Annotated in this window: 55 protein-coding genes and 3 pseudogenes (2 of these 58 only partly in view); 22 read left to right on the top strand and 36 right to left on the bottom strand. The window is 70.1% G+C overall.

Annotated elements, in window-relative coordinates; translation table 11 throughout:
• Positions 1–1017, bottom strand: the 5' portion of a protein-coding gene (locus AB0B45_RS24135) for an extracellular solute-binding protein (protein WP_358134226.1). 348 nt of this gene lie to the left of the window's left edge; 1017 of the gene's 1365 nt are visible here — the first part of the coding sequence; it begins with the start codon at positions 1015–1017; the stop codon falls past the left edge of the window.
• Positions 1018–1104: 87 nt separating this feature from the next.
• Here AB0B45_RS24135 and AB0B45_RS24130 point away from each other — a divergent pair, with 87 nt between their 5' ends.
• The 3 genes from AB0B45_RS24130 (at position 1105) to AB0B45_RS24120 (ending at position 3988) form a co-directional block, all read left to right on the top strand.
• The gene (locus AB0B45_RS24130; protein ID WP_358134224.1) at positions 1105–2265 is read left to right on the top strand and encodes an ROK family transcriptional regulator; all 1161 of its coding nucleotides are present in this window, start codon (positions 1105–1107) and stop codon (positions 2263–2265) included.
• A gap of 170 nt (positions 2266–2435) precedes the next feature.
• Positions 2436–2900: a hypothetical protein gene (locus AB0B45_RS24125; protein WP_358134221.1), complete on the top strand. Its 465-nt coding sequence runs from the start codon at positions 2436–2438 to the stop codon at positions 2898–2900.
• 296 nt (positions 2901–3196) lie between these two features.
• Positions 3197–3988: an SDR family oxidoreductase gene (locus tag AB0B45_RS24120; RefSeq protein WP_358134218.1), complete on the top strand. Its 792-nt coding sequence runs from the start codon at positions 3197–3199 to the stop codon at positions 3986–3988.
• A gap of 138 nt (positions 3989–4126) precedes the next feature.
• Here AB0B45_RS24120 and AB0B45_RS24115 read toward each other — a convergent pair.
• The 3 genes and pseudogenes from AB0B45_RS24115 to AB0B45_RS24105 all read right to left on the bottom strand — a co-directional run.
• A pseudogene (locus tag AB0B45_RS24115) lies at positions 4127–4273 on the bottom strand (TetR/AcrR family transcriptional regulator C-terminal ligand-binding domain-containing protein); the annotation flags it as partial.
• 100 nt (positions 4274–4373) lie between these two features.
• Positions 4374–4619 carry a hypothetical protein gene (locus tag AB0B45_RS24110; protein ID WP_358134216.1) on the bottom strand — a complete coding sequence of 82 codons (246 nt, stop codon included), beginning with the start codon at positions 4617–4619 and terminating at the stop codon, positions 4374–4376.
• A gap of 72 nt (positions 4620–4691) precedes the next feature.
• On the bottom strand, positions 4692–5156 hold the full coding sequence (locus tag AB0B45_RS24105) for a GNAT family N-acetyltransferase (protein ID WP_358134214.1): 465 nt from the start codon (positions 5154–5156) through the stop codon (positions 4692–4694).
• 117 nt (positions 5157–5273) lie between these two features.
• On the opposite strand from AB0B45_RS24105, the gene AB0B45_RS24100 reads away from it, so the two are divergent.
• Positions 5274–6335 carry a TIGR03619 family F420-dependent LLM class oxidoreductase gene (locus AB0B45_RS24100; protein ID WP_358134212.1) on the top strand — a complete coding sequence of 354 codons (1062 nt, stop codon included), beginning with the start codon at positions 5274–5276 and terminating at the stop codon, positions 6333–6335.
• 317 nt (positions 6336–6652) lie between these two features.
• Here the strand turns inward: AB0B45_RS24100 and AB0B45_RS24095 are convergent, their stop codons facing one another.
• Together AB0B45_RS24095 and AB0B45_RS24090 are read right to left on the bottom strand one after the other, a co-directional pair.
• On the bottom strand, positions 6653–6925 hold the full coding sequence (locus tag AB0B45_RS24095; protein ID WP_358134210.1) for a hypothetical protein: 273 nt from the start codon (positions 6923–6925) through the stop codon (positions 6653–6655).
• Positions 6926–7125: 200 nt separating this feature from the next.
• Positions 7126–7578, bottom strand: coding sequence for a DUF6069 family protein (locus tag AB0B45_RS24090; protein ID WP_358134207.1), 453 nt, complete (start codon positions 7576–7578; stop codon positions 7126–7128).
• A 120-nt stretch (positions 7579–7698) separates the two neighbouring features.
• On the opposite strand from AB0B45_RS24090, the gene AB0B45_RS24085 reads away from it, so the two are divergent.
• Together AB0B45_RS24085 and AB0B45_RS24080 are read left to right on the top strand one after the other, a co-directional pair.
• Complete coding sequence (locus AB0B45_RS24085; RefSeq protein ID WP_358134204.1) at positions 7699–8127, top strand: MarR family transcriptional regulator; 429 nt, start codon at positions 7699–7701, stop codon at positions 8125–8127.
• Between the two features lie 300 nt (positions 8128–8427).
• Positions 8428–8607, top strand: a complete 180-nt coding sequence (locus tag AB0B45_RS24080) for a GNAT family protein (protein WP_358134201.1) — start codon at positions 8428–8430, stop codon at positions 8605–8607.
• A gap of 72 nt (positions 8608–8679) precedes the next feature.
• Here the strand turns inward: AB0B45_RS24080 and AB0B45_RS24075 are convergent, their stop codons facing one another.
• The 4 genes and pseudogenes from AB0B45_RS24075 to AB0B45_RS24060 form a co-directional block, all read right to left on the bottom strand.
• Positions 8680–8886 carry a WD40 repeat domain-containing protein gene (locus AB0B45_RS24075; RefSeq protein WP_358134200.1) on the bottom strand — a complete coding sequence of 69 codons (207 nt, stop codon included), beginning with the start codon at positions 8884–8886 and terminating at the stop codon, positions 8680–8682.
• 2 nt (positions 8887–8888) lie between these two features.
• Positions 8889–9899 (bottom strand): WD40 repeat domain-containing protein, encoded by a 1011-nt coding sequence (locus AB0B45_RS24070; RefSeq protein ID WP_358134197.1) that lies wholly within the window; start codon positions 9897–9899, stop codon positions 8889–8891.
• 209 nt (positions 9900–10108) lie between these two features.
• Positions 10109–10315 (bottom strand): annotated as a pseudogene (locus AB0B45_RS24065) (hypothetical protein); the annotation flags it as partial.
• A gap of 91 nt (positions 10316–10406) precedes the next feature.
• Positions 10407–11606, bottom strand: coding sequence for a hypothetical protein (locus tag AB0B45_RS24060; RefSeq protein WP_358134195.1), 1200 nt, complete (start codon positions 11604–11606; stop codon positions 10407–10409).
• Between the two features lie 70 nt (positions 11607–11676).
• Between AB0B45_RS24060 and AB0B45_RS24055 the strand changes: the two genes are divergently transcribed.
• Positions 11677–12411: a hypothetical protein gene (locus AB0B45_RS24055; protein WP_358134192.1), complete on the top strand. Its 735-nt coding sequence runs from the start codon at positions 11677–11679 to the stop codon at positions 12409–12411.
• Positions 12412–12594: 183 nt separating this feature from the next.
• Here AB0B45_RS24055 and AB0B45_RS24050 read toward each other — a convergent pair whose 3' ends face one another.
• Positions 12595–14820: an alpha-L-fucosidase gene (locus AB0B45_RS24050; protein ID WP_358134189.1), complete on the bottom strand. Its 2226-nt coding sequence runs from the start codon at positions 14818–14820 to the stop codon at positions 12595–12597.
• Positions 14821–15092: 272 nt separating this feature from the next.
• On the opposite strand from AB0B45_RS24050, the gene AB0B45_RS24045 reads away from it, so the two are divergent.
• Positions 15093–15605, top strand: coding sequence for a DUF4386 family protein (locus AB0B45_RS24045; RefSeq protein WP_358134186.1), 513 nt, complete (start codon positions 15093–15095; stop codon positions 15603–15605).
• A gap of 558 nt (positions 15606–16163) precedes the next feature.
• On the opposite strand, the gene AB0B45_RS24040 is transcribed toward AB0B45_RS24045, so the two are convergent.
• The 4 genes and pseudogenes from AB0B45_RS24040 to AB0B45_RS24025 all read right to left on the bottom strand — a co-directional run bounded on the left by AB0B45_RS24040 (position 16164) and on the right by AB0B45_RS24025 (position 18437).
• On the bottom strand, positions 16164–16610 hold the full coding sequence (locus tag AB0B45_RS24040; RefSeq protein ID WP_358134185.1) for a MarR family transcriptional regulator: 447 nt from the start codon (positions 16608–16610) through the stop codon (positions 16164–16166).
• On the bottom strand, positions 16607–17035 hold the full coding sequence (locus tag AB0B45_RS24035) for an SRPBCC family protein (RefSeq protein ID WP_358134184.1): 429 nt from the start codon (positions 17033–17035) through the stop codon (positions 16607–16609). The genes AB0B45_RS24040 and AB0B45_RS24035 overlap by 4 nt, the downstream gene beginning before the upstream one ends.
• Positions 17036–17294: 259 nt before the next feature.
• Positions 17295–17444: pseudogene (locus tag AB0B45_RS24030) on the bottom strand (phosphotransferase); the annotation flags it as partial.
• 102 nt (positions 17445–17546) lie between these two features.
• Positions 17547–18437 (bottom strand): MerR family transcriptional regulator, encoded by an 891-nt coding sequence (locus tag AB0B45_RS24025; protein ID WP_358134182.1) that lies wholly within the window; start codon positions 18435–18437, stop codon positions 17547–17549.
• A gap of 45 nt (positions 18438–18482) precedes the next feature.
• Here AB0B45_RS24025 and rplK point away from each other — a divergent pair, with 45 nt between their 5' ends.
• Together rplK and AB0B45_RS24015 are read left to right on the top strand one after the other, a co-directional pair.
• Positions 18483–18908 (top strand): 50S ribosomal protein L11, encoded by a 426-nt coding sequence (gene rplK, locus AB0B45_RS24020; protein WP_358134179.1) that lies wholly within the window; start codon positions 18483–18485, stop codon positions 18906–18908.
• A 57-nt stretch (positions 18909–18965) separates the two neighbouring features.
• A complete protein-coding gene (locus AB0B45_RS24015) occupies positions 18966–19274 on the top strand; it encodes a hypothetical protein (RefSeq protein WP_358134177.1) in 309 nt (102 codons plus the stop codon).
• Between the two features lie 60 nt (positions 19275–19334).
• Here AB0B45_RS24015 and AB0B45_RS24010 read toward each other — a convergent pair whose 3' ends face one another.
• Positions 19335–20210, bottom strand: coding sequence for a 5'/3'-nucleotidase SurE (locus AB0B45_RS24010; protein WP_358134175.1), 876 nt, complete (start codon positions 20208–20210; stop codon positions 19335–19337).
• A 60-nt stretch (positions 20211–20270) separates the two neighbouring features.
• Between AB0B45_RS24010 and AB0B45_RS24005 the strand changes: the two genes are divergently transcribed.
• Complete coding sequence (locus AB0B45_RS24005; RefSeq protein ID WP_358134173.1) at positions 20271–20840, top strand: TetR/AcrR family transcriptional regulator; 570 nt, start codon at positions 20271–20273, stop codon at positions 20838–20840.
• Between the two features lie 79 nt (positions 20841–20919).
• Here AB0B45_RS24005 and AB0B45_RS24000 read toward each other — a convergent pair whose 3' ends face one another.
• The 6 genes from AB0B45_RS24000 to add all read right to left on the bottom strand — a co-directional run bounded on the left by AB0B45_RS24000 (position 20920) and on the right by add (position 24318).
• The gene (locus AB0B45_RS24000; RefSeq protein WP_358134171.1) at positions 20920–21165 is read right to left on the bottom strand and encodes a hypothetical protein; all 246 of its coding nucleotides are present in this window, start codon (positions 21163–21165) and stop codon (positions 20920–20922) included.
• A 114-nt stretch (positions 21166–21279) separates the two neighbouring features.
• Entirely contained in the window at positions 21280–21579 is a 300-nt protein-coding gene (locus AB0B45_RS23995) for a hypothetical protein (RefSeq protein WP_358134169.1), read from the bottom strand.
• Positions 21580–21712: 133 nt separating this feature from the next.
• Positions 21713–22264: a DinB family protein gene (locus AB0B45_RS23990; RefSeq protein WP_358134167.1), complete on the bottom strand. Its 552-nt coding sequence runs from the start codon at positions 22262–22264 to the stop codon at positions 21713–21715.
• A gap of 9 nt (positions 22265–22273) precedes the next feature.
• Positions 22274–23068 carry a GntR family transcriptional regulator gene (locus tag AB0B45_RS23985; protein WP_358134164.1) on the bottom strand — a complete coding sequence of 265 codons (795 nt, stop codon included), beginning with the start codon at positions 23066–23068 and terminating at the stop codon, positions 22274–22276.
• Positions 23069–23083: 15 nt separating this feature from the next.
• Positions 23084–23311: a hypothetical protein gene (locus tag AB0B45_RS23980; RefSeq protein WP_358134162.1), complete on the bottom strand. Its 228-nt coding sequence runs from the start codon at positions 23309–23311 to the stop codon at positions 23084–23086.
• Positions 23308–24318: an adenosine deaminase gene (add, locus tag AB0B45_RS23975; RefSeq protein ID WP_358134160.1), complete on the bottom strand. Its 1011-nt coding sequence runs from the start codon at positions 24316–24318 to the stop codon at positions 23308–23310. Before add ends, AB0B45_RS23980 begins: the two co-directional genes overlap by 4 nt.
• 670 nt (positions 24319–24988) lie before the next feature.
• On the opposite strand from add, the gene AB0B45_RS23970 reads away from it, so the two are divergent.
• Both AB0B45_RS23970 and AB0B45_RS23965 read left to right on the top strand, forming a co-directional pair.
• Positions 24989–27883 carry a BTAD domain-containing putative transcriptional regulator gene (locus tag AB0B45_RS23970; RefSeq protein WP_358134158.1) on the top strand — a complete coding sequence of 965 codons (2895 nt, stop codon included), beginning with the start codon at positions 24989–24991 and terminating at the stop codon, positions 27881–27883.
• An 84-nt stretch (positions 27884–27967) separates the two neighbouring features.
• Entirely contained in the window at positions 27968–28750 is a 783-nt protein-coding gene (locus AB0B45_RS23965; RefSeq protein ID WP_358134155.1) for an SDR family oxidoreductase, read from the top strand.
• 317 nt (positions 28751–29067) lie between these two features.
• Here AB0B45_RS23965 and AB0B45_RS23960 read toward each other — a convergent pair whose 3' ends face one another.
• Positions 29068–29952: an RNA polymerase sigma-70 factor gene (locus AB0B45_RS23960; RefSeq protein WP_358134531.1), complete on the bottom strand. Its 885-nt coding sequence runs from the start codon at positions 29950–29952 to the stop codon at positions 29068–29070.
• Between the two features lie 324 nt (positions 29953–30276).
• Between AB0B45_RS23960 and AB0B45_RS23955 the strand changes: the two genes are divergently transcribed.
• Together AB0B45_RS23955 and AB0B45_RS23950 are read left to right on the top strand one after the other, a co-directional pair.
• On the top strand, positions 30277–30561 hold the full coding sequence (locus AB0B45_RS23955; RefSeq protein ID WP_358134152.1) for a hypothetical protein: 285 nt from the start codon (positions 30277–30279) through the stop codon (positions 30559–30561).
• Positions 30545–31885, top strand: a complete 1341-nt coding sequence (locus AB0B45_RS23950; RefSeq protein WP_358134150.1) for an FAD-binding oxidoreductase — start codon at positions 30545–30547, stop codon at positions 31883–31885. Before AB0B45_RS23955 ends, AB0B45_RS23950 begins: the two co-directional genes overlap by 17 nt.
• A 159-nt stretch (positions 31886–32044) precedes the next feature.
• Here the strand turns inward: AB0B45_RS23950 and AB0B45_RS23945 are convergent, their stop codons facing one another.
• A complete protein-coding gene (locus AB0B45_RS23945; protein WP_358134147.1) occupies positions 32045–33613 on the bottom strand; it encodes a protein kinase in 1569 nt (522 codons plus the stop codon).
• Positions 33614–34451: 838 nt separating this feature from the next.
• Between AB0B45_RS23945 and AB0B45_RS23940 the strand changes: the two genes are divergently transcribed.
• From AB0B45_RS23940 to AB0B45_RS23930, 3 genes are all read left to right on the top strand, one after another.
• Positions 34452–35672 carry an MFS transporter gene (locus AB0B45_RS23940; RefSeq protein ID WP_358134144.1) on the top strand — a complete coding sequence of 407 codons (1221 nt, stop codon included), beginning with the start codon at positions 34452–34454 and terminating at the stop codon, positions 35670–35672.
• 380 nt (positions 35673–36052) lie between these two features.
• Positions 36053–36859 (top strand): hypothetical protein, encoded by an 807-nt coding sequence (locus AB0B45_RS23935; protein WP_358134142.1) that lies wholly within the window; start codon positions 36053–36055, stop codon positions 36857–36859.
• Between the two features lie 2 nt (positions 36860–36861).
• Entirely contained in the window at positions 36862–37530 is a 669-nt protein-coding gene (locus tag AB0B45_RS23930) for a hypothetical protein (RefSeq protein WP_358134139.1), read from the top strand.
• Positions 37531–37573: 43 nt separating this feature from the next.
• Here the strand turns inward: AB0B45_RS23930 and AB0B45_RS23925 are convergent, their stop codons facing one another.
• Together AB0B45_RS23925 and AB0B45_RS23920 are read right to left on the bottom strand one after the other, a co-directional pair.
• Positions 37574–38011 (bottom strand): hemerythrin domain-containing protein, encoded by a 438-nt coding sequence (locus AB0B45_RS23925; RefSeq protein WP_358134138.1) that lies wholly within the window; start codon positions 38009–38011, stop codon positions 37574–37576.
• Position 38012: 1 nt separating this feature from the next.
• Entirely contained in the window at positions 38013–39080 is a 1068-nt protein-coding gene (locus AB0B45_RS23920) for an alkene reductase (protein ID WP_358134136.1), read from the bottom strand.
• Positions 39081–39146: 66 nt separating this feature from the next.
• Here AB0B45_RS23920 and AB0B45_RS23915 point away from each other — a divergent pair, with 66 nt between their 5' ends.
• Positions 39147–41282, top strand: coding sequence for a LuxR C-terminal-related transcriptional regulator (locus AB0B45_RS23915; RefSeq protein ID WP_358134135.1), 2136 nt, complete (start codon positions 39147–39149; stop codon positions 41280–41282).
• A 380-nt stretch (positions 41283–41662) separates the two neighbouring features.
• On the opposite strand, the gene AB0B45_RS23910 is transcribed toward AB0B45_RS23915, so the two are convergent.
• Entirely contained in the window at positions 41663–42610 is a 948-nt protein-coding gene (locus AB0B45_RS23910; protein ID WP_358134134.1) for a helix-turn-helix domain-containing protein, read from the bottom strand.
• Positions 42611–42703: 93 nt separating this feature from the next.
• Between AB0B45_RS23910 and AB0B45_RS23905 the strand changes: the two genes are divergently transcribed.
• Both AB0B45_RS23905 and AB0B45_RS23900 read left to right on the top strand, forming a co-directional pair.
• Positions 42704–43738, top strand: coding sequence for a saccharopine dehydrogenase NADP-binding domain-containing protein (locus AB0B45_RS23905; RefSeq protein ID WP_358134133.1), 1035 nt, complete (start codon positions 42704–42706; stop codon positions 43736–43738).
• A 204-nt stretch (positions 43739–43942) separates the two neighbouring features.
• A complete protein-coding gene (locus AB0B45_RS23900; protein ID WP_358134528.1) occupies positions 43943–44089 on the top strand; it encodes a ferredoxin in 147 nt (48 codons plus the stop codon).
• On the opposite strand, the gene AB0B45_RS23895 is transcribed toward AB0B45_RS23900, so the two are convergent.
• From AB0B45_RS23895 to AB0B45_RS23885, 3 genes are all read right to left on the bottom strand, one after another.
• Positions 44079–46355, bottom strand: coding sequence for a hypothetical protein (locus AB0B45_RS23895; protein ID WP_358134131.1), 2277 nt, complete (start codon positions 46353–46355; stop codon positions 44079–44081). The genes AB0B45_RS23900 and AB0B45_RS23895 overlap by 11 nt on opposite strands.
• Positions 46356–46389: 34 nt before the next feature.
• On the bottom strand, positions 46390–47649 hold the full coding sequence (locus AB0B45_RS23890) for a glycosyltransferase (protein WP_358134130.1): 1260 nt from the start codon (positions 47647–47649) through the stop codon (positions 46390–46392).
• Positions 47650–47957: 308 nt separating this feature from the next.
• On the bottom strand, positions 47958–49250 hold the full coding sequence (locus AB0B45_RS23885) for an MFS transporter (RefSeq protein ID WP_358134128.1): 1293 nt from the start codon (positions 49248–49250) through the stop codon (positions 47958–47960).
• A gap of 46 nt (positions 49251–49296) precedes the next feature.
• On the opposite strand from AB0B45_RS23885, the gene AB0B45_RS23880 reads away from it, so the two are divergent.
• Positions 49297–50082 carry an SAM-dependent methyltransferase gene (locus AB0B45_RS23880; protein ID WP_358134126.1) on the top strand — a complete coding sequence of 262 codons (786 nt, stop codon included), beginning with the start codon at positions 49297–49299 and terminating at the stop codon, positions 50080–50082.
• Here AB0B45_RS23880 and AB0B45_RS23875 read toward each other — a convergent pair.
• From AB0B45_RS23875 to AB0B45_RS23850, 6 genes are all read right to left on the bottom strand, one after another.
• Complete coding sequence (locus AB0B45_RS23875; RefSeq protein ID WP_358134123.1) at positions 50036–51676, bottom strand: ABC transporter ATP-binding protein; 1641 nt, start codon at positions 51674–51676, stop codon at positions 50036–50038. The genes AB0B45_RS23880 and AB0B45_RS23875 overlap by 47 nt on opposite strands.
• The gene (locus tag AB0B45_RS23870) at positions 51673–51843 is read right to left on the bottom strand and encodes a hypothetical protein (protein ID WP_358134120.1); all 171 of its coding nucleotides are present in this window, start codon (positions 51841–51843) and stop codon (positions 51673–51675) included. The genes AB0B45_RS23875 and AB0B45_RS23870 overlap by 4 nt, the downstream gene beginning before the upstream one ends.
• A 75-nt stretch (positions 51844–51918) precedes the next feature.
• Entirely contained in the window at positions 51919–52371 is a 453-nt protein-coding gene (locus tag AB0B45_RS23865) for a GNAT family N-acetyltransferase (RefSeq protein ID WP_358134118.1), read from the bottom strand.
• A 10-nt stretch (positions 52372–52381) separates the two neighbouring features.
• Positions 52382–53548, bottom strand: coding sequence for an anhydro-N-acetylmuramic acid kinase (locus AB0B45_RS23860; RefSeq protein ID WP_358134115.1), 1167 nt, complete (start codon positions 53546–53548; stop codon positions 52382–52384).
• A 55-nt stretch (positions 53549–53603) separates the two neighbouring features.
• Positions 53604–54431 carry an ABC transporter permease gene (locus AB0B45_RS23855; protein ID WP_358134112.1) on the bottom strand — a complete coding sequence of 276 codons (828 nt, stop codon included), beginning with the start codon at positions 54429–54431 and terminating at the stop codon, positions 53604–53606.
• Positions 54428–54539, bottom strand: partial view of an ABC transporter permease gene (locus tag AB0B45_RS23850; RefSeq protein WP_358134109.1) — the 3' end only. It continues 860 nt past the right edge of the window; the window shows 112 of its 972 coding nt (coding positions 861–972); its start codon lies off the right edge, out of view; the stop codon is at positions 54428–54430. Before AB0B45_RS23850 ends, AB0B45_RS23855 begins: the two co-directional genes overlap by 4 nt.

Genomic DNA, 54539 nt, shown 5'->3' with positions numbered 1-54539 from the left:
GCTCATCGCCATAACCCAGCCGCCCGACATGCTGACCCCGCCCGGCGCCTCGCCGTTCTGCGTCGGCATGCGCGTCCAGCCGATCTTCTGCGTCCACTCGGGCCACGGCTTCGTACCGGTCGGTTTCCAGGCCGAGCTGGCCCACGCGCCGTCGAGGGAGATGCCGAGTTCGGCGTTGGGGAACCACTCCAAGGTCACCTTGTCACCGAGCATGGCGTTGTGGGCGTCGGCCTGCTTGGGGCCGAGTTCCTCGCGGTAGACGGTGTTGATGAAGGTCAGCGCGTCGGTGAAGTTCTTGCCGCCTGCCACCCACTTCTGCTGCGACTCGTCGTAGAGGGTGCCGCCCGGCGTGCCGTACAGGAGCATCTCGAAGCCCTGCATGGTCGACGCCTCGCCGTGGATCTTCGTGGAATACATGCTGAAGGGGACGACGCCGGGGACCTTCTGCTTGATCGCACGGGCCGCCGTCAGCACGTCGTTCCAGGTCTTCGGCTCCCAGGGGATCGGGAGGCCGGCCTTGGCGAAGACGTCCTTGTGATACCAGAGGCCGCGCGTGTCCGTGCTGATCGGCACGCCGTAGATCTTGCCGTCGCCGCCCTTGGCGGCCTGCTTGACCGAGTCGGGGAACTGGACGCTCCAGTCGGGCCACTTGGCCAGGTAGTCGTCGAGCGGGGCCAGCTTGCCCGCCGCGACGTCCGCGTTGACCTGGAACGTGTCGTGGTAGTAGAGGTCGGGCGCTGAGTCGGGGGAGCGGTTGAGCAGGGCCAGCTTCGTGTAGTACGCCTCGTTGTTGCCCTGGACGGGCGTCAGCTTGATCTTCACGCCGGGGTGGGCGGCTTCGTACTGCTTCTTCGCGTCGCCGAGCATCCGCTCCAGATGCGGCCACGTCGGCTCGACCTTGTAGAGGACCTCGAGTTCCTTGCCGCCGGAGGCGTCCTGCGGGGTGTGGGCGCCGCACCCGGCCACGGCCGGCAGGAGGATCGTCAGGAGAAGGGAACCGGCCAGAGGACGTTTCATCACGGTCTCCCCGTGTTTCCTTGGGTTTTCCGTGAAAGTAAATCTTTTTGATTTACTAAGTCAACACTCTGTGGTGATATGGCTCACATGCGACTGGGCACGAACCTGCCCAAGGTGGGCAGCTACAACCGGGCCGTGGTACTGGAGACCATCCAGGCGTCCGACGGCATCAGCCGGGTCCAGATCGCTGGCCGCACCAGGCTGACCGCGCAGACCGTGTCCGTGATCGTGCGCAGGCTGCTGGAGGAGGGGCTCGTCGTCGAGGACGGGTCCGTGCCGTCGAGCGGGGGCAAGCCGCGCACGATACTGCGCGTGGATCCCGGAGCCGGGTACGCGGTCGGCGTGCATTTCGATCCCAAGGAGATCTCGTGCGTCCTGGCCAACCTGGCCGGGCAGCCGGTCGCGCGGTTGCGCCTGCCCGTGCGGCCCGGGCTCGAGCCGGAGTCGGTGGTCCGGCAGATGGCCAGGGCGGCGCGGCGGATCCTGCGCGAGGCGGAGGTGGCCGACGGCAAGGTGCTCGGCGTGGGGCTGGCCTGCCCGGGGCCGCTGGACGGGGACGGCGTGATGGTGTCCCCGCCCAGGCTGCCCGGGTGGGATCAGGTGCCGGTCAAGGCGCTGCTCCACGAGCACACGCGGTTCCCTGTGACTGTGGACAACGACGCCACCGCCGCGGCCATCGGCGAGAGGTGGGCGGGGATCGCCCGGATCACGCCCAGTTTCGCCTACCTGTACCTGGGGACGGGGATAGGTGGTGGGATCTTTCTGGATAACCAGGTGTATCGGGGGCGGTCGCTGAACGCGGCCGAGTTCGGGCACATCACGGTCGAGCCGGACGGGCCCGAGTGCTACTGCGGCAATCGGGGCTGCGTGGAGGCGGTCTGCTGCCCGAGCGCCATCGAGGCCCTCATGGGCGGGCACATCCCCCATGACGTCATCTGCGCGGCCGCCGCCGCGGGGGAGCCCGAGGCGCGGCGGGTGATCGAGCGGGTGGCGGAACGGCTGGCCGACGCCGCCGTGAGCGTGGTCAACATGCTCGACATCGACCTGCTCGTGCTCGGCGGGCCCGCGCTCAGGGACGTCGGGGAGATCTACCGCGAGGTGATCGCGCGAGCCGTCTCGACCAGGCCGCTGGCCAGGCGGTTGCACGCCGTACGCGTGGATACCTCGCCGATCGCGGACGACGCCGCCGCGATCGGCGCGGCCTCACTCGTCTTCCACGCCACGTACGCGCCCCGCCTGGGCGACTGAAGGGTCCGGAGGCGGCCGGCCATGGCGTCTGTCACCGACCCATCCCTTTCTCGATCCACGGCTGCTGCTCGGCGTGCGGCGGGGTGGAGGGTTCAGCCGTAGACGAGGGACCCTGTGCGTGGCCCCGGTGGTCAGGACGGAGCTCGTCCCCCATCCGAATAAGATTCGACATGACCGAAGCGCCCTTCACCTTCCCCGGCGACCACACGCACACCGTCCCGTCGCTGCACCTGCCGGCCCAGGCGGGCACCCCCGACTCCTCGTACGAGACGATCCGCCCCCAGCTGCGCGACACCGACACGCTGGACTTCTGGCCGATGGCCGTGAACGGTGTCGACGTGGTCGCGGTCGGGATGAACGCGAAGACGTTCCCCCTCGACCGCGAGAACGTCACCCGGCTCGCCTACCTGCTGGGTCTCGCGAACGACCCACCGCACCAGTTCGTGGTGTCGATCGACTCCGACCCCGTCAAGCCGGACTACCTGAGCGTCGAGGTCGGCCTCGGCAGGGTCGAGCTCCGGCTGTACCAGGAGCGCGTGTACACCGGCGTCCGCGTGATCATCCCCGCTGGCCGCTGCGACGCGGTGCGCGAGGCGCTGACCGCGCTGCTCGCGCAGGCCCAGCGCGTCGCCTGACGGAACCGAGCTCGGACGGGGCGGCCGCGACCGAGCTTGAAGGCACGCGCGTCTCCGACGATCCCCTCGCTTCGAGCAGTACCAGGACATGGAGGACGTGCCGGTCCACGTACGCGGCGAGATAGGACACTTCTTCGCGGTTTACAAGGACTGGAGCCAGGGAAGACCGCCGACGCACGCGAGTGGGAGCCTCGTGAGTGCGCCGAGCGCTTGGTCGCGGAGGCTGTCGTTCGTTATCGAACGGCAGACTGACGGCTCCGGCGGCGCCGCGGAGGAACGAAGCCCCGGGAGGTCTCGTGGAACTCGGGCTGAGAAACAAGGTCGCCGTCATCACCGGTGGCAGCGCGGGGATCGGCCTCGCAGTGGCGCACGGCCTCGCCGCCGAGGGCGTGCATCTCGTTCTCGCGGCACGCGCCGCCGACCGCCTCGAAAAGGAGGCTCGCGGCCTCCGCGAAACCCACGGGGTGCGGGTCCTGCCCGTCGTGTGCGACGTGGCGATGCCGGAGGGCACGGCCGCTTTGACCGCGGCGACCGAGGAGGCCTTCGCGGGCGCCGACATCCTCGTGAACAACGCCGGCGCCGGGTCGAACGAGACCATCCTCGAAGCCCCCGACGAGAAATGGCAGGCCTACTGGGACCTGCACGTCATGGCGGCCGTACGGCTGGCCCGCGGCCTCGTCCCCGGCATGCGGCGGCGCGGCGGCGGAGTCATCCTGCACAACGCTTCGATCTGCGCGGTGCAGCCGCTGTGGTACGAGCCGATCTACAACGTGACCAAGGCCGCGCTCATGATGTTCTCCAAGACGCTGTCCACCGAGGTGGTCGGTGACAACATCCGCGTCAACTGCGTCAACCCCGGGCTGGTCCTCACCCCGGACTGGGTGAAGACGGCGAAGGAGCTGACCGCGGGCAGCGGCGGAGACTGGCAGGGCCACCTCGACGAGGTCGCCAGGGAGCACGCGCCCATCAAACGCTTCGCCACACCTGAGGAAGTCGCCGGCTTCATCGTCTTCCTGTGCTCGGACAGGGCCGGCTACTGCGTGGGCTCCACCTATTTCGTCGACGGCGGGATGCTCAAGACGGTGTGACGCGCGTGGGGAGCATGTTGACGCGGAGGCGCGCCCATTAGGGTCATGGCTTTTGTCCATGTCCAGCGGGTAAGGATTCGCCGGCACTGAGGCCGGCGACGAGTGTGTCGACGACCTCGCCCACGCAGCGTTCGTTGAGGGACGCGTGGCCGTGGAGAACCGGTGATAGAGCGGGCCGCAGCGGAGGTCGACCGCGATCTCGATCTTCGTGTCGGCCGCTCTGCGACCGCGCCCGATCGACCGCTTGAACATGGCGCGCGCCTGCTCGCGGCGGGGTTCGACCAGCCGCGGGACACCCGGCCTATCGGTGCGGCGACGGCGCCCGGCGGGGGTTCCGTCGTGCGTAGAGATCGACGTTCACTGACGGGAGGTCGCATCCGCCATTTCAGCGATGCGGCGCAGCTCGGCGAGGTGCCCGTTGAGCGCTCGCCGACCTCGGTCCGTGAGGGCGAGCCAGGTGCTCCTGTGCGGCTGTGGACTCCTCGAACGGCGCCTCGGCACTCGGCAGTGGATCCTTCGCCTTGATCGCCTTCACCCACACCCAGAAGGCGTCCAGATGCACCATGATGATCAGGATGGCGAACAGCGCGGCGAGGATCCCGTCGATGGAGTTGACCACGATCTGCCGCATCGCGCCCATGGTCTCAACCCGTACAGGGCGGAGTGGAACTGGCCGCTCCCGGACCTGGCGGGTGAGCCTTCGCTACTGCGCCGGGTCGTGGAGCACGAGCACGATGTGCTCGTCTTCGCCGTGTTGGACCATCCCACTCCGCTGGAACCCGTGCTTCTCCAACAGCCGCACCGAGGCGGTGTTGGCGTGGAAGGGGTCGGCGTAGAGCGGGCGTGCCTCTTCCTGTTGCAGGAACAGCGCCAGTGCCCGCGTGCCGACGCCCCGGCCCCAGAACTCGCGGCCGAGCCAGTAGCCGATGAAGCGTTTGTCCCCCTCCCACCAAGCCACGAGATTCCCGGCCAGGACGCCGTCCACCGTGACCGCCTGCACGAAGACGGTGGGGTCACCGAGGATGCGCGTGGTCCAGTGACGGAGGAACGCCTCCCGCTCCCGGGGTGGGAACTTCGACCGCCGGACGGCCTCGGGATCGTGCTCCTGCGCCAGGAACACCTCAAGATCGGCCACCACGACATCCCTCAACCGCACGCCATCGCTCATGCCGAGCGATCCTGGCATGTGGCACCGACAATTCAGCGGGCGCGGCGCAGGCGGAGGAAATCGCCGACAACCTATTGGCCCAGCCGTTCGGCGCTGAGGATCAGTCGAGGAGGTGTGATGCGCCGGACCGAGCGCATGCCGCTCGCCGACGTCCCGCGCGCGGCCCGAGACCACGACCTGCCCGGTATCCGCCGCTCGTGGCCTTCGATAGGCGCGCTGTTCCAGCGGAGCGAGGTCCGTGATGATGGCGGCGAGGTCGTGGCGGGGGCGTTGTTGTGGCGTACGCGGACTATCTCGGCTGGTCGGGGTGTTGCACGGATCGTGAAGATCGGTGTCCTGTACAACACTGCCAGCTACGGTCTCGATCCCGAGAAGATCGTCGCACTGGCGCAACACGCGGAGGCGTGTGGTTTCGAGTCGTTCTACATGCCGGAGCGCATCGCCCTGTACCGGGGTGCAGCGATGGGGGCCTCCGAGCTCGACCCAACGATTCCGATCGCGGATCCGCTGGATTGTCTGAGCTTCGTGGCGGCCGCGACGGATCGGATCTTGCTGGGTACCGGGGTGCTGCTCGTCCCGTATCATCACCCGGTCGTGCTGGCCAAACGGCTGGCGACGATCGATGTGCTGTCGAAGGGGCGGATGCGGTTGTTCACCGTCGGCCTTGGCTCGTTGCCGGGTGAGGCGGCCGCGGTTGGGGTGGACTTTGCCTCCAGGGGGCGCCGCGCCGACGAGGCGATCGACGTGTTGCGCTTGTTGTGGGCCGGAGATGAGACCGGCGTGAGTTACACCGGCGAGTTCTTCTCCTTCACCGATCTGTGCAGCTACCCGAAGCCGTTTCAGGCGTCGATGTTGCCGATCCACGTCGGCGGAGCCAGCCGGGCGGCCGCCCGGCGAGCCGGCCTGCGGGGGGAGGGATACTTCGCGGGCGGGATGGTCGCACCCGACGAGCGTGCCGCGCAGGTGGAGGTGATGCGTTCGGCGGCGCTGGAGGCCGGTCGTGACCCCGACGCGTTGGACTACACCCGGTGGGGTTCGCTGGACCTGACCGCGGAGGACATCGCGGCACACGCCAGGCAGGGCATCACGCGGCTCATCGTCGCGCCGGCCGCCACCGAACTCGACGAGCTGCGGGATGAGCTGTCCCGGTTCGCCAACCGGATCGGGCTGCCGAGGTGAGTCCACAAACCGCCGACCGAGTCATGCGGTCGCAGTAGTCACTCGTGAGGCGGGCGGTGGGCCAAGAGGCGACGGCGAAGCAGCCGCAGACCAGCACGCCCGTAGCCCTGGCGCTTGTGGTACGTGGCCTTCGACGGGTCCGCTGTTCCAGCGGAGAGCGAGGCCGGCGGTGATGGCCCCGACGAGTTCGGCGACCTTGCGGTAGCTGCCGGTCAGATCGTAGGCGGCCGGAATCTCATGATGTCCATGTCGGTCTTCATCGAACCCGTCCGGCGGCCCGGGGTGCTTGCGGTAGCCGACAGCGCCCCGGACCGGCGTCATCCGATCCGGACGATGCTCCTGCCACGGGTCGCTCCGCCGGCGAGATCGGCGATGGCGGTCTCGACGTCGGCCAGCTCGTATTCGGCGGTGATATCGATGCCGACCTTGCCGTCCGCCGTCCGGACCAGGTCGATCCGATCGCGGACGCGGCCGGCCTGGAGCTCAGCGATGAGGACGTCCGCGAGATCGAGGGCACGCGATGAACGAGTCCACGATGACCATGATCGGTTTCGTCGGTGCCATGGGCGGGCGGAGGTGATCTTCGGCATGGTCGACGACGACGCCGCACCATCGCCACAACGGCCGAACATGCCGCGCTGACCGGCGACTGCCTGGATCGTTCTGGACGGCCGGCCGGTGCTTCACCGGCTGAACCCGGGCAAGTACCGCCCCAACCCCCGCTCGCCGGTCGACGTGGGACGGCCCGGCCTGGACGCGGGCCGCCGGCGGCGCCTCGCCTTCTTCGCCGTCAGCTGGCGGCGGGGACAGGGCGTTCGGCCCTGCCGGTCCTCCTCGTCCGCCAGAAGGCCGGAATGAGCACCGCGCCGACGGCCACGTGCAAGAGGGCGAGGATGGCCTTCGACCCGCCGGAGGACTCCACTCCGAAGAGCGGCAGGAACGACAGCGCCAGGACCAGCAGGGCGAGTGCCGTCCAGATCGCGGCGGCGCGGTCCGTCAACCGCTCCAGGCCCGCGAGCAGGGCCCATCCGAGGAGTGAGGCGACCAGGGTGACGACCGCGATCGCGTCCAGTCCGAGATCCATCGGCGCCTGGCCGGGTTGCTTGACGACGAGGTCGTAGCCGAGCAGTGGTTCTCCCACCACCCAGACCGCGGCGGCCGCCGCGACTGTGGCGGCCACCCCGATGGCTCGGTGGCGCCTGCGAGTCCCGGTGGGCAGGGCGTTCTCGGTCTGGCTCGCCATGGCCTTCTCCTTCAGAAGCTTTATTGTTAAGAACCTGAATTACTTGATTCGGGAGCATAGACCGAGAAACTTCAGGAGGTCAATAATCAAGCTGGTGAAGTGAGCGCGTATGATCGGGGCATGAGTGCTGAAGCCGAGCCGGTCGTCGCCGAGCTGGCCGACCTGGTCTCACAGCTCGCGGGACGGCTGCGCACCCAGTTCAACGCGACGGCGGCGGAGCTGGACCTGCCTCCCGCACAGGCGCTCGCCCTGGCCAACCTGCGCTCGCCCGCGCCGATGCGCGAGCTTGCCGACTGGATGGCCTGCGAGGCCTCGAACGTCACCGGCATCGTCGACGGCCTGGAGCGCCGTGGCCTGGTCGTCCGCCAGCCCGATCCCGCCGATCGGCGGGTCAAGCACCTGGTGCTCACCGAGGAGGGCGAGCGCAGGCGAGAGGTGCTGTGCTCACGCAGTCACACGCAGGCGATGTCCCTGTTCGAGCTCCCGGACGAGGACCGGCTGCTCCTGCGCGACCTGCTCGTACGGCTCCTCGCCGACCCCGCGGGCTGACCTGGGCCGGCGCCGTCAGAACGATCTTCACCTGGTTGAACGTCAGGGGCGTTCGCCGCCAGGACGGGGCCCCATGATCCAATTGCCCACGCTGTCCGCGACGGAACTCACCTCGGATCGCCGTCCAAGCCCGGGAGTTTCGTCATCGCAGACACCACGACCAACCGGCTCGTCGGAACACTGGTCCTCGATCGGCGGTCCGCCGACCGGCCTGCACACGTCACCGAGGCGGGTGAAGAGCTGGAATTGTTTTGTACTGCAGCGCAGTGCGTGGGGCGCGGGGCTCGCGTTCGAGGCCGCGTGTTGCGCGCTGCCGCCGACGAACTCCCCGGCCAGCCGGTCGTCGTCGTGCCGCAGACGGCTAACCAGCGTTCGCTGAAGCTCGCCGCCCGCCTCGGCTTCCACCATGTCAGCACCTTTGAGGAGTTCGGCGCGGAGCAGGCTCTCAGCACCGTCGGCCTGCAGGCATTCACGACCTGACAGCGACCTACAGCATCAGCGTCACGAGGGCGAGCCAGCTGCTCGCGTTCAGCTACGGGTGTCGATGTGGTGCTAGCCCTGGCGAGCCACGTGCAACGTGAAGCCGTATATCCCGGCTTGCCCTGTTACGTAGAGACGGGTGCCGCCGGGCGTCCATGCGCACTCTCTCAGCTCGGTGTCCAGGTGGATCGCCGTGATGCACTCGCCTGAATGTACGTCCCAGATCCGCACCGCGTTGTCGAGACACACGGTGGCCAGCCATGATCCGAAGAGGCCCACCGCTAGATGGGTGGCCGTCGCGTGCGACTCGAGCTCGGCCAGGAGTTGGCCGTCGCGGTCCCACCGCAGGATGGTGCCGCGCCCGGTGGCAGCAGCCACCCAGTCGCTGTGCGGTGCGATGGCCAGCCCGGTGATCTCCGCCCCCGCGCGTATCGCTGGGCCCAGCCGCCGTCGGCCGCCATGGAGAGGTATTCCACTCCGGCGATGGGCACGTCGGCCCTCAGCTCCCCGTCGGCGTTCCGGAACTCGAGCTTCTCGTCGGTCGCCACGGCGGCCCAGGAGCCGTCGGGCGCGATGGCCAACGCCGTGCCCGGCCGGCTGAGCCGTACCTGACGGCGGATCCTGCCGTCGCGCTCCAGCAACCACAGCAGGCCATCGCCGTCGGCGGCGGCCAGCGCGGAGCCGTCGGCGCTCATGGCCACCGCGTCGAACTGTTCATCGTCGTGGACGGTCCGCAGCGCGCTGCCCTCCGCGTCGCGGAATGTCAGTCCGCCGTCCGGGCCCGCGGTCACCAGCACTCCGCCATCGCCCGTGATGGTGAGCGAGGTGATAGACCCGCGGCGCAGGTGCTCGTCGGGCAAGGCCAGGCCGCCATCGGCGTCCCAGAGGCGTACCGTGCCGTCGCCGCTGACGCTGGCCAGCCAGCTGCCGTCCGGGCTGAAGGCGAGATCGGTCGGCAGCATGCCGTGCCCGCTCAGCCGCGATTCGGTGACTGGTTCGTGGGTCCGCAAGAGGACATCGGCGCCAATTCCCTCTCCCGCGACCATGCTTCCATTGGGAGCCGCGGTGAGGACGCCGAAGATGAGTTCGTTCGTCTCGATCGCGCCCAGCGGTACGCCGTCCGGACTCCACAACCGCATCCAGTGGTTCCAGTGCTCGGTCATCAGCAGGTCACGGGCCGGATGGGCGGCGACGTCGCTGGCACCGTCCTGGCCACCGGCCAGCTCGGCGCGCAGTCTGCCCTCGCGAGTCCACACCAGCACGCTCTCGCGTTCGTCGTCCAGATACGCCATCCAGGAGCTGTCCGCCCCGATGATTGGCTTGTGGTCCTGCATGACCGTGACGTCCAGCTGCCAGAGCGGGGTCCCGTCCGCCGACCAGGTCCGCAGGTCGTCGGCGCACGAGACGAGCCAGCGCCGTCGGGCGCGATCACCACACGCCGCACGGCATCCTCATGCCCTTCCAGGATGGCCCGTTCCGTCCCGTCGGCATCCCAGAGCCGCACCGTTCCGTCATCGCCGGCGGTGGCCAGCCACGTGCCGTCCGGCGCGATCGCCACGCCGTTGACGGTGCCGTCGTGGCCGGAGAGCGTGGTGCGGATGCTGCCGTCGAGGTTCCAGATCCTGACCCGGCCGTTGCCGCCCGCCGTGGCCAGCCAAGAGCCGTCGGGACTGATCGCGACGCCGCACAGCGGCTCGGTGCCGCCCATGGCGCGGCGCAGCGCCGGATGGGGCAGGTCGGGTGGCGACCACACACACTCCAGCCAGGCGGCGCCCTTTCCGTTGAGCAGCGCCCTCAGCTCATCGGCCTTCTCGGGAATCCCATGCAGACGGCAGGCGAGTGTTGGCCGCCACCGTCGCCGCCGCGGGGGCCGTCAGCTCAGGCCGCTCAAGCACGGTCATGCTCTGCGCGAGAGTACGGCGCAGCCGCTCGGCCATGGGTGTCCCGGCCATCATCAGGTCCTGCTCCACGGCCGTGACGCCGAAGTGGTGCACCTTGCCTGCGATCCACGTGCCGTCGCAGACCACCTCGGCCACCTCCCTCCCGGCCTGTTCCGCATGGCCGGGCAGGTGGGAGAAGACATAGGTGACGTCCTCTGGCGAGAACGCCGTATGGGTGGCTTCGTCGATGGCCTCGACGAGGGCGCGGTGGAGTCCGCCCAGCTCGCCTGCCGCCGGTACGGCTCGCAGGTAGCCGCGGATCACCTCGGGCATCATCACCACCTCACGGTCGGGCGCCCGAGAGAGCAACCCGAGCGCGCTCAGCCCGGCCAGCGTCAGCTCGCAGTCGAGCGGCTCCAGTTCGGCGGTGCGCTTCCACAGCAGCCGAACCAGCCCGGCCGGGATGTTGCTGTCATCGGCGAAGACACCGAGCTCCATGAGGCGGGCCACGCTACCGGGCAGCTTCAACCCCGCCAGCCCGGCACTCAGCACCTCGTGCACGGCCAACTCCCGCGAGCGCGGATCACGCAGGTCGGGCTCATGGCCGGGACGGACGCCGAGCTCGCTCGACAATCTCTCCAGCAGTGCCCACCGCGGCGCGGGCAGTCTGATGACCAGCGTGCCTTCGGGCAGCCCGCGGGACGATCTGGCGGTGACCAGCACGCTGACACGGTTGGCGATGACCGCTACCAGGAGGGGCAGGTAGGGATGACGCAGCCCGTCCAGCACCACCAGTCCGTCTCCTGGGGTGAAGGCCAGCTCACTGCCGTCCACGAGCCCGCCGGCGGCGGGAAGATCCTCCAGCCAGTCCGTGTCGGAGTCAGGGTCGCCATTCACCTCGAAAGCGCGATCGACCAACTGGTCTCTGACTGCCTCCGGCGAGTCCGCGCCCATGCTCAGCCAGGAGATGCCGTTGGGGAAGCGTTCCAGGACCCGGTGATCGGCGCAAGCCAGCGCCGCGGCCGTGGTGACGCCCGCGCCCTCGAGCCCGTCGATCTCCGGCACGAGCGCGATGACCCGGCTCCTGCTCTCGACCAACGCCTTGATCAGTTCTTCCATACATGGAGGGTCGCAGCTGGACGTCGCGAGTGTCACGGGCGAACGGAGATCACGCATAGAGTCGGCGCACATGGGAGTGGACATCCACGGGGTCATCGAGTGTCGGCTGTGGGGCAGGGAATCGTGGGCGCGGAATCCGCCGTGGTACGTGATCCTGGAGTTGCATGAGCTCCGCTACGGGCGAGGTGACCAGCTCTCCTGGGAGTGCCTCTTCGGGTACCCCAGCGCAGAGGACATCGTGCCGCTGTTCGGACAGCGGGGCCTGCCCCCCGATGCCACCTCGCGACTCCGGTCGGACGCCGAGGATCCCACCATCGGGCACAGCCACTCGTATGCCACGTGGGCCGAGCTCGCCGCGGTCGACTGGGACGAGCCGTGCATGGAGGACGGCCGGCCCGCCCGCCTTCACCTGGAGCGGTTGCGCAGGCGGCCTGACGGCACGCTCGAGCACGACGGGTTCGTGTGGCGGCCGGAAGGCATCGAGGACGCCGCGGCGGACCTCTTCGGCGTGGACGGAGAAGATCTTCGGACCTGGCCGGAGGGTGCCGAGGTCGAGCTGGACGGGTACGTCTACCGGCGCGTCATCTTCACCCGGCGCCAACTCGTCTTCGAGGACTCGGGGAAATGGGAGCCGGTCTTCTCGGTGATGCGCATCTTGGCCGGGTTGCACGGCGAGGACAACGTCCGCCTGGTCGTCTACTTCTGTTCGGGCCTGGCCTCGTCGCCCACCTCCTGTCGCAGGTCGCAGAGGGCGGCCGAGTTCTTGGCACCCCCAAGGCATCGTCTTTCCTGTGGTTCACGGTGAATCCTGTGGGGATGTCCGCGTTGATCGTGATCCGGGTTCGCGGTCGGCGGGTGCTGCCGGCGCGTAGCCAGGCCTCCAAGGACGCTCACGGTGCTTCGCCATGTGGTGCTGCTGTAGATGGCCCGCCCGAGGCTGGACCGAGCGGTCAGGACGGTCCTGTCCGCTCGGTCCTGATGCCATGGGTTATGACCGACCCACCTGTGGAGCCAGGTCCTGGCCTCTGACCTGGATCTCGGCCAGAGACAGAGGGTTGGACGGAGAGGCGAGCTGGATCCTGACATGTCTGCCCCTGGTGCCATCGGGCAGCTTGATCTTGCTTGGCGAGCCGGCCTGCGCGCTGACGTGCACGGCGGTCACGCCGGGCGCGGTGCGGGCCTGGTCCAGGTCGTCGCTGGTGAACGGCTGGTCGGAGGCCATCACCCAGAAGTCCTTCAGCCGGTCGGCGCAGCAGTCGAGCCGGTTCCAGACGTCCACGCTGTCCAGCGCGGCCGAGGCGCCGAGATCGACCTGCCACCAGGCCTGGGTTTCCGGCTCGGCGGTGTGCGTCGTCGTTCCGGCGCCCCAGTTGCCGTCGGTGTTGCCGTCGACGGCCCGGGAGGCCGGCGCGTCGTAGCCGGTGCTCTTCTGTACGGCGGGCTTGCCGAGCGAGAGGTTGGGCCGGTTGACCGTCAGGTGCAGGGCGGTGGTCGTCTCCATGCGCCCGGTGCGCTGGCGCAGGTCAACCGTGTACTCGCCCGGGACGGCTCCCACGGGGGCGCTCACGCTGATCGGTACCTTCACGCTTTCGCCGGGGCCGAGCGGGCGCATGCGGGGCGCCCCGAGCGTGGCCGACCAGCCCTGCGGTGCGGTGAGGGAGAGCGTGGTGGCCGGGGTGTGCCGCTTGCCGGGGTTGGCGACCGTGAGCTCGCCGCTGATCGTTTGAGCGGGGGCGATCTCTTTGGCCAGGCTGGAGGAGGTACGCAGCAGGCTGTGCACGCCCGGCGTCTCGATCTTGAAGACGTAGGCGTGCTTCCCTGTCTGCTGCGGGGTGTTCACCACGACGCGGCCCTGCTCGTCACGGCTCCACGACAGGCGTGCGGCGGATCCGAGCATGGTGATGCGGGTGCTGTGGTCGACTGGCAGGTCGGCGCCGAGGGTGAGTTGCTCGCCCGGCCAGTTCAGCGCCGTGGCGTACAGGGTGCCGTCCTTCACCGTGTAGCGGACGTCGTCAGGGCCGCCCTTCTCCTCGGCGCGGTTCCAGTAGGTGGTGCCGTAGATCGCCTCGCCGTTGTCCCTGAGCCAGGCTCCGATGTCCAGCAGCCGCTGCCGCTGGATCTCGGGGATCGTGCCGTCGGCCTTCGGACCGATGTCGAGCAGCAGGTTGCCGTTCTTGCTGACGATGTCCACGAGAGAGTCCACGAGCTGGTCGGAGGTCAGGTGGTCCTCCTCCGGCTCGTTCTGGTTGTAGCCGTAGGAGTGCGCGATGCCGCGGCTGGACTCCCACTTGACCGGGTCGATGTCCGGCTTGACGGTGTACTCAGGGGTCTGGAAGTCCAGTTCGGGACTGTCGAGGTTGCCGCTCTGGATCTTGCACCGGTTGGCGACCGCGACCTCCTTGCCGCTCTTGAGCGCCTTGTTGTAGTAGTCGGCGAGGACCCCGGCGGTGTTCCAGTAGGAGGCCGGCTTCTCCCACTGGCCGTCGCACCAGATGATGTCGGGGTCGTAGCCGTCGATGAGCTCGCGCATCTGCGGGAGCATGTAGTCCTTGACGTAGTCACCCCCGCTTGGTGCTCCCGTGTACGGAACCTCCGCTCCCGTGTAGGGATTGGTCGCCGGTCGTCCGGTGTAGGCGGGGTTGTACCACTCATAGAGCGAGTAGTAGAACCCGGCCTTCAGCTTGGCGTCGTCCTTGCGCGCCGCGTCGAACAGCTCCTTGGCAAGATCGCGGCCAGGACCGAGGTCGACGCTGTCACGCCCGCTGACCTTGCTGTCCCACAGGGCCATGCCCTCGTGGTGCTTGGAGGTCAGCACGAAGTACTTGGCGCCGGCGTCCTTGAACAGCTTGACCCAGTCGGCGGCGTCGAACTTCTCCGCCTTCCACTGCCGCAGGAAGGCGTCGTAGTTGACGTCCTGGCCGTATGTGGCCTTGTGGTAGGCGTTCGTCGCACTCCCGCGCGAGTTCATGTAGTTCCAGTACCACTCGGCGTAGCTGCCGCGCGGTCCCCACGCGGGCACCGAGTAGGCGCCCCAGTGGATGAAGATGCCGAACTTGTCGTCATTGAACCATTGAGGCACCGGATGGCTGTTCAGCGACTCCACCGTGGGCTCGTACGCAGGCGGTGTGTCGGCACTCGCGACAGGCTGTGTGACGCAGACAGATCCGATGATAGTGAGGCCAATAGCCGGAGCTAAGAGCAGTTTTCGCCTCATGTTGTGGCCTCCAGACGTTGATTGATCGGATGAAAAGTAACCCTCGCGTTATCGTCTTCACAAGGGGGCTGTGTCGAAAATGAGGGTGATCCACGACTGCAGGGGGTGGGCAACCAACCCACCCCGCAGCAGAAACTCGTTCGAGGTGGATCGGCGAGGGTGCGTCGAACTCAGCGTCTATCTCCAGGCCCAAGCGCCGCACGGCGGCCACGACCCGACATCGGGATAGCAGATTCTTGTCGGATCATTCGGCAGGGCAGGTGGTGCCCGGCTTGGGCAGTCTCAGGTCGGTCAGGTACGTCGCCGCCCGGATCGTCGAGATCGTCCTCCTGCTTCCCGCCGCCATCGCTCCTCTGATTCTGGTGGCGATGGGCACCACTCAATCGCAGGCAGGCGCACCCGATATCGCGGCGCAACTGGATACCGTCCGGGTGTTGTCACAGACGTACGAGGTGTGGGGGCAGGCGAGTAGCTCGTTCTTCTTCTGCCTCGGCGCCCTGCTTCTCAATTACCTGCTGTACCGGTCAAGACTCGTTCCCCGGTGGATCGCCGGCTGGGCGCTCATCGCGGTGGTGCCGTACCTGGCCGGCGCTTGCCTCGTGATGTTCGGCGTGCTCAACCCGTCCTCGGCGGTCCACACCATTCTTTTCTCCCCACTGGCGCTGAACGAAATGGTGTTGGCGGGTTGGCTGCTGACCAAAGGATTCAGGGCACCGTCGTCGACGCTCACCACCCAGGTCGCCGCCACCGACACCAGCAGCCGGGCAGGTGGCGGGTTCGCGTGATGCGTTTCGGCGCGGTAACGAACGTACTCACATCGGCATGAGTGGAACTCCGGGTGAGCAAGTCGCGCGCATGCCGGATCTGCTAGGGGTCTCGCGGCGTACACCCAGCTCCGCCTCGCCCGCGATCTGGCCGACGACCTGCGCCGTCCGTGGGAAAGGGCCGCCGCTCCGGGCAGGCTCACCCCGGCCCGGCTTCGCCGGGGGTTTCGGAACGTCCATACGGTGACCACCTGCCCGACCAGTGCGCCGAAACCGGCAAGCCCGGCCCCGACGGTCATCATTCGCCCGTCGAGCCTGTCGATGGCCATTCGTCCGGGCGTGAAGTCGGTCTTCTGGTCAGGGGCACCGAAGGGCTTGACCGAGGCGTACTCCTCGTGGAGTCGGACGGTCATCTCGCGCGGCGCGGGATCCTGCGGCAGGCCCTTGATCGCGAACAGGTGGCCACCGCTGACGACGGTGGCGTGGAGCTGCGCACCGCGCTGGTTCGAGCATCGCCTGGGCGCGGCGATCGCCTACCGCCAAGACCGCATTGGCCGTTCCGAATGTCGGTATTCAGCGTCAGCGCAGGTCCGGTGGCGGAGCCAGGGCGAGTAGCGCGGTGACGAGCCCTGCATGGTCGGGAGCGGCGGCGAAGTAGGCGTCGTCGACGGCTTCGATGAGCTCGATGGCCTGCCGGGCGAGAGCGAGGCCATCGGGGGTGACGTGAAGGCGCTTGACGCGCGTGTCGTGCGGGTCGCCTGCGCGGGTGATCAGCTTCTTGGTTTCCAGCGTGCGGGCGACCTGGGAGGCGGTCATGGCATCCATACCAGTGTGGTCGGCCAGCTCACGCTGGCTCGGAGGGCTGCCGTGGCGGCCGAGCCATGAGGTGCTGGCGAGCACCACGAACTGGGGGTGGGTGAGTCCAAGCGGCCGCAGCACGGCGGCGACCTCTCGCTGCCACTTCAGGGTGACACGCCACAGCAGGAATCCCGGGTTGCCCCAGGGCCCCTGCGCTCGGCCGGTCACACGGGCCGCCCGGCCGCTTCGGCCAGGGCCTGCATGGCCTCAGGGAAGTCCGCGGTGATCTGCGGGCCCAGCTCAGGCCCCATCTGCTCGGAGGCCGGTCCGTCGATCTCCAGGCGGTGAGTGATCCGGGTACCGCCGCCGGGCAGGGCGGCCAGACGGTGGACGAACCGCAGCGTGACCGCACCCGGGATCACGGTCTCGTCGGTGAAGCTCTCGCCGGGGACGGCCTCCGTGATGGTGAACGGCAATGGGTCCTGCCCGGCCGGGGTCATCGTGCCGGTAGTGCCGACGGTGAACGGACCGTCCAGAGTCACCTTCTCGATGCCCTCGTCCCACTCTGTCCAGGACGCGACGTCCGCATAGCGGGCGTAGACCTGCGCCGGGGTGACTTCAGCAGCGTCGACGCTGTGCTCGAACTCCCACATGTGAACAACCTCCATAAAGTATGGGTGCTGATAATAAGTACCCATAGTATATACGGTCGCGCGGACGGAGTGTCCGGGGTGAGGCCCGACGAGGGACGACCGTCCGCCCCCGGCGAAGGTGGGGGCGGGCTGGCTTCTGCTCAGCGCAGGCTAGGACTGACCTTCCTGCCCGCGCTCGCGTCCGGCTGGTGGTACGAGCCCACCGCGTCCGGGACCGGCCCGGCCGACCGCATCACCTGACAACCGGCGCCGCTCATTTCGCGCTGGTGAGGGTGACCGCGGAATCGGCGACGTGGGCGATGCCGAAGTCGACGACGCGCGGCCCGTCTCGTCCGAGCAGCACGTTGGCGGGCTTGAAGTCGCGGTGCACGATGCCCGCCTCATGGATGGCGGTCATGGTCGCCGCCGACGGACTGCCGCAGCACCTTGACGGCCACCAGCCAGCCGATGCCAGCGCCTGTGCCGTGATCGCATGTGGGTAGCAGCCGCGGGAACGAGAAGGTATGCGACCTCACGTACTCGACAATCGACGCAACGTGGCCTCGATCCAGCCATACGCGATCGTGGGCTCCGACGGCCAGGGCGTGTCCTGGATGATCGACACCAGCTCCCACACCCTGGCGGCCCGCGGGTCGTGCTCGTCGAACCCGCGCAGCAGCTCCTCGCGGCTCTGCCCCATGACCGCCAGGATCCGTTCGAGAATCGGCTCGGACTCGGGTGAGCCCGGCTCGATGCCCGCCTGCGAAGCGCTCAGCGCCTCCCGCATGACCTGGACGTTGATCTCGTGCCAGGCGTTGTAATCCCTTTCCTCCTGCCAGAAATCCCTGCTCTGCCTGCGCAGGCTGTCACGGTAGTCCTCGTCGGCGAGCAGTTCGGCCAGCTCCAGCCAGGCGTCGAGCTGCGCGGCGGTCGGCTCCTCGGGCAGATCGGGGACCATGCAGTCGCGCATCCGGGTAAGCCACTCGTGCCGAGCCTCGATGTCGCCGCCCACCTCGGCGACGAACTCGTCGAGCAGTATCTCCATCTCGGCCGCGCCGAGCCGGCCGAGCGCGTGGAGCCTGCGCAGATCCTCCTCGGCGGGATCGCCACCGCGGGCGAGCGTGGCCCTGAGCACCGCCCTGGTCCGCTGGAGCGACTTGAGCTGCGTCTCGACCGCCTTGAGGTGAAGATCGAGTACGTCCCTCAGTCGGCGGTCGCCGAGCGAGCGGATCGTGGCCAGGTCGACCCCGATCTCCCTGAGCGTGCGGATCAGCTCCAGCCGCGCCCGATCCTCATCGCCGTAGATCCGGTAACCGGAGGGAGTGCGTTCGGGCTCGGGCAGCACCCCCGCGTCTGAGTAGAAACGGATCGTCTTCACCGGCAGGCCGGTCAGCTTCGCCAGGCGGCCGATCGTGTAGCTCATAATTCCCTTGAGTCTCCAGTAACGGGAGGCTTTACCTTAGCCGCCATGGCGAAGAACAAGGTAGCCAGGGTCGTCACCCTGCACATTCAGGCCGGTGAGGCGGGCCCGGCGAACGTCGGCAAGGACCTCGGCCCACTGGGCATCAACCTCATGGAGTTCTGCCGGCAGTACAACGCGCAGACTCAGGACCGGCGCGGGTTCGTGATCCCCGCGGTCATCACCGTGTACGAGGACCGGTCGTTCGAGGTCGCCACCAAGCAGCCGACTACCGCCTCGCTGATCCGGCGCATCGCCGGGCTCGACGGCGGCAGCCCGCGCCCGGGCCACCAGAACGGCGGCTGGATCACCCGCGCCCAGCTCCGCGAGGTCGCCCAAGCCAAGCTGCCCGACCTCAACACCGCCGACCTGGACCAGGCCGAGAAGATCATCGCGGGCACGGCCCGCTCCATGGGCCTCACCGTTCGCGACTAGCGAGGGTCGCTCCAATGGTTCGGACTCGGACGTGATCGTGAACAGCGGGCTCGACGGATGGTCGGCGGCGGATCAGCGACTCCGCCGCCTCTGCTCCTACTGGCGGTCAACTGGAGCGTCTTCGTCGACAGGAACGGGCTGCCGCTGAGCGCCTCGACGTTCTGGCGGATCGATCCGACCGAGCGCTTCTTCGACACCTCGACCACGACGGACTACCTCACCTGGAGCTCCCAGCCACGCGTCACCGCGCCGCCCTCGGGCAAGGTCGCGGTGACCTCCGGCCCGCCAGTCCTGCCCGAGACCGACGACGACATCGACGTCCTGGCCGCCCGCCCGGCCACCGGCTCGCCAGGGTCTGCCCTGTGAATCATTGATCGGGGTCGTCGTGCTCGGCGACGCTTCCGCACGGCGCGTCCGGCTATTGGCTCACGGGGTCAGGCCCGCCAGCCGCAGGCGCAGGAGCGCCGTGACGGCCGGTGAGGCCTCCCAGCTGCCGTCGAGGGGCGTGATGGTGACGTGCCCGGCGTCGAGCAGCGTGCGGTCGGCGTCGCGGACCGGGTCCGGTTCGGTGGCCACCACCGGCAGGATGCGATAGCAGGCCGCGCAGACCTCGGGCGCGGGAGCGTACCCGGTGGAGATGAACGACGAGGTGCCCAGCCGGGCGAAGCTCACCGTGCCGTTGGGTTTGACCGGGTAGTTGACGTTGAGCGACGTCCGCGGCGGCAGGACGTGGCGCGAGCTCGCCAGCCGGTCGACGACCTTGACGGCGAAGGCGATGGACTGCTGGGCGCTGGGGAAGGACGGCGGGTTGGTGGTGAGGTCCAGGGCCGTGCTGAAGGCGACCGCGGGCACGCCGTTGTCCAGCGCCGCGATGGTGGCGCCGACGGTGCCGGAATGGTTGACGATGGCCGCGACGTTCTGCCCCGCGTTGGGCCCGGAGACCACGAGGTCCGGCGGGTCACCGGCGAAGACGACTCGCAGGCCGAACGCCACCGCGTCGCCGGGGCTGCCGCTGACCGACCAGACGCCCGGCGACTTCTCCGCCGCTTCGAGGGTGGTGCCGAACTTGGCGTTGAACGCGGTGCCGCTCCCGCTGGAGTCGGCTGCCGGGGCGACGATGGTCACCTCGTGCCCGGCCGCGGTGAGGGCCCGCCGTAGCCCCTGGATGAACGGGAAGCCGTAGCCGTCGTCGTTGGTGAGGAGGATCCTGAGCCCTTGCCGCGCGTGGGCCTGCGCGGGGGACGATCCGGGGAGGAAGGCTGTCAGGAGTAACAGCAGGGCGATGAGGGCGCGTTGGACCATGGGGTGCTCCCGTCCCACCTTCGCGCCTGAGGTGTGGTTTACGTTACAGTTTGGAACGTAATGGTGAGACCGGACAGGGCCTCTGTCAAGGGGCGGCCGAGGGATCCCGCCGTGGAGGCGCGGGTGCTGGAGGCGACGCTGGAGCTGCTGGCCGAGGTGGGCTACCAGCAGACCTCGATCGACGCCATCGCGCGGCGGGCGGGCGTGAGCCGGCCCGCGGTCTACCGGCGGTGGCGCTCCAAGGCGGACATCGTCGCGCAGGCGCTGTTCGGCCAGTCGGAGCGCACGGCGCCGCGGGTGTCGGGCGACCTGCGGGCTGACCTGCGGGCGTGGGTGGACGCCGTGGTGGCCCGCTTCGGCCGGCCGGAGGTGGTCCAGGCGTTCCTGGGGCTCATGGCCGACCTGCCCGACAAGCGGCGCTTCGGCCTCGAGCTGGTGCGGCCCCGCCGTGCGCACCTGGCCGGGACGCTGGCGCAGCCTGGCGTGCGGCCGGGGGTGGACCAGCATGTCTTCCTCGAGATGCTGGTGGGCGCGGTCTTCCTGCGCGTGGCCACCGGGCGGGACGTGAGCGAGCCCGCCTATGCCGACGAGCTGACCGAGCTGCTGTACCACGCCGTCGTGGGCATGTGACTTCCGTCATCCTCGCCGGACTTGATCGTCCAGCTACGCCCGGGGCACGCAGGACCAAAAGACTCAGTGAACGTCGGTGTCAGGCACGCGGCTTGGTCAGAATCCTCCAGGTCTTCAGGGCGGCGACGGCGCGCTCGCCGATGGCGTCGACACCCCGCTGCCCTGCGGTGTCGGCCACCCAGTCGAGAATCACGGCACCCGGTCCAGTCGCCCAGCGGCGCACCGCCATCCGGCGCACGTATGCCGCCGTGCCGGCGACGTCGGTCCACAACGGATCCGACCAGTCCACGGTGGCAGTGCCCGCCACCTTGCCCCCGACCTTCATCGGCAGCGGACCAACTACCGCTTCTACGCGGTCGCGTCCGGACGGGTGGTCGGATGACGGCGGTGAACGGACCTTCGAACTCGCACTCGTCAGTCCCGGCCGTGGCAGCCGCGGTCACCGGCCATCGAGCCGGCGCCGCAGCGGCAGGAGCGCCACCAGGTATCCGGCGGCGGCGACCGGGAGCAGGTCCAGCGTCGCCACCGGCAGCAGGCTGCTCACCAGCACCAACCCCACGCTCCACCGGGGCAGGAGGCGCAGGTACGCCGGCATCCCGGTGAGCGCCACCACGCCGACGTACAGCAACTGCGGCCCCACCTGGTAGAAGGCGAGATCCACACCGGGCAGCGCGCGGGCGTGCTGCGGTTCGGCCACGCAGGCGGCGGCCCGCTCGTGAGCGACGAGATTGTCCGCCACCTCGGCCGCGACCGCGCCATCATCAGCTTGCCAAAAGGCCTGTCCGTCGACCCGAGACCGAGGACGCCTGGCATCATCGGCGTCGTGCGCACTTCTCCTCGGCGGTGATCTCGACGGGACGACCGCCGTGGGATCACACGCCTACCGCTCCGTCGATCCGCTCACGGAGCAGGTCGGCGTGTCCGTTATGCCGGGCGTACTCCTCGACCATGTGGATGAGTACCCAGCGCAGCGATACCGTCCCTCGCCATGAGTCGTCGCCCACGATGTCGAGGTCGGGCGCCTCGGCGACGAAGTCATCGGCGAATGCCACCTCGGCGCGCCAGGCCTCCCAGGCCGCGGCGATGACCGCGGGGTCGGGCGCTGCACCGTCGAAGTCGTCGTCGGGGTGTTCCTTCGAGGAGAAGTGGGGTGGCGCGTCCTGCCTGGCCATCACCTGCCGGAACCAGCGGCGCTCCACATCGGCGAGGTGCCGGATCAGTCCGAGCAGCGAGAGCGTGGAGGGTTCCACAGATCGTCGAGACAACTCCGTCCCCAGGCCCGCGCACTTCAGCTCCAAGGTCGCACGCTGAGCCCCTAGGAAGTCGACGAGCATGCGTCGCTCGTCACCGGTGGTACGAGCGTTCAGCCGGCGATCGTGCTCGGCGGCGATGAACATCTCGGCTCTTCTACGGGGGACGGTCATGGCTGCATATCAACTTTCTGATCGTTTGGTTTCGGAATGAGGTTGGGGCGCAAGGTCGGGGTTGGCGCGGGTGAGATGCAGGCCGATGCCGTAGCCGGCGATGACCACCAGGGTGTAGGCGTCGATCGGGGTCCGCTCGGCGTCGTAGGCGACGCCGGCGATCGTCACCGCGGGATCGCCGGCGGACAGACCGCAGCGTTCGGCGTCTGCGGCGTTCAGGATGGCGGGTTCGAGGCGTTGGAGGCTCTCGGCGACGCGGCTGCCCGCCAGTGACAGCGCATCGACGATGGTCGGGCTGGACGTGAGCACATCCGTGGTGATCCGGTCGGCGATATCCAACGGGATGACGTCGGTCGCGACGCCGTACGGCACGCCGTCGCGGAGCCGGGTCGCCCGGTAGCGAACCACTGGTGCACCGATCGGGATCCGTAGCAGGGCGGCGGTCGCCTCGTCGGCGGCGAGGGTCTGCCGGGTGCGGCCGAGTTCCCGTACATGGTGGGCCTCGTTGTCCAGGTCGTCGAGGAAACCGGTGTAGACGGGGCCCGAGCGCGGTGACAGCGGCTCGATGGGCAGCGTGTCGGCGACATAGCTGCCCGACCCTCGGCGGCTGGTGACATATCCGGCCCGCCGCAGGTCGGCGAGTGCCTGGCGGATCGTGCTACGGCTGGCCGCCATGTCGCGGGCCAGGTCGTCCTCACTGGGCAGGCGTTCGCCAGGCGCGTAGTGCCCGGCCAGAATCCGGCTCTTGAGGGACATGGCGATGCGGACGTACAGCGGGCGGTCTGGGCCTGGTGGGCGTGCCATGGGTTCCCTGTCCGATCACAGGCCCGTGGGCATCGACAGCTCGCCGGCCGGCCGGGTGCGCGCCGTGATGCGCTCGTCGGCGTCGGGCCGGCGACGCACGAGGTCAGTGTGCTCGAGTACGCCTTGGCCCAGCCGCTGGGTGGAGCGGATGCCGTCGTTGTGCGGGAGCAGCAGGTCGCCCTCGACCGGAAGAGAGCGCGGGCCGAGCTTGGCGATGACGGCCTGAGGAGCGATGCCAGTCATGGGTGGACCTCCGTCAGCTCGCGATGGACGGCGGTCTTGGTCGCCGAGGGGGCGTAGGAGGCGTCGAGCGCGGCGGCCTGGGCGTCCCTGAGCGCTTGCCGCGTGAAGCCGTGCAGGTCGTGGGCCGCCCGCAGCTCCTGGTTCAGCGTGGTCTGGAAGTAGGCGGGGTCGTCGGTGTTGAGCGTCACGACCAGCCCGGCCTGCGCCAGGTCGCCGAGCGGGTGCGAGCTCAGGTCCTGGACGAGTTTGAGGCTCGCGTTGGAGCTGAGCGCCACCTCCAGCGGGATCCGGTGTTCGACCAGGTGGGCGACGAGTGCGGGATCGTCCAGGCACCGGATGCCGTGGCCGATCCGGTCGGCCTTCAGCGTGCGCAGTGCCCCCCAAACGCTCTCGGCGCCGGCGGTCTCTCCGGCGTGCGGGAGCGAGGCCAGGCCGTTGGCCTTCGCCTTGGCGAAGGAGGAGGCGAACAACTCGGGCGGAAACCCGGTCTCCACCCCGCCCAGCCCGAGGCCGACGATGCCCTGCGGGGCGGTCCGGCCCAGCAGGAAGTCCACGGTGAAGTGCGAGCCGGGGTCCTCCGACTCCCGGGAGATGTCGCAGATCCAGCCGAGCTCCACGCCGTGATCCGTACGCGCGCGACGCCGTCCCTCCTCCAGCCCGGCCGCGTACGCCTCCAACGCCACGCCGCGCCGGTGGTGGTGCAACGGCGTTGTGGTCACTTCGGCGTACCGGACGTTCTGCGCTGCGAGCTCGGCGGCGAGCGCGGCGGTGGTGTCGGCGAAGTCCTCGGCGGTGCGCAGGACGTCCAACCCCGTCATGAACAGCCGGGCGAAGTCGTCGAACCCATCGAACCGGTACAGGGCCGCCAAGTCGTCCGGCGACTGGGCGGAGAGGTCGACGCCGTTACGCCGGGCCAGCGCGAACAGCGTCGCGGGACGCAGCGACCCCTCCAGGTGGACGTGCAACTCCACCTTGGGCAAACACTCGATCCAGCTGGTGATGTCCATCTCAATCTCCAATCTGTAAGGTGGACCATACAAATATCTCTGGCGATCATGCAACCGAAGAGGCGACCCCGCGTGATCAAGTGGCGTGAATTCGAGGCGGCCGACTGCTATCGGCCGGCGTCGTGGGCACAGACGAACAGGACGCCGATCGTCGATGACCTCGGTGAAGGCTCGGGCTCATCGCGCGCCGTCCTGTCGCGTGGCCGTGGTGGGCTTGTTCGCGTTCTTGGTCGGTGAGGCTCCAGGCGTCCGGTACGCCGTTCGGCGAGCGCCATTGCGCCCTCGATTTCGGCGGGATCCTCTTCGGGGAGCATGCCGAGCTCTTCCGGTTCTTGCTTCGGCGCTTCTGGTCCAGCCGGGGGACATCGGATTCAGGCTAGCGACGACCTGACCGTCGAGGGCGTGGACGAAGAGGCAGGCGAAGAACGTCCTCGCTGTCCAGGCCGCAACGCAGCCGGTCGCGAATGTCAGGGAGCATAGGGTTGCTGCCAAGGAGACCGATTGATGGGGGAGTGGTGATCGCACAGCGCGGGACGAGGGCCCAGACGTCGGAGCCGAGCTCACCCTCTGTGACAACGAGCACGGGGCGAGAGGCCCACCCCGAGGACCTGCGACCTCTCCCCGGCAACCCCGTGCCCGCCCTCAGCGGCTCCTGACCATCCTGCCTGCCGTGCGATTCGGTGTCCTGGGGGCCTTGGGGGTGTGGTCCGCCGATGGCGAGACGGTCGCGGTCGGCGGACCGCAGCTGCGTGCGCTGCTGGCGCTGTTGCTGCTGAACGTGGGCCAGACGATGGGCGTGCGGCGGCTCGTCGAGAGCCTGTACGGCCCGCAGGCACCGAGCGGTGCGGCGCACGCCCTGCAGTCCCAGGTGTCCCGGCTGCGTCGCCGGCTCGGGGCCGCGGGCGAAACAGGGGATCTGCTCCAGTTCGGTCCCGCCGGATACCGGCTGCTCGTCGATCCCGACGACGTCGACATGCACCGATTCGAGCGGCTCGCCGGCGAAGGGCGGCACGTGCTCGCCGCCGGAGATCACGGTGGCGCCGCGCGGCTCCTGGACGAGGCCCTGGGACTGTGGCGGGGGCCGGCGCTGGCCGACGTCGTCGACGCGCCCTTCGCAGGGGAGCAGGCCGCCAGGCTGGAGGAGTTGCGGGTCGCCGTACTCGAAGACCTGGTCGAGGCGCGGCTGGCGCACGGTGAGCACCGCGACCTGGCGGCGGAGCTGCCGGAGATCGTGGCGGCGCACCCGCTGCGGGAACGCCTTCGCGGACAGCTCATGCGGGCCCTGTACGGGAGCGGTCGGAAGGCCGAGGCGCTCCAGGTGTTCGAAGACGCGCGGCGGACGCTGGCGGAGGAGCTCGGTGTCGATCCCTCTCCTGAGCTCGGCGGTGTGCACATGGCGGTGCTGCGCGCCGGGCCCTCGCCCGCCGAGGCGGCGCGAGGCGGCGTTCCGGCCCAGTTCACCAGTTTCGTGGGGCGCGACGGCGACCTCGAACGCGTCCGCGCGCTGCTCGGCGAGCGACGCCTGGTCACGCTTACCGGGCCGGGCGGGGTCGGCAAGACCCGGCTGGCGGTCGAGGCCGCCGGGCGGGAGCAGGATGAGGTCCGCTTCGTCGACCTGGCCCCGCTCGCCGACGGCGCAACCGCCCCGCAGGTCCTGATCAACGCGCTGGGCCTACGCGAGGCCGGGCTGGTGCCCGGGCCGTCCGGTCCGCTCGACCCCGTGGAACGGCTGATCGCGGGGCTGGCCGATCGGCGGGTGCTGCTCGTCCTGGACAACTGCGAGCACGTCGTCGGCGAGGTCGCCGCGCTCGCCCGTCGGCTGCTGTCGGCCTGCCGGGACCTGCGGATCCTGGTCACCGGCAGGGAGAGGCTGGGCATCACCGGAGAGACGCTGCACCCGGTCCCGCCGCTGGACGGCGGCGGTCAGGAGGCGCTCGGCAATCCGGCGGTGCGACTGTTCGCCGACAGGGCCGCCGCCGTGCGGCCCGGTTTCCTGATCGACGGCGCCAACGTCGACGCGGTGCTGCGGGTCTGCCGGGCGCTCGACGGACTGCCGCTGGCGATCGAGCTCGCGGCCGCGCGGATGCGGTCGCTGACGCTCGAGGAGGTCGAGGCCCGGCTGGACGACCGGTTCCGGCTCCTGTCGCGTGGCGATCGTTCGGCGGCGCCCCGACACAGGACGCTCCGCTCGGTCGTCGGGTGGAGTTGGGATCTGCTGAGCCGACCCGAACAGGCGCTGGCCGCGCGGCTGACGGTCTTCAGCGGCGGCGCGCCGCTCCATGCGGCCGTCCGGGTCTGCGGGCCGTCCGAGGGCGAGGTCGTCGAACTGCTCGCCGACCTCGTCGACAAGTCCCTGGTGGAGGCCGGCGGGGGCCGGTACCGCATGCTGGAGACCGTCCATGAGTTCTGCGCCGAGCGGCTGGCCGGCGACGGCGAGCGGGAACAGCTGAGGGCGGCCCACGCGGCGTACTTCCTCGAATTGGCCCGGGCCGCCGAGCCGCACCTGCGCGGCCCTGACCAGCTGGAGTGGCTGGCCCGCCTCGACGCCGAACGCGGCAACTTCCACGCGGCGCTCCACTGGGCGGCGGGGGCCGACCCCACGCTCGGGCTCCGTCTGCTCGCCGCCCTGTCGTGGCAGGGGCAGTTGCGGGGGTTGCCCGGCGAGCGAGCCTCGGTGGCCGCCGGCCTGCTCTTGACGATCGGCGACGAGCCGCCTGCCGGTCTCGAAGAGGAGTACACGCTGTGCCTGGCGCACGCCGCGGCCGCCGACGACGCGCACGATCAGCGACTGCGCGATCATCTGGAGCGCCTTGCCGATCGGCGTCTGCGATACCCGTTCCTGCGCGTCCTGCGGTTCATGGTGAACGGTCCCCGCCGCGCGGACGGGGAGGTCCCCGCCGATCCGTGGTCTCAAGCGTTCGCCCGCCTTGAATCCGGGGTCACGAGCCTCCTCGGCGGCGAGCGGGACACCGCCGAGCGGGCGTTCCGTGCCGCGCTGGAGGGGTTCCGCGGGACTGGGGACCGCTGGGGAGTCCTCGCCGCCCTGGAGCAGATGGCCGGGTTCGCGGACGAGACGGGGTTCGCCGCACTGATGGCGGAGGCGGTTGACCTGGCGGGACGGCTGGGCGCGGTGGAGGACCTGACCAGGCTGCTCGTCAGGAACGCCGACGGGCTGGCCGAAGCCGGCAGGCTGCTCGCCGCGGGCGCGGAGTATGAGCGCGCCATCGAATTCGCCCGCCGTACTGGAACGCCCGAGACCCAGGCCGGCGCCCAGCGCGGGCTCGCGGACGTCGCGCGCCTGCGCGGCGATCTGTCGGCCGCCCGCGAGCTGTACGACCTGGCGCTGCGAGGCTGCGACCGGACATCGATGAGCGCCGCGCGGACGCGCTGGCGGATCCTCATCGGCCTCGGCCGGGTCGCGGAGGCCGAGCAGGACGCCGGCCAGGCCCGCTTCCGCTACCGGCAGGCCCTCGCCACCGCGCGCGCGTACGGTGATCGTCCGGCGGCCGCCGCCTCGGCTGAGGCTCTGGCAGCGGTGGCCGCGTTCGACGCCGGTGGACGGTGAAGGGCCGGTGTGCGGGTGGTGAGTGGGTGGTGAGCGGTCCCTGCCAGCCTCGTGGTCATCGCCTACCACTGACAGGAGACCGATATGACGGACCTGAAGGGCAAGACCGCGCTGGTGACCGGCGCCTCACGGGGAATGGGCCGCGCCATCGCCCAGCGACTGGCCGCGGACGGCGCGCTGGTGGCGGTGCACTACAGCCGCAACGCCGACGCGGCCAAGGAGACGGTGGCCACGATCGAACAGGCCGGTGGCGAAGCCTTCCCCGTCCAGGCGGAGTTCGGCACGGACGGCGACGTGCGGACGTTGCTCACCGGCCTGACCGCGGGCCTGCGGGGGCGGCAGCTGGACATCCTGGTCAACAACGCGGCCTGCGGAAACCAGGACACGGTGCGGGCCGGGTCGGTCGATCGGCTGACCCCTGGCCAGTTCGACGAGGTCTTCGCGATCAACGTGAAGGCGCCGCTGTTCCTCATCCAGGCCACACTGTCGCTGATGCCCGACGGCGGGCGCATCGTCAACATCTCCTCGCTCGCCACGCGGGTCGCCCTGCCCGGCCAGATCGCCTACGCGATGACCAAGGGCGCCCTGGAGGTCATGAGCCGGACGCTGGCGAACGCGCTCGGCGAACGCGGCATCACGGTGAACACGGTGAGCCCCGGCGCCACCGACACCGATGTAACCGACACCCTGCACAACCCCGAGACCCGGACCATCTTGTCGGACCTGACCGCGCTCGGCAGGATCGGCCGGCCGGCCGACATCGCCGACGCCGTCGCATTCCTCGCCTCGGACGACGCCCGCTGGATCACCGGCAACGTGCTCGACGCCACCGGCGGCTCGTACCTCGGCCCCATGTGGGCACGCTAGTCTCCCACCGCGCCGAGGCAGTCGCACCGCGCCTGTGGTGTCCGTGTCACGGGCACCACAGCGCGTCGGCGGCGCAGCCGATGCTCGTCTCGCAGGCGTCCGCGGATCCAGACTCGGTCACCCGACAACTTGCAGGAACGTCATCATGATGAGGAGGAGATGTCCGGCCTCGAACGTTCCGGCGTGTCGCTTGTTCATGTGTTGCGGTCTGCCAGTGCTCGACCCGAGTGTCGCCGCATCGACTCCGCTGGGAGTGCCCGACAACGTCATTCCGCCGTCCTGCGTTGTCACCACTGCGGTCGGGTGCGTTGCCGGGCTCAGCGGTGCAGGGCGGTCTCCCGCTCCATGTGCGACAGCTTCTCGGGATTGCGCACGGCGTAGAGCCCGGTGATGAGACCGTCGTCGATGCGCACCGCCACGACGGTGTCGACCTCACCGTCGAGCCGGAGAATCAGCGCCGGGTAGCCATTGACCTGTGCCGGCTGCAGCGATGCCGCGGCGCGGATCCTGGTCAGCACCTGGGCCACCCTGTCGGCCCCCACGACGGGCGCCAGCGCGGTCTGCTTGATTCCGCCACCGTCACCCAGGAGGACGACGTCCGGCGCGAGGATGTCGAGCAGGCGTTGCAGATCGCCCGTTTCGACCGCCCGTTGGAACGCCTCGAGCGCGTCTCGGGTCTCGGCAGGGGAAACGGCACCGCGCGGTCGGCGCGCGGCGACGTGTGCCCGCGCCCGGTGGGCGATCTGGCGGACCGCGGCCGGGCTCTTGTCGACGGCTTCGGCGATCTCGTCGTAGTCCAGATCGAACACCTCGCGCAGCACGAACACCGCCCGCTCGGTCGGCCCGAGCGTCTCCAACACCAGCAGCATCGCCATCGAGACGCTGTCGGCCAGCTCGACGTCCTCGGCCACATCCGGCGCGGTCAGCAGCGGCTCCGGCAACCATTGGCCGACGTAGGACTCCTTGCGCCGCCCGAGCGTGCGCAGCCGGGCGAGCGCCTGACGCGTGGTGATCCGGACCAGGTAGGCACGCTGATCCCGCACCGCATCGAGATCGACTCCCGCCCACCGCAGCCAGGTCTCCTGCAGGACGTCTTCGGCGTCCGCGGCCGAGCCGAGCATCTCGTAGGCGACGGTGAACAGCAGGTTGCGGTGGGCGACGAACGCCTCGGTGGCGGAGTCCGGGCGGTCGTCCTGGCTCATGTCCCCGCCGCGATCTTCGGGCGCGGTCTGCGACGTGCCGGACATGGGGTGGCTCCTGTTCGCTTTCGACTGTGTCACTCCCACCAGACGTCGGACGCCGCCGTTTTGTGACACCGAGACGGTAGCCAATCCTTGTTGTCCGCGCCAACCGACGTGACGCCGAGGCAGCGTCGTGAGCAGCGGTGCGTCGGATATCACCCGATGGAGCCACCTGTTTGTGGCGCACGTCACCCGTCCGCGCTGTCACAAGGATCGGGTCGTCGGCATCTTGTGTTCGTTCAGTGCGATACGCGACAACACGAGGGATGCTTCTTGGAACCCCGCTTGAACCTCTTCGGCGGCCCGCTCGCGCGACCCAGGATCTGGTGCTGCTCCGCGCCAGTCGGATCAACGGGCATCCGCATCGTTGACGCGGCCGGTGGCGTCACGGACGAGGCCCGGGCGAACGCCGCCAAGCATGACGACGAGGAGCAACGCGCCGCCCTGGTGGTGCTCATCGCCCTGATCAACGCCACCAACCGCCTGGGCGTCATCACCCGGCTGCCGGGCGGCGACCACCAGCCGGGCCAGTTCTCTGTGTGGAAGGAACATCATGAGTTCAGCGCTTGAAACCCTTCGCCGTGACTTCGGCGGCGACATCATCGAACCGGGCGCAGCGGAGTACGAGTCGGCCAGTCGCTCGGTACTGGCTTCGGGTAGTCCGGCCTATGTCCTGCGGCCCAAGAGCGTCGAGGACGTGCAAGCGGGTGTCAGGTTCGCTGCCGGCACAGGGCTTTCGCTGTCCGTGCGAGGCGGCGGCCACGGCTTTCCGGGCTTCGGCACCAACGACGACGGCGTCGTGATCGACCTCAGCAACCTCGCGACCGTGGAGATCATCGACAACGAACGTCACCTCGTGCGGATCGGCGGCGGCGCCACCTGGGGTCAGGTCGCGGCCGCCTTGGCCCCGCATGGCCTGGCGATCTCCTCGGGCGACACCAAGAGCGTCGGTGTCGGTGGGCTGACGTTGACCGGTGGCATCGGCTGGAAGGTCAGGAAGTACGGCCTGGCCCTGGACAACGTGGTCGCCGCAGAGGTGGTCACCGCCAATGGAGAGGTCGTGCGTGCCGGCGCGGAGGAGAACCCGGAGCTGTTCTGGGCGATTCGCGGTGGCGGCGGCAATTTCGGGATCGTGACCGCCTTCGAGTTCGCGGCACACCCGACGACAGACGTCTTCTACGGCAAGATCGCCTTCCCGGCGTCGGAGGCGGCCGGCGTGCTCCAGGGCTGGGCGGACTACCTCCGCACCGCCCCCGAAGGGCTCACATCCATCGCGATGTTCGCCAATCCCTTCGCCGGCGGACCCGAAGCGCCGGTCGAGATCCAGGTCGCCTTTGACGGCGATGACCCGGAGCTCGCCGCGAAGGCCATCGACCCGATCCGCCGGCTCGGTACGGTGATCGACGACGATGTCGCGCTGAAGCCCTATGCGGACACGCTCGTGGATGGCGCGACCCCGCCGCCTGGCATCCGGCTCGTCACCCGGAGCGCGTTCGTCGACAAGGAATCGGTGTCCGAGGTCCTTCGGATCCTTGTCGAGGTCGGGGCATCGGAGCGATCGCCGTTCATCGTCGTTCGCAGCGTCGGCGGTGCGGTGTCCCGAGTGCCCGACGACGCCACCGCCTACGCGCATCGCCGAGCGGAGTTGATGTTCGTGGCCACCACCGCGGGTCCGGAGCCGGTCGTCGAGGCCTCTCGTCCAGCTCTGGAAGCGATCTGGCGGAGACTCACACCTCACGTCAGCGGCGCCTACGCGAACTTCCTCGCCTCTGCCACCGAGGAGGATGTCGCCGCGATCTATCCAACGCAGACCTATGAGCGGCTCGCGGCGGTCAAGCGTCGGTACGACCCCGGCAACCTGTTCGCCCGCAACCACAACGTCCGGCCTCAGTAGGCCTTGTTCACCGTGCACCGCTTCCTGGACGAGGCCGCGCCGCTCGTCGCAAGGTCTGGCGACCCGGCCGCCGCAGGGCGGGCACTCCTCAAGATCGTCGACTCCTGCGGGTGTTCTCCGGCGCCCAGGGCAAGCCGGCTGTTGGTCAAGGGGGCCGAGTCAGCACATGGTCCAGGTGGCCGACTTGGTCCTCCGCGCCGGCGAGGTGAGCTGGAAGGTGACGGTGTGCGTGGACCCGAGGTCGGGGTTGATCTGCTTCTTCGAGCCGAAGTAGTCGCCCCGGCTGTGGGACGGCATCCGCCTGGAGCCGCTTTCGATCACCTGTCCGTCGACGAGCCACCGGTAGGAGAACGGGGCTCCCATCTCGCTCGCGTCCAGGGCGATGCCGAAGCTCACCGGCCCTGAGTAGCAGGTGACGCCCGCGTCGTTGATCCTGGACGCGCCGGCGACCCGCACGTAGGCGAGGCTGAACGAGGCGGCCTTGGGCTTGCTCGCGGTGGGCGACGGAGGCTTTGTCTCCGGCCTTTTGGTCGCCGGCTTCTTGGTCGCCGTGAAGGTGTTCGCAGGCGTAGGCCGGACGGTGGCGCGCTCCTGCGACGGCCTGGGGGTGGGGCGCGGGCGCTTGGTCGTCGGGGTGACCGCCGGGGTTCGGGCCTTCTTGGGCGCGACGGTCTTCCTGTGCTTGGTGGTGGCGGAGGGGGACGGCTCGCTAAAGCCGGCGGCCTGCGCCGGCGGGGCGGGGTCGGCGTTCAGCCAGGCGTTCCAGCCGACGACGCCGCCCGCCAGGCACACGGCGACCGCTCCGGAGACGCCGGCGATCAGCGGCCGGCGCAGTGCCCCGCGGCTTGGCGGGAGGGCGCGGGGCGGGCCGCCTGCCGGAGCGCACCGGGGTCCGGGCGTGTGCTGGCCCTCCACCGGCGGGTGCTGGTTTCCGCTGGTGGTGGCCGGTTGCCCGCCGAGAAGGCGCAGCAGGACGTCCCGCATCTGTGGGCGGGCACCCGGGTCCTTGGCCAGGCAGGCGTACACGACTGAGCGCAGTGGCTCCGGCAGGTCGCCCAGGAACGGCTCCTGGTTCAGGATGCGAGTGATGACCGCAGGCAGTGAATCGTTGCCGAACGGTGGCGTGCCTGTCCCCGCGAACACCATGACCGAAGCCCAGGCGAAGACGTCAGCGGCCGGGCCGACGTAGGCGCCCGCGAGTTGTTCGGGGGCCATGTACGCGGGCGTTCCGACGACGCCGCTGGTGACGGTGACCGCGGAATCGGCGACGTGGGCGATGCCGAAGTCGACGACGCGCGGCCCGTCTCGTCCGAGCAGCACGTTGGCGGGTTTGAAGTCGTGGTGCACGATGCCCGCCTCATGGATGGCGGTCAGTGCGGTGGCCGTGCTGACGGCCAGGCGCTGCAGGTCGGCGCCGTCATGGCGGCCCGCCTGCTGCAGGGAGGGCCCTTCGACGTACTCGCTGACTATGTACGGACGCCCGCCCGCCGAGGCGTCGAGCATCTGGGCGATGCAGAACGGCTCCACGCGCCGGGCCGCGGCGAGCTCCTTGGCGAAGCGGTTGTCGTCGCCGACGGGCTGCCGCAGCACCTTGACGGCCACCGGCCGGCCGTCCGGGGCCTGACCGAGATAGACGACGCCCTGGCCACCCTCGCCGAGCCGTCCGACGATCCGGTAGGCCGCGATCGCTTGGGGGTCGTCTGGGCGCAGCGGTTCGGCATTCGGCATAAGTGGAGTGACTCCTGTGACGGCCGGAACGGACCTCATGCACCCTAACGGGATAGATCACCATTTGTAGGCGCGTTACGCGATTCCCGCCGCAGCGCGCTTTTGTCAAACGCTTCCCTGAACCGACTCTCCCACCGCCATGGCCAGGCGCGTCGTGGCCTCCCACATCACCTCGGGCGCCGCACGATCGCCCGGCGAGCGTCCACTTCTGACGTCCAGACCGGGTCAGCTCCATGCCACTGGCGCTCTGCGTGCCGCTCACGATATTTCCCTCTTCGCAGACGACTTCCCTGGCCAGACGCATGGTCGGCACCTCTTGGATCAGTGCCTCCCTTGTGCGGATATCAGGGCGGCGAGTGCCGGACTCATCCCCGAACGCGCAGTCCGAAAACGGGCCTCGTGGTGGACGACGATCACCCTTTGCGGCCTGCGGCAACGCTCTACTTTGGGGCTCATCGCACCGACCCGAGCGGAGGCCAGGTCCTTGCGGTGAGAGCATCAACGTGCTGCTCGCCGTAAAGAAACCCGACGCCGTCGCAGTCCAAGACCCAGCTCGACGCGGTGGCCCCGACGCGATGTTCGGGCAGCGCGCGCACCGGAGCACCGTCGAAATTCTCTGGACGCGGCCCGCACCCGGCGCCTACGCTCGGCCCGGTCGAACACCCCGGACCAACCGAGACCACTCGATGACTTCTGCCCGGTGATGGAGCCGGCGTGGGGCGCGCGTCCCCTCTCCACGCCAGCGCTGGACGGCTCCAGGCGATGACCACGGGTCGGCACATTCGGACGCCGACGACCCCGGGTGGTCCGCCCCGTCGGGCAGCGAAAGGGACGCGCCGTGTCGTCGGCGACCTACCGCACCCTGCTGCACACGCCAGGCGTCGCGGCCTTCTTCCTGACCGCTGCCGCCGGCCGAGTCGGCATAGCGATGACCAGCCTTGGCATCATCTGGCTGGTGCACGGCCAGACCGGCTCCTACGCGCTGGCCGGACTGGTGACCGGCGGCTTCGCCGTCGCCGAGGCGTTGGTCGGGCCGCAACTCGCGCGGCTTGTCGACCGCTTCGGCCAGACCCGAGTGCTGCCGCCCACGCTGCTCGCTCACGCCGCGGCGGTGGCCGCGCTGCTGGCGGTGGTCACGCTCGGCAGCCCGAACTGGCTGATCGTGGCGGGCGGGGTGGGAGTCGGGGCGACCATCCCGCAGCTCGGCGCACTGTCCGCGGCCCGCTGGTCAGCTCTGCTGCGCGGCGACAGGTCCGCGGACCTGCCCACCGCCTTCGCGCTGGAGTCGCTCAGCAACGGGCTGGCCTACCTGGCCGGTCCGGTCCTGGTCAGCGCAGTCGGAGCGAGCGGGCATCCGGGGCTCGGTACGGTGCTGGCCGCCACCCTGGTGGTGTCCGGCGGGCTGGCCTTCGCCGCGCAGCGTCGCAGCGCACCGCCGCCGGCATCCGGTGCTGCCGAGCGCCACCGTGCGGGCCGCTCGCTGCTGCGGCCCGGATTCGCCGTGCTGGTCGGCATCAACCTCGCCATCGGTGTGTTCTTCGGCGCCATGCAGGTCTCGGTGGCGGCCTTCGCCGTACTGCACGGCGCTGCGGGCGCGGCCGCTCCGATCTACGCAGTGTCGAGCTGCAGCGGCCTGCTGGCCGGCTGGCTGTACGGGCTGCGCCGGTGGCGTGTGGCGCCGAGAGTGCAGTTGGCGCTTGTGGCGGCTGGCGCGGCGCTCGGCTGCCTGCCGCTGCTCGCGGCCGACTCGTTGCCGGGACTGGGGTTCGCGATCGCGCTGACCGGTATGGCGGTCCCCCCGATCCTGGTGCTCTCGTCGGTGCTCGCCGAGGCAGCCGTCCATCGAGCCGTCCTCACCCAGGCGTTCACCTGGTTGAACTCGGCGAGCGCGGCAGGCTCGGCCGGCGCAGCGGCGGTTTCCGGCCGGGCGGTGGACGCATTCGGCGCGCACGGCGGCTTCGCGGTCGCCGCGGCGGCCACCGCCGTGATGGCGGTGCTGGCCGTGGCCGGAGTGCGCGCACTGCAGCGGCAACCATCGCGTGAGGAGAGGGACGAGTGAACGGGTCGCCAGGCCAGCCACCGACCCCTGCCCGAGATCGCCGCCGCGAGCGACCCCCTCTACCCGCTGGGGCTGATCGACCTCGTCGGCGGCTACATCGCCCACGGAAGCCCGCAAGACGCCGGCCATCCTGCCCGGCTGAGCTCTGTGAACTCCGCCGAGACGGTTCACCTCGTACGAACGATATCCGGATCAGGAAGACGCCCCCTGGCGCGACAGCCCCCAGAGCAGGGGCGCTCGCCCTTACAGAATGGACGGCACGGATGCGGACCTGGAGTGTAGCCGAGCAGCACTTGGCCTCCAAGGACCCGGAAGCTGGAGCGGGTGAGGATCGGCTGGTCGTCCTTCGAGACCCACTCGGGGCGCTGCGGTGCGTTGCGGTGATCGATGGAGCCACGGACAAGAGCGGACGCGACTACGGCGGGCTGAGCGGTGGGGCGCGTGCCGCCGAGCAGGTCGCCGACACCTTGACCCGTCTTCCCGTCGATGCGGGACCACAGCAGGCGGTGCGGGAGATCACCGCCGATCTGGCCCAATTACGAGCCCGCTGGGGGATCGCCACCGACGACCTGGTCGCGCCCTGCGCGGTGGCCGCGGTCATGTTGCCGCAGCAGGGTCTGGTGTGGCGGGTCGGAGACGTTCACGTCGCGCTCGCCCGCAGGACAAACGGGGTCGAGCCCGGATCCGAGGGTGAACACGAGCCCGGACCGGGACCGCACTGGGAGCACCATAGCGGGGACAAACCGCTGGATCGGGTGCTCGCCGGAACCAGAGCGATCTACCTGCACTGCCTGCTGGCCGGCGACGGTGACCCCGGCGTGCTCGCGGCAGAGGACCCGGGCCGGGCCCTGATCCTGCCCGTGTTGCAGCGGCAGAGCATCCTGGCCAACCAGGCCGGCCCCTACGGGTACGGGGTGCTGGACGGCCGCCCCGTCCCCGAGCAGTTCATCGAGATCTTCCCGCTGAAAAGCGTCGATCAGGTGGTGCTGGCCTCGGACGGCTACCTTCGCGCCGAAGCCAGCCTCGCCCTGGCCGAGCACCGGCTGGCCACGTCTTTGGCTGCCGACCCGCTGCGCATCCACGAGCACCCGGCCACTAAAGCGGTTCGGCCTGGTGCGGCCAGCTTCGATGACCGCACCTACCTCCGTCTGACCTGGGGATCAGCACCCTCCATGGACACCGTGTGAGCGTGTCGAAGATGACGATCTCCACCGGGCGTCCGGGCGCCGGTCTGTGCGCGCCGACGTCGCTGTTCGCCGTACTCCAGGCAGGGGGAGGAGCAGCCGCGCTCGGCCTCGTCCTCACCGCCAGCATACTGACCTTCATCGTGGTCATCCCGGTCGCCGGGGTCCTGGCCGACCGCGTCCCGCGCATGACGATCATCAGCACCTGCCAGCTCACCTGCGCCCTGACCCAGCTGATCGCCGCCAGCGTGGTCATGACGGGGATGGCGCACACCTGGTCGCCGGCCGTCCTGGCCGCCGCCACCGGAGCCGTGAGCGCCTGCTTCCAACCCGCGGTCAAAGGCATCGTCCCCCAACTGGTCGACCCCGAGGACCTGGTGCCCGCGCTCTGGGACGGCGTCACCTTCCTGGCCTCCGCCGCCGTCTTCGCCACGCTGCGGCTGCCGCCCGCGGGCCTGGAGGCGCCCGGAAACGTGGCAGGGTTGGCGGCCGCCGACCAGTCGTCGACGGCGACAAACGTGCCGCCATCCTCGCCCGCCGCCAGCGCGGCGAATCCATCCGCGCCATCGCCGCCGGAGTCAAAGTCTCCATCTGCGTCGTCCACAAGACTTTCACGGACGCCCAGCCGGGCCGCTCTTGAAACGGTCCGGCTGAGGTTGACGAGATCCGTCTGATCATCGCGATCAGACGGGATCTCGTGTTCTCAGGGTTCCCACGTCACGTCACCGCGGGGCCGGGCAGTTGGTTGAGCGCAGCCACGAGCTGCTCCTCCTCATAGTCGAAGTGGCTTTCCAACTCAGCGGCCAGACGGTCGAGATCGGCCCGGAGCTGGCGGAGATCGTCCTGCCTGAGGGCGTCGTTCAGGTCGCGGTGGATACGTGCCACCACGACGTGCTCCTGTCTCAGCTTCTCCAAAACGGGTCGCAGCGCGGGGAAGTGCTGTTCGAGCAGGGGAAAGCCGATGTGGTCCTCGCCCTGGTGGTGCTCATGGAGGGCTTCGCAGAAGGTCAGGCAGTGGGTTCTGAGGTCCAGGTCCAGCCGCGGCGGGTGGGCGGCGGCCTGGGTGCGCAAGGCGGTGAGCTGGTCGCGGAAGCGGGCGTGGATGGCGATCAGCTCGTTGCCCACGGCGACGGCCCGCTGGAGGTCGTCGGCCACGCTAGCCTGCCAGGGGCGGGTAGTCGGTGTAGCCGCGGTGGTCGCCGCCGTAGAACGTCTCGTGGTCCGGTTCGTTGTACGGCCCGCCGTTCCGGATGCGGGCGGGCAGGTCGGGATTGGCGAGCCACAGCCCGCCGAGGGCGACGACGTCAGCGACCGGCAGCGCCGCCTCGGCCTCCTCGGCGGAGGCGAACATGCCCGCCACGGGGTTGATCCCGGTGTGCGGATTGAGCACGAGCGTGCCGGGCCACACCGACCGCAGGTGCTCGGTCACCGGCCGGTTGCCGATCTCCAGCAGGTGGACATAGGCCAGGTCGGGCCGCAAGGCGCCGAGCAGCGAGGCGTACAGCGCGGATGGGTCGCTCTCCTCGATGCCGTTGTAGGGGTTGCCGGGAGACAGGTGGATGCCGGTCCGCTCGGGGCCGATGGCCTCGGCCACCGCGTGGGTGACGTCGAGGGCGAAGCGGGTCGGCTCGCCGTACTCGTCGTCACGCAGGTTGACGTTGTCGGACAGGAACTGGTGGATCAGGTAGCCGTTGGCGGCGTGCAGTTCGACCCCGTCGAACCCGGCGGCGATCGCGTTGCGCGCGGCGGCGACGAAGTCGGCGATCGTCTCGGCGATCCCCTCCAGCGTCAGTGCCTGTGGGACGGGGTGGTCGAGCTTCTCCCCGGTGTGGCTGATCATGTGGCCGCCGGACGGCACGGCGGACGGGGCCACGGGCAGCCGCCCATCGGGGTAGAGGCTGGAATGGGCGACCCGGCCGCTGTGCCAGAGCTGCGCGACGATGTGCCCGCCGCGCTCGTGCACGGCGTCGGTCGCTCGCTGCCACGACGCGACCTGCTCGTCGGTGTACAGGCCGGGCGTGTTGATGGAGCCCTGGCCGATGACCGACGGCTGGATGCCCTCGGTGATGATCAATCCGGCGGTCGCGCGCTGGGCGTAGTACTCCACCATCAGGTCGGAGGCCAGGCCGTCGTAGGCGCGGCTGCGGGTCATGGGCGACATGGCCAGGCGGTTGGGCAGGTCCAGCTTGCCCACGGTGACGCTGTCGAAAAGGCTCTTCGTCATGTCGCAGACGCTACGGACGGGACCACTGGGGCCGATTCCGTAGCGCCACTGGATAGCGTTACCGGTATGTATGAGGGGGAAAGGGCGGATCTCCTGGCCGCCGTCGAGCGTACGGCAGGCGGTATCAGCACCGCCGTGGTCCTGTACGGCGAGCCGGGCATCGGCAAGACCACGCTGCTGGACGGTGTGCGGGCGACGATCCGGATCAGCGGGATCGAGGCCGAGGCGGCCCTGCCGTACGCGGCCGTGGACCGGTTGCTGCGCCCCGCGGCCGCGTTGATCGACGACCTGCCGCCCGCCCTGCGTGATCTGGTGACCCGGCCGCAGGAGGATCCGTACCTGGTCGGCCTCGCGGTCCTCACCCTGTTGTCGGACCTGGCCCCCGTGACGGTCGTGATCGACGACGCGCACTGGCTGGACCGGCAGTCGGCCGAGGCGCTGCTGTTCACCGCGAGACGGCTGGACGCCGACGGCATCGCCATGATCTTCGCCGCTGAACCCGGTTTCGACGCGCCCGGCCTGCGCGCGCTCACCCTGAACCGCTCGGCGGACGCGGCGGGCCTGCTGGACGGCATCGAGCTGAACCCGCAGGTCCGGGAGAGGATCATGCGGGAGGCGGAGGGCAATCCGCTGGCGCTGCTGGAGTTCGCCCGCGCGCTCACCCCCGAGCAGCGGCTCGGCCAGGTCCTGCCCGTGTCCGTGCTGCCTGCGGGCAACGCCGTCCTGGCCAGGTTCGGGCACCGGCTCGCCATGGCCGTGCCGTACGGGAGCCGGCTGCTGCTGACCCTGGCCGCCGCCGAGCGGGACGGCGACCTGGCGACCGTCATGTCCGCCGCGGCGGCGCTCGGCCTGTCCGAAGGCGACCTGGCCGGGGCCGAAGGGGTGCTGCGGGTGAGCGGGATACGGCTCGCCTTCCGCCATCCCCTGGAGCGCAGCGCGGCCTACTACCTGGTCCCGCTGACCGACCGGCTGCGGGTCCATCGCATTCTGGCAGAGGCGAGCGCGGATCCGATCCGCCGCCTCGGACACCTCGCCGCGGCCACGCTCACTCCCGACGAGCGCGTCGCGGCCAAGCTGGAAGATCTCGCCCGGCGGGCCGATCCGGCACTCGCGGCCTGCATGCTCGACCACGCCGCGCAGATCAGCCCGGTCCCGGCGGAACGGGCCCGGCGCAGCAGCGAGGCGGCGCGCAACCTGCTGCGCACCGACGACTACGAGCGCGCGTTGCCGCGCCTGGCCGGGCACGCCGGCGTCCGCGACACCCTCCTCGCCGGAGACGATCAGGCCGCCCTGGCCCTGGTGACCAAGCAGATCGCCGAGCTACGCGAACGCGGCACACCGGGCGAGCTGCCGGCCCTCCTGGGCTTGTACGCGGAGGCCCAGATCGCGGCCGGCCGGTACGGCGAGGCCCGGGCAGCCCTCGACGAGGCGGCCGGGATCACCGGCATCGAGCCGCCTGCCGAACTGCTGGCGGAGATCGCCGCCATCCAGGGAGAAGCCTCGGGCTTGCCTGGACTCCTGGCACTCGGGCAGGGCCGCTACGAAGAGGCGATCCCGCACCTGCAGGCGGACTGGCGGGCGCGGCCGGAGGCCATGACCGTCGCCGCCGACCTGGTGGAGGCCACGGCCCGGGCGGGCAGGCCCGATCTCGCCGCCGAACCGCTGGACCGGCTCACCGCCTGGGCTCAGGCCGCGGGCCGCCCCTGGGGCCAGGCGGTCTCGCTTCGCGCCCGAGCCTTCCTCGCGCCCACGGAGGAGGCGGGGGAACTCCTGGCGAGAGCCGTCCACCTGCATGAAGGCGCGGGCCGCCCCTTCGAGCAGGCGCGTACGGCGCTGCTGTTCGGCCAATGGTTGCGCCGAGCGGGGCGCAAGGCCGAGTCGAGGCGCCCGCTGCAGCTGGCCGCGGAGCAGTTCGACCGCCTCGGCGCCACGCCATGGGCCGAACGCGCTCACGGCGAGCTGCGCGCGGCAGGTGCGCCGGCCGTGACCGCCGCCGGGCCAGAGGATCCGCTTGGCGGGCTGACCCCGCAGGAACGCCGGATCATCCGGCTGGCCGCGGCAGGCGTCAGCAACCGCGAGATCGCCGCGCAGCTCTTCCTCAGCCCTCGCACGGTCGAGTACCACCTCTACCGCGCCTACCCCAAGCTCGGCGTCAGCTCGCGCCAAGATCTTCGCAGAAAGATTTCCGGGCGAACTTCTTGAACAGGAAGAAGTGCAGCTTGCGTGCCGTCCGACGAGGGTACCGCTCGTGCGGTCCCGGCTCGGGTCGCCCGATCTCGCCATCGTGGTCAGGCCGGCGATCGGACAGGCCTACTCGCGAGCTTGTGCCGTTCGGTCTCTGCCAGATCGTCGGTTGCTGAACACCAGGGCTCATCGAGCCGTGGTGTCCGTGGCCGAGATCCTCATGCTGGGGCACGAGGTTGTGAGGCCCCGTGGGCAGGCAATCCGCTTCAAGCTCGCCGAAGACGGTCTCGGTCAGGTGCCACGATCTCTGCCGGCCGGGGTGGTTACGAGGACGCCTTCAACGCTCGCGAGTGATGACCGGATGGTCATCACGGCCAGGTCCAGGGCTGGTGGCGATGTCAGGCAGGCTTCGCGCTGCGAAACGAGCGCCGGTAGGTGTCAGGTGGGACCCCGACGATCCGTTTGAACTGGCGCCGAAGTGTCGTGGCGGTACCCATGCCGGTAGCGAGGGCGACCGCCTCGATGCTCTCGTCGGTGGTCTCCAGCAGCTCCTGGGCGCGACGTACGCGCTGGGTCAGGAGCCACTGAATCGGCGTCTGCCCGATGACTGACCGGAACTGCCGTCCGAGATTGCGCGGGCTCGTGTTCGCCTTCCGTGCCATGTCGGTCACCGTCAGCGGCTGGTCCAGCCGTTGCTGGACCCAGGCGAGCAGGTGGGCGAGCATGTGGTCGCCCGTGACCTGCATGGGCGTAGCCACGAACTGGGCCTGACCGCCGGGCCGATGTGGCGGCATGACGAGGCGACGGGCGACGGAGTTGGCGATGGTGGCACCGTGGTCGAGGTGGATCAGGTGCAGGCAGAGATCCACGGCGGCGGCCTTGCCCGCGGCCGTGAGCACGCTGCCGTTGTCCGTGTACAGCACGTCCGGGTCGACCACGGCCCGCGGATGGCGTGCGCTCAACTCCGCGGCATGAGCCCAGTGGGTGGTGGCCCGCCGACCGTCCAGCAGGCCTGCGGCGCCGAGCACGAACGCTCCGGTGCAGAGGGAGGCGACCCGGGCACCCGCCTCGTGGGCCGCGCGCACGGCTTCGATCAGCTCCGCCGGCGGCGGATCGTCGATGTCGGCGCATGCGGGCACGATCACGGTGTCGGCGCCGACCAAGCGCTCCAGCCCGTGGTCGGGCTCGACCATGAACGGGCCGACCTGCACCGGCCCGGGCCCGCAGAGCAGTACGTCGTACCAGCCCTCCGTGGCTTCTTGCGGGGGATTGCCGAAGATCTCGTAGGCCACGGCCAGTTCGAAGTGCAGCAGGTGACCGGCGGCTAGCAGCGCGACAGTGGGCATGTCCGAAAGTGTACGGATGATGTCGTTCCGGACCATCACAGTCGGGTCCCGCCGGCGGCGAGACTGGGCTCATCAGAACATCGAGATCGGGGAATGATGAGCACGGCGACTGCAGTGGTGGTATACGGCGCGACAGGGCACACCGGTCGCTTCATCGTGGCCGAACTACGAAGGCGTGGCTTCGCCACTGTCCTCTCCGGCCGTGACGCGGCTCGGCTGGAGGCACTGGCGGCCGAGCGGGCAGATGTGGTCGTGCGGCCGGCCACCGTGGATGACGCGAGCTCACTGGACCGGGCTCTCGCCGGCGCAGCGGCTGTCATCAACTGCGCCGGACCGTTCGCGGTGACGGGAGGCCCGGTCGTCGAGGCAGCCTTGCGCGCGGGGATCCCGTACGTCGACGTGGCGGCGGAGATCGAGGCGAATGCTGCGATGTTCGCCGACCATGCGGAGGCAGCCCGAAAGACCGACACCCCCGTGGTGCCGGCGATGGCTTTCTACGGTGGACTGGGCGACCTGTTGGTGACCGCGGCGATGGGAGAGTGGACTGCCGCGGACGTGGCGCACGTCGCGTACGGCTTGAGCAACTGGCATCCCACGGCGGGCACCCGGGCGGCCGGTCAGGTGTCCCATCAGCGTCGCGCGGGCCGTCGGGTGCGGTTCGCGGACGGCGCGCTGCAGTACCACGACGACAAGGCATCAGAGCAGAACTGGCTCTTTCCGGAGCCACTGGGCCGGCGAGCGGTGATCGCGGAGTTCACCATGGCCGACGTCGTCACCGTTCCCAGCCACCTGTCCGTGCCTGAAGTCCGCACCTACATGACCGTCGAAGCCGCGAGAGACTTGGCCAAGGAGGACACGCCGGCCCCGGAGCCGGTCGACGCTCTGGGGCGGTCGAACCAGACGTTCGTCGTCGACGTCCTGGTCCGCGCAGGTGGCGTCGAGCGACGAGCCACGGCCCGTGGCCAGGACATCTACGCGGTCACCGCACCACTGGCGGTGGAGGCCGTCGAGCGAATCCTCGCCGGGCACACGCGGACGACGGGTGTGGCCTCGGCCGGCGCGATGTTCGACGCAGCGGACTTCCTCCGGGCGCTGACCCCGCACCTGTCGGTCGAGCTTCCGCATTGACCGGCCACGCGCTTGTGCGGCTGCCCTCAGCACCGGAGTCTCCGGGTACACCCCGCCGTTGAAGCTGCCCGCTACGACGATGTAGCCGGAGTCGCGGGCAGGCGCACTCCATGACGCACCGAGCAGGTGGCGGCTGGGCCGTCAGCTTCGACGGACCTGTCCAGTGGGTAAGGACGGTGGGACTTCGGAGAGGATCGGCATGCCCTGGCCTACGACCCGAACCCGGACGAGGCCGAGCGTGACCGGGTGCTGCGGGCGGTGGCGGCCTGCCCCGTCCAGGCCATCCGTGTCGACGGGCCCGCCACCCACGTGACGAACGGGAAGGTACGTCGTCAGCGGCTCAGCCGGTGATCTCGTAGACGGCGATCTGGCCCTTCGAGAAGCGGAGCGTGGCGTAGGCGTCGAGGTCGGGCGCGACCTGGATCTTCCGCCCGCGGTCGGCCACCAGCCAGCGCACGCCGTACCGCTCCCTGAGTGAGCGGACCGCCTGCGCGGTCGGAGCGGAGAAGGCGGCGTCGTTGGCCGCCAGCAGCGCGCCGTCCCAGAACGGGCGCGCGGCCATGGACTGACGGTTGACGTCCTCCAGCGAGGCCAGGTTCTTCGCGGTGTAGCACCAGCCTTCGACCAGCACGCGCCGCTCGGCGTAGGCCGACATCCAGAAGTGCCTGCTGTCGCACCTCCCGGTGGGGAGACGGCAGTGCGCGTTGGTCGCCACGACGTCGCCGGGGTCGGAGTGGTCGCGCAGCCATCGCGCGGCTTCGATGCCTCCCTCGGGGATCTCCCGTACCGTGGGGACGCTCGTCGGCGTCAGCTCGCTGGTCACCGACAAGACAGCCGAAGGTGCCGAGAGCCCTGTGACCAGCAACAGCACCGCCGCTCGCCGCCACGGGACGCGCCGGAGCGACACGGCCACGACGATCACGATCAGGGCCAGGACGCCGAAGGGGAGGATGAAGGCCTCGCTGAGTCCCGCGTCGCCGAGTTCGGCGAGTTCTGGCGGGGACGGGTCCCCGGCCGCTCTGGACAGGAGCAGGACGGCCGTGCCCGCCGCGATGGCGGCGACGACCAGCAGGGGGCGCAGCCGCCGGGGAACCGGGTCGAGCGCGGCCAGCACGCCGACGGCGGCGACGATCCACAGGTACGGCCGGGCCGCCGCGAGGAAGTAGAGCTGGCTCATCCCGGGATGCCCCAGGAGCAGCACCGCGCCGAGAGCGCCGAGACCGATCCCGAGGAACAGCGTCAGCGTACGGTCGGAGCCGGATCCCGGATCGCGCCTGGGGCCGAACACTCCCGCCCAGAGGGCGGCCCAGGCCAGCAGGAAGGTCGCCGACACGACGATCGGAGCGAGGGAGACCTCGTCGATGAGGGACTTCGTCGGCCAGGCGCCCACCTGCCTGACGACCGTGGAGAACGGCCACGGCCGCATTCCCTGCGATGCCCCGCCGAAGAGGACGAACTGGGCGAACGCGAGCGTCGCCAGAGTGACGGCGGCGAGGAGCAGGAGGTTCCTGTCCACCCTCCGCGAGCGTATCCAGTCCACCGCGACGAGCAGGCAGACGCCCGCGAGCAGCAGCGGCAGGTAGGTCGCCTTCGCCCCGGACAGAGCGACGAGCAGCACGGTCACCGGAACGAAGATCGTCTTGGTCTGGCCTCCCTCGCGCAGCAGGCCGATCACCAGCAGGACCAGGGCCCCGAAGAGGGCGGCGCCGAAGGTCTGCGTGGGGCTCAGCCACGCCCACGCGTTCAGCGTGCCGACATCGAAGACGCCACCCAGCCACGCGTACGGGTTCGGCGGCGCGAGCAGGTAGGCCGCGGCGAGCGCGAGCACCCCCGGCAGCCACGAGCGGGTGATCATGAACGCGGCGGCGGGGACGAGCACGACGAAGACGGCCCACATCGGCAGCGTCGTCAGCCGGAACAGGAGCGTCTGGGCCTCGATGCCGGTCGCCCAGCTCGTGGCGGCCATGTCCGCGTAGACGAACCAGTGGTAGGACAGCGGCTCGCCCAGGACCTGCGGCACCGTCGGCGGCATGTGGTGTCTCAGCTCGCCGACCAGCGAGATGTGGAACGGCATGTCCATATAGGGCGCCGCGTTCCCCGGCCAGCTCAGTCCGTGGCCACGGAAGAAGGTGAGTCCGCTGGAGACGACCAGGTAGCAGAACACTGCGCTCATCGCGCAGCCGTACCGGAACGGGATGCGGGGGCCCTCGGCGGAGCGCCAGTGCCGCCGCAGCCTGGGGACCGCGAGGAAGGTCAGGATGACCAGCGCGGGGCCGAGGACGGCCAGCCGCGGCTGACCCGCGGCCCTGGCCGCCATGTAGGTGAAGATCTCGAGCACGTACCCCAGCGCGGTCCCGGCGGCCAGGTCGACGGCCGTGGGCAGCGACAGCCGGGTCAGCGCGCGCCAGAGCAGGGTGCCGGGGACGGTGACACCGAGCGCGACGTAGGCCGCGAAGAGGGCGACGTCCCTCGGCGGGGTGTCGTGGGCCAGCAGCGTTCCCACGGCCACCACCAGGGCGAGCACGCCGGGGAGCGCGCCGAGCCACCGAGGTCCGGGCCGAGGCCGCGATGGCCGGCTCCGCACGATCCCGGCGTTCTGGGTGATGGCAGTCGTCATCGGGTCATCCCCTCAAGCCGCGAACCGCGCGGCCCTACGGCGTGAACGTCGGCCCCGCGGACCGGAACACCCAGCGGTCGAGGGCGACGAAGCGGAACACCGTGACCGCCAGGTAGGCGACGAGCAGGGTGACGACCTCCAGGCCCCGTCCGTGTTCCGGCAGAGCCGCGACGGCCGCCGTCACGGCTACCGTGGTCACCAGGTAGTTCAGGGCGAACAGCAGGCCAGCCCTGAAGTGGGCCCGCAAGGGGGGACCGCCGTGGCGGCGGAACGTCCAGCGCCGGTTGGCCTCGGTGTTGAACAGCGTGGCCACGCAGAGGGCGGCCAGGTTGGCGACGGCCGGCGACCAGGCGGTACGCAGTACCAGGTAGAGCAGCGTGTGCAGCACCGTGCTGGCCACGCCGACCATCGCGAACGACAGGAGCTTGGCCAGCAGCGGATTGCGCGGCTCGGCGATCGTGGCCTGCGGATGGAGCGGGGCGAGCTCGGATCGTCTGGGCACGGGCACCCGCGCCGCTCCCGTGGACATCGCCCAGGCCATGCGCCACAGGCCGCGGATGTCGTCCCAGGCGGTACGGCAGACCTTGACCCGGGTGTCCACGTCCTCGTACCAGTCGACGGGGGTCTCGTGGATGCGCAGCCCGTTGTACTCGGCGAGCAGCAGCAGCTCCGTGTCGAAGAACCACTTGTCGTCGACGATCGTGTCCAGGATCGGCCTGACCAGGTCGGCGCGGACGGCCTTGAAGCCGCACTGAGCGTCGCTGAACCCGGCCCCGAACCCGATCCGGATGATCAGGTTGTAGGCCCGCGAGACGATCTCTCGCTTGGCGCTGCGGTGCACCCGCGCCGACCGCGCGAGCCGTGTCCCGATGGCGACCTCGGAGTGGCCGCTGATCAGCGGGGCCACCATCGGCAGGAACGCGTCCAGGTCGGTGGAGAGGTCCACGTCCATGTAGGCGACGATGGCGGCCGGGCTCTCGCGCCAGGCCTGCTTCAACGCCGCCCCGCGGCCCCGGATGTCCAGGCTGCGCGCGAAGACGTGCTCGTAGGTCTCGCTGTGCTCCTGCGCGATGGACCAGGTCCGGTCGGTGCTGCCGTTGTCGGCGATGGTGATCCGCCAGGGGAGGGGGAACGACGCCGACAGGAACGCGTGGAGTGTCTTGATGCAGCCGGGGAGTGCCAGCTCCTCGTTCAGCACCGGGATGACGATGTCGACGACGGGCTGCCGCGTGCCGTCCGGCGCGAGGTCCGGCCGGACGAGCGTCGTCGTTCGGGCGGTGGTGGCGGAGGTCATAGCGGCTCCCTCCGGTCCGCTCCGACGTCCCCCACCGGCCGCCCGATCTCCCCAACACGCATGAATTCACCAGCCCGTTCACCGCGCATGACCACCGGCCCGGGTAGTCCCGCAGCCCAAGCACGATCGTCTTGCCAGGGCGATTGCGAATCGGTGCGATTCATGGTCCGAGGACCGTGCCCTTGCCGAGCCTTTGCGAAGCGCTGACCAAGGACGCCGCCTGCGGGCCTGCCCGCCTTCGGTGACGCCTGGCCGCTCCCCGCGGTGCCCAGGCGATCCGATTCGGCGAGCCCTGAACCGTGCGAGCGTTACTTGGCGGCCGGCACCGCTTCGGGATGGGGGGCGACGCGCCGCCGTACCGTGAGCCCGAAGAGCACCACCAGCAGTCCGCACGCGCCGGACAGGGCGAAGGGGGCGGCGGGCCGCCACAGGTCGTAGAGCCAGCCGCCGACCCCGGAGATGACGAAGATGCCGATCGCGCCGCACAGGAGCTGCACGCCGAACGAGGAGCCGCGGTAGCGGGCAGGGACCTGCTGGGCCAGCAGCGGCCCCGCCGTCGTGATGACGCCGATCTCGCCGAGGCCGATGAAGGCGGCCACCAGCATCATGCCGGGCCCGAGCGGGTCGCTGACCAGCAGGGTCGACAGGTAGGCGGCGGCGGCGACGGCCTGGGCGAGGATGACGACGTTCTGGCGCTTCATCCGGTCGCCGAGCCAGCCGAACAGCGGCGCGCCCACCACGATCACCGTGTAGGCGATGCCCACGATGGCGCCGCTCTTGGCCAGGGCCTCGGTGGCGGACATGCCGCGCACGGCCCTGGCGTGATCGACGATCCACAGCGACAGGAAGCCGGCCACCAGGGCCAGGTCGGCCCTTGCCACGAAGGAGGCGGCGTAGGACAGCGCCACCCCCGGGTCGCGGGCCAGTCTGACTCCCTCACCGATCAGCTGCGGCAGCGGCACACGCGGCGTCTCGGCCACGCCCCGGCTCGGTGAGAGCGTGTGGCGCAGCGCCAGCGCGCCGAGCAGCACGAGCGCGGCGACGATCAGGAAGCCGATCCTGGCGGCCGCGGTGGGCGCCATCCCGCCCTTCTCCAGCATGCTGGGCAGTCTGACCAGCACCAGTACGGCGAGCACCGCTCCGACGCCGCTGAAGAGCCCGAGCCAGCCGTAGGCCTTGCCACGCGCCGGGTCGCGTACGTAGTCGGCGGTGATCGCGGACATGGTGACGTGCAGAGCGGCGATGCCGAGAGCGAAGACGATCCGCAACGCGATGAGAACGCCCGCGTTGCCCGCGAACGGGTAGAGCGCCGCCCCCACCGCGCACAGGAGAAGGCCCGCGACCGCGATGGGCCGCCTGCCGACCCGGTCGGCCAGCGCGCCATACCAGGTCAGGCTGAGGATCAGCGCGACCTCCGCGGCGATCTGCAGGTAGCCGGTGGTCCTGCCGAGGTCGTCGGAGGACAGCCCGAGGACCTCGCTGAGGATGTACGGCTGGCCGGCCGGCAAGAAGGTGATGACCGCGGTGCCCACGAATCCGAGCCCCATACAGGCCCACAGGTTGGTCTTGCTGATGCCGGGCGCCGCGTCGAGACCTAACATGGAGCGATCATCGCAACCTTCGCTATAGATCGTCTAGGTTTGGGCCATGACCAGTGAGCGAGTGCCACCGGGTATCAGCGCCGTCGTCCCCAATGTGGCGCGGATGTACGACTACTACCTGGGCGGCAAGGACAACTTCGAGGTGGACCGTCAGGCCGCCGAGAAGGTCCTGGCCATCATCCCCGAGGTCGAGGGCGATGCCCGCAACAGCCGGGCCTTCCTGCAGCGCGCGGTGCGCCACCTCAGGGAGCTGGGCGTCGACCAGTTTCTCGACATCGGCTCCGGCCTGCCGACCGCGGGCCACGTCCATGAGGTGATCGACGGCGCGAAAGTGGTCTACGTCGACAACGACCCCGTCGTCCTCACTCACTCCCGCGCCCTGCTCGGCCACGCCCCCGAGGTCACCGTCCAGGAGGGTGACCTGCGCGAGCCGGAGAAGGTCATGGCGCGGGCGGCCGAGGTGCTGGACCTCGAGCGGCCCATCGCCCTGCTCGTGGTCTCCCTGATGCACTTCGTCACCGACGAGGAGGACCCGGCAGGCCTCATCCGCCGCTACCGCGAGCTGCTGCCCGTCGGCAGCTACCTGGTGCTGACTCATGTCGCTCCGGACACCATGCCGAAGAAGGCCGACGAGGTCAGCGCCGTCTACCAGCGCGCCTCCTCCCCTTTCACCACCCGCCGTCGCGCCGTGTTCGAGGGCTTCCTGGAAGGCTTCGAGCTGCTGGAGCCCGGCATCGTCAACACTCGCGAGTGGCGTCCAGACCCGGACACCGCGAGGTCGCAGGTCAAGGGGGACTACCACCTGTGCGCGGTGGGGGCCAAGCGGCGCTGACGGTGCCTGGGATCGCGGCCAGCAGTTCGCGGGTGTAGTCGGCCTGAGGGTGCTCGAAGATGGCGTTCGCGGTCCCGCTCTCCACGATCCGCCCGTGCCGCATCACGTGGACGGTGTGCGAGATCATGCGGACCACGGCCAGGTCGTGGCTGATGAACAGGTAGCTGAGCTTCAGGTCCCGCTGGAGTTCGGCCAGCAGCTCCAGGATCTGCGCCTGGACGAGCACGTCGAGGGCGGAGACGGCCTCGTCGAGCACCACCAGTTCGGGGGAGAGCGCCAGCGCCCTGGCGATGGCGACCCGCTGGCGCTGGCCGCCCGACAGCTCGTGCGGCAGCCGCTGCGCGAGCGAGGCAGGCAGCGAGACCCGGTCGAGCAGGTCCGCGACGGCTTTCCTCCGGCTCACCGCGGTGCCGACGCGGTGCACGCGCAGCGGCTCGGCGATCGACTTCTCCACGGTGTAGCGGGGGTCGAGGGAGGCGTAGGGGTTCTGGAAGACCGGCTGCACGCGACGGCGGAAGGCGAACAGCTCGCGCCGTCCGAGCGAGGTGACGTCGGTGCCGTCGAAGCGGATCCGCCCGGAGGTGACGTCGTCCAGGCCGAGCAGCAGGTTGGCGGTCGTCGACTTGCCCGACCCCGACTCGCCGACGATGGACACGGTGTGGCCGCGGGGGATGTCGAAGGTGACGGCGTCGACCGCGGTGAACTCCGCCGCGCTGCCCCTGATCGGGAACACCTTGCGCAGGTCCTCGATCTGGACGAGGTCGCGGGCGTCCGGTGCCGACTCGGCCAGCCGTACCGACGAGAGGCTCGGTACGGCGCGCAGCAGCCGCTGGGTGTACTCGTGGGCGGGGTCGGCCAGGATCTCGGCCGCCGGGCCCGTCTCCACCAGCTCGCCCTGGTACATGACGGCGACGACGTCAGCGCGTTCGGCGGCCAGGGCGAGGTCGTGTGTGATGAGGAAGACGGCCGTGCCCATGTCGGCGGTCAGTTCGGCGAGCTGGTCGAGGATGCGTCGCTGGACTGTCACGTCCAGCGCGGACGTCGGCTCGTCGGCGATGAGCAGCTTGGGACGGCAGGCGAGCCCCATGGCGATGAGCGCGCGCTGCCGCATGCCGCCGGAGAACTCGTGCGGGTACTGGTTGATCCGCTGCGCGGGATCCGGGATGCCGACCATGTCCAGCAGCTCGATCACCCGCGCGCGAGCGGACCGGCCCGAGGCGACGCGGTGCACCTCGAGCGCCTCGGCGACCTGGTCGCCGATGCGCATGAGCGGGTTGAGATTGGACATCGGGTCCTGAGGGACGAGCCCGATCCCGGCCCCCCGGATGGCGACCATCTCGCGCTCGGAGGCCTCGGCCAGGTCGCGCCCGTCGAACAGCACCTGGCCGCCGGTGATGCGCCCGTTGTCGGGCAGGAGGCGGTTGACGGCGGCGGCCGTGGTCGACTTGCCCGAGCCCGACTCGCCGACGACCGCGACGGTCTGACCCGGCATGATCTCCATCGAGACCCGCTTCACAACCGTGACATCCTGCTTGCCGCTGCGAAAGGCGACGGACAGGTCACGGATGGCCAGGAGCGGCGTGCTGCTCGTCATGCTGTCCTCGATCGTTGTGCGGTGACCTTCAGCAGGTCGTGCCAGAGCACGTCCGTGGGCACGGGAGTCCCGTCGACCAGCAGCCGGTTGCTGACCACGACCAGGGCGATGTCGCGGTCGGGCACGAAGCCGACGGCGCCGCCCACATAGCCCGGGTGGCCGAGCACGGTGACGGTCTCGTCCCTGACCTGGAGCTCGTACCTGCGGAATCCGAGCGCCCACAGGCCGCCCCTGTGCAGCGTTCACGCCAGCTCCTTCGTCAGCCGCAGCTCGGGCTCGCCGAACTCGGGCGTGACGCGCTCGGTTCCGTCGGGGGCCCAGCCATGCCGGCGGTAGAACCCGACGGACGGCAGGTTGTCGCGGAACACCCACAGGAACGCCGTGGTGGCGCCGGCCGACGACAGGGCGCTCTCCGCCGCTCCGAGCAGTCGCGCGCCGAGCCCGCCGCCCTGTGCTCCCGGGTGCACGTAGAGCGAGTGGACGGTGTCGCCCGAGAAGCGCGTGAGGCCGCGTACCCGGCCGTCGTCCTCCGCCACGACGGCGGGCCTGCCCGTCCACAGCTCGCGGGCACGTCGGGCGGACATGGCGGACACCAGCCGCTCGGGCAGCACTTCCGCGTAGCTCTCGCGCCAGCAGGCGAGGAAGACCTCGACGATGCCGTCCAGGTCGTCAGGGGTCGAGGGGCGGAGTCTCATCGGCTCGGCCTCACCGGCTCAGCCGGAGCGACCGCGGCCGGTCGGTGATCGGCGCGGGCAGGACGAGCGGCCCCGCTCCCGGCGTGAGCGTGCCGAGGACGCGTGGGGCGCGGGCGCCCGTGCCCGCGGGAACGGTTCCCGGCAGGCCGTGCGCGGTGCACCAGCCGATGAGGGCGAAGGCGATCGCCTCCTTGTCGTCGGCGGGAGCGCCGTACTCGTCGGAGAGCGAGACCGTCACGCCGGAGAGCGCGGCGCGCAGCCCCTTCATGAGCACGGGGTTACGGCAGCCGCCGCCCGAGACGACGAGCAGGTCCACGCCCGCGGCCAGGACGTCCCTGGCGACCGTGCGCACGGTGAGCTCGGTCAGGGTCGCCACCAGGTCGGCGTCGGAGACCGGATGTCCCGTCCTGGCGACCGCGTCCTCGACGTAGGCGAGGTGGAACAGCTCCTTGCCGGTGCTCTTCGGCGCGGGCAGCAGATAGTACGGCTCGGCGAGCAGCAGGTCGAGCAGGCGCTCGTCGACCCGTCCCGAGGCGGCGATGCCGCCGTCCTCGTCGAAGCCCCGCTCGCTCAGCCGCCTGCTCGACACGACGGCGTCCACCAGCGCGTTCGCCGGGCCGATGTCGTAGGCGAACAGCTCCTCAGGCCCGCGCACCACCGTCATGTTGGAGATGCCGCCCAGGTTGAGCGCGGCGGCGCTGCCCGGGTGCCCCGCGAGCAGCAGGGAGTCGAGCACGGAGACCAGAGGAGCGCCGTGCCCGCCCGCCGTGATGTCGCGGATGCGCACGTCCGACAGCACCGGGGCGCCGGTGCGCTCGGCGATCCACGCGGGCTGGCCGATCTGCAGCGTGCCGAGCGCGTGCGAGCCGTCCACCCAGTGGAACACCGTCTGGCCGTGCGAGACGATCAGATCCACCGGCCCGGCCCGCTCGATCGCCTCGGCGGCGGCCTCGGCGAAGCTCTGGCCGATGAGCGTGTCGAGGACGCACACCTCGGCGAGCGTCGTCGGCGCGGGAGGCAGCGCCTCGACCAGCCTGGCGCGCAGCTCCGGCGGGTACGGCGTGCTCGCGGTGTGCCCGACCCTGCCGTTCAGCACGTCGCCCGCGAGGTCGAAGTCGACCACGGCGGCGTCGATGCCGTCATGCGAGGTGCCGGAGATCATTCCGAGGACTCTCATACCTGTTCTCCTAGCGCGGCGGCATCCTGGGGGGCGACTGTCAGCTCTGCGAGGTTCACCGCTTGCCTCGGTTTCGCGGGTCGAGGGTGTCGCGAAGGCCGTCGCCGAGCAGGTTCAGGCCCACCACCAGCAGGACGACGACCACGCCTGGCGCGATCAGCGTCCACGGGGCGACGAAGGCCAGGCTGCGCGCCTCGAAGATCATCGATCCGAGCGAGGGGGCGGGCGGCGGGGTGCCCAGGCCGAGGAAGCTCAGCGACGCCTCGGTGAGCACCGCCCACGACAGCGACAGGGCCACCTGGATCACGATGATGGAGGTGATGTTCGGAAGCACGTGCCGCAGCATGATCATCCATCGGCTCTGGCCGGTGGAGGTGGCCGCCCTGACGTACTCGATCTCCCTGAGCGAGAGCACGGGGCCCCGGGTGACCCGGATGAAGATGGGCACGTAGACGATCGCGATCGCCACGGCGATCGTGAACCAGTTGCGGTCGAGCACCGAGGCGAGCGAGAGAGCGAGCAGCAGCGGCGGGAAGGCGAACAGCACGTTGGTGACCCCGCCGATGGCCCCGTCGGCGAAGCCCCGGTAGAAGCCCGACACCAGCCCGCCGAGCGTGCCCACCAGGGTGGAGAAGACGACGGCGACGACGGCGATGAGCGCCGAGTTGCCCACCCCCGCCGCCACCCTGGAGAAGACGTCCCTGCCGAACTGGTCCGTCCCGAACAGGTGGGCGCCGGAGGGTGACAGGAAGCGCGAGGGCGGATTCTGCGCGATCGGGTCGTACGGCAGCAGGCCGAAGTACGACAGCAGCGCGACGACGGCGAGCAGGGCGAGGACGACGCTGCCGGCCAGGCCGCTGGGACTCTTGCGCAAAGCGGTCATGAGGCGCGCACCCGCGGATCGATGATCCGGTAGAGCAGGTCGGTCAGGAGGTTGACGATCACGAACGCCAGCGCGATGACCAGCACCGTGCTCTGCACGACCGCGTAC

Origin of the sequence: Nonomuraea sp. NPDC049152, from assembly GCF_040648355.1 — a bacterium.
Classification (GTDB): domain Bacteria; phylum Actinomycetota; class Actinomycetes; order Streptosporangiales; family Streptosporangiaceae; genus Nonomuraea.
This window is presented reverse-complemented; position numbering and strand designations above follow the sequence as displayed.

Bases quoted from the DNA above. Each gene is read 5' to 3' on its own strand.
- AB0B45_RS24130 (WP_358134224.1), top strand. From the start codon at position 1,105: ATGCGACTGGGCACGAACCTGCCCAAGGTGGGCAGCTACAACCGGGCC.
- AB0B45_RS24125 (WP_358134221.1), top strand. From the start codon at position 2,436: ATGACCGAAGCGCCCTTCACCTTCCCCGGCGACCACACGCACACCGTC.
- AB0B45_RS24110 (WP_358134216.1), bottom strand. From the start codon at position 4,619: ATGCGGCAGATCGTGGTCAACTCCATCGACGGGATCCTCGCCGCGCTG.
- AB0B45_RS24105 (WP_358134214.1), bottom strand. From the start codon at position 5,156: ATGAGCGATGGCGTGCGGTTGAGGGATGTCGTGGTGGCCGATCTTGAG.
- AB0B45_RS24100 (WP_358134212.1), top strand. From the start codon at position 5,274: ATGCGCCGGACCGAGCGCATGCCGCTCGCCGACGTCCCGCGCGCGGCC.
- AB0B45_RS24095 (WP_358134210.1), bottom strand. From the start codon at position 6,925: ATGCCGAAGATCACCTCCGCCCGCCCATGGCACCGACGAAACCGATCA.
- AB0B45_RS24090 (WP_358134207.1), bottom strand. From the start codon at position 7,578: ATGGCGAGCCAGACCGAGAACGCCCTGCCCACCGGGACTCGCAGGCGC.
- AB0B45_RS24085 (WP_358134204.1), top strand. From the start codon at position 7,699: ATGAGTGCTGAAGCCGAGCCGGTCGTCGCCGAGCTGGCCGACCTGGTC.
- AB0B45_RS24070 (WP_358134197.1), bottom strand. From the start codon at position 9,899: ATGGCGTATCTGGACGACGAACGCGAGAGCGTGCTGGTGTGGACTCGC.
- AB0B45_RS24060 (WP_358134195.1), bottom strand. From the start codon at position 11,606: ATGGAAGAACTGATCAAGGCGTTGGTCGAGAGCAGGAGCCGGGTCATC.
- AB0B45_RS24055 (WP_358134192.1), top strand. From the start codon at position 11,677: ATGGGAGTGGACATCCACGGGGTCATCGAGTGTCGGCTGTGGGGCAGG.
- AB0B45_RS24050 (WP_358134189.1), bottom strand. From the start codon at position 14,820: ATGAGGCGAAAACTGCTCTTAGCTCCGGCTATTGGCCTCACTATCATC.
- AB0B45_RS24035 (WP_358134184.1), bottom strand. From the start codon at position 17,035: ATGTGGGAGTTCGAGCACAGCGTCGACGCTGCTGAAGTCACCCCGGCG.
- AB0B45_RS24025 (WP_358134182.1), bottom strand. From the start codon at position 18,437: ATGAGCTACACGATCGGCCGCCTGGCGAAGCTGACCGGCCTGCCGGTG.
- rplK (WP_358134179.1), top strand. From the start codon at position 18,483: ATGGCGAAGAACAAGGTAGCCAGGGTCGTCACCCTGCACATTCAGGCC.
- AB0B45_RS24015 (WP_358134177.1), top strand. From the start codon at position 18,966: ATGGTCGGCGGCGGATCAGCGACTCCGCCGCCTCTGCTCCTACTGGCG.
- AB0B45_RS24010 (WP_358134175.1), bottom strand. From the start codon at position 20,210: ATGGTCCAACGCGCCCTCATCGCCCTGCTGTTACTCCTGACAGCCTTC.
- AB0B45_RS24005 (WP_358134173.1), top strand. From the start codon at position 20,271: ATGGTGAGACCGGACAGGGCCTCTGTCAAGGGGCGGCCGAGGGATCCC.
- AB0B45_RS24000 (WP_358134171.1), bottom strand. From the start codon at position 21,165: ATGAAGGTCGGGGGCAAGGTGGCGGGCACTGCCACCGTGGACTGGTCG.
- AB0B45_RS23990 (WP_358134167.1), bottom strand. From the start codon at position 22,264: ATGACCGTCCCCCGTAGAAGAGCCGAGATGTTCATCGCCGCCGAGCAC.
- AB0B45_RS23985 (WP_358134164.1), bottom strand. From the start codon at position 23,068: ATGGCACGCCCACCAGGCCCAGACCGCCCGCTGTACGTCCGCATCGCC.
- AB0B45_RS23980 (WP_358134162.1), bottom strand. From the start codon at position 23,311: ATGACTGGCATCGCTCCTCAGGCCGTCATCGCCAAGCTCGGCCCGCGC.
- add (WP_358134160.1), bottom strand. From the start codon at position 24,318: ATGGACATCACCAGCTGGATCGAGTGTTTGCCCAAGGTGGAGTTGCAC.
- AB0B45_RS23965 (WP_358134155.1), top strand. From the start codon at position 27,968: ATGACGGACCTGAAGGGCAAGACCGCGCTGGTGACCGGCGCCTCACGG.
- AB0B45_RS23960 (WP_358134531.1), bottom strand. From the start codon at position 29,952: ATGAGCCAGGACGACCGCCCGGACTCCGCCACCGAGGCGTTCGTCGCC.
- AB0B45_RS23950 (WP_358134150.1), top strand. From the start codon at position 30,545: ATGAGTTCAGCGCTTGAAACCCTTCGCCGTGACTTCGGCGGCGACATC.
- AB0B45_RS23945 (WP_358134147.1), bottom strand. From the start codon at position 33,613: ATGCCGAATGCCGAACCGCTGCGCCCAGACGACCCCCAAGCGATCGCG.
- AB0B45_RS23920 (WP_358134136.1), bottom strand. From the start codon at position 39,080: ATGACGAAGAGCCTTTTCGACAGCGTCACCGTGGGCAAGCTGGACCTG.
- AB0B45_RS23915 (WP_358134135.1), top strand. From the start codon at position 39,147: ATGTATGAGGGGGAAAGGGCGGATCTCCTGGCCGCCGTCGAGCGTACG.
- AB0B45_RS23910 (WP_358134134.1), bottom strand. From the start codon at position 42,610: ATGCCCACTGTCGCGCTGCTAGCCGCCGGTCACCTGCTGCACTTCGAA.
- AB0B45_RS23905 (WP_358134133.1), top strand. From the start codon at position 42,704: ATGATGAGCACGGCGACTGCAGTGGTGGTATACGGCGCGACAGGGCAC.
- AB0B45_RS23895 (WP_358134131.1), bottom strand. From the start codon at position 46,355: ATGACGACTGCCATCACCCAGAACGCCGGGATCGTGCGGAGCCGGCCA.
- AB0B45_RS23890 (WP_358134130.1), bottom strand. From the start codon at position 47,649: ATGACCTCCGCCACCACCGCCCGAACGACGACGCTCGTCCGGCCGGAC.
- AB0B45_RS23885 (WP_358134128.1), bottom strand. From the start codon at position 49,250: ATGTTAGGTCTCGACGCGGCGCCCGGCATCAGCAAGACCAACCTGTGG.
- AB0B45_RS23880 (WP_358134126.1), top strand. From the start codon at position 49,297: ATGACCAGTGAGCGAGTGCCACCGGGTATCAGCGCCGTCGTCCCCAAT.
- AB0B45_RS23875 (WP_358134123.1), bottom strand. From the start codon at position 51,676: ATGACGAGCAGCACGCCGCTCCTGGCCATCCGTGACCTGTCCGTCGCC.
- AB0B45_RS23865 (WP_358134118.1), bottom strand. From the start codon at position 52,371: ATGAGACTCCGCCCCTCGACCCCTGACGACCTGGACGGCATCGTCGAG.
- AB0B45_RS23860 (WP_358134115.1), bottom strand. From the start codon at position 53,548: ATGAGAGTCCTCGGAATGATCTCCGGCACCTCGCATGACGGCATCGAC.
- AB0B45_RS23855 (WP_358134112.1), bottom strand. From the start codon at position 54,431: ATGACCGCTTTGCGCAAGAGTCCCAGCGGCCTGGCCGGCAGCGTCGTC.